Source organism: Moraxella sp. FZLJ2109 (assembly GCF_024296965.1).
GTDB lineage: Bacteria > Pseudomonadota > Gammaproteobacteria > Pseudomonadales > Moraxellaceae > Moraxella.
Genome location: NZ_CP101112.1, coordinates 2,190,918 through 2,248,588, shown reverse-complemented (window position 1 = coordinate 2,248,588; position 57,671 = coordinate 2,190,918). Strand labels below are relative to the sequence as shown.

Here is a 57,671-nt window from a genome sequence, read left to right as displayed (position 1 = left end):
GGAAAATGGGCGTTTTTCTCGATTTAAAATCCATGATTTCTACCAACTATAATTCGGCATTTTGTAATTATGTCATTGCCAAAAAACGATATTGGCAACAATGGCAAAAAATTGCCAATCAGTTTTATGCATTGGTTGAAAACGATCAAAGCGAGATTGGGCGAATGTTGCGCCAGAACACACGCTATATGACTGATCCAGCACCGATGCGTGCCTTTATCCAAGAGCGGTTCGTAAGTGTAGTTTTGGCGATGGATGGATATAGAACCATGCCTTTTGGCTTTGAGACTTCCAAGTTGAATTTGGATGCTGATAATATTTTTGGGCTATGTCATTACTTTAAAACAAAGTATGAACAGACGCGCAATATGGAGGACTTGTTGATGTATCAAAAGTTAAAAGAGTTGGTTTATTTTCCATGGTAACGAAAATAGACATATTTTTATTTAATGGTTGAAAAATCACCAAATACTCGTTATTATTCTAAGCTTTGTCATGCTTGTGATTTTGCAAGTATTGATGGATGTTGGGTGCATGGATTTTCCTTGAAGTCTTCCTTTTTAATTCATGCATAATATTGATTTTGCTTAGTTTTTTAAGCATAAAGGAGGATTTATCATGACTCAACCGAATGTTTTGATTATTGGCGCTGGTGGCGTCGCACAAGTCGTGGCACACAAATGCGCGATGGCAAATGATGTTTTTGGCGAGATTCATATTGCATCGCGCACCAAAGAAAAATGCGATGCGATTGCTAATAGCGTCGCCGAAAAGGGCAGTTTTAAAAAAGATGCCATCTTGCATACACACGCTGTCGATGCCTTGGACACCGAGCAGCTTGTACAGTTGATTCGTGCGATTGATGTGCATATCGTCATCAATGTCGGCTCACCATTTGTCAATATGAGTGTGATGGATGCATGTATTGAGACAGGTGCACATTATTTGGATACGGCGATTTATGAAGATCCGACCAAGATTTGCGAAGCGCCACCGTGGTATGAGAATTACGAGTGGAAAAAGCGTGACGCCTTTAAGAAGGCAGGCGTGACAGCGATTTTGGGTATCGGATTTGACCCGGGTGTGGTGAATGCCTATGCACGCTTGGGTGTAGAGTATTTTGATACAGATACTGTCACAGATATTGATATTATTGATATCAATGCTGGCAGTCATGGCAAATATTTTGCCACCAATTTTGATCCTGAAATTAATTTCCGTGAATTTACTGGTGTCGTTTATTCTTGGCAAAATAGCCAATGGCAAACCAATCAGATGTTTGAAGTCAAACGCACGGATGATCTACCTGTAGTCGGCGTCCAAAACAGCTACCTATCAGGGCATGACGAGCTGCATTCATTGCACAAGAACCTAAATGTGCCAAATATCCGCTTTTGGATGGGGTTTGGCGAGCATTATATGAATGTCTTTGGCGTACTAAAAAACTTAGGTCTATTGTCAGAACAACCTGTCAAAACCGCCGAAGGTTTGGAAGTTGTGCCATTAAAAGTGGTCAAAGCAGTCCTACCGGATCCAGCAAGCCTTGCGCCCAATTATAAAGGCAAAACCTGTATCGGCAACAAGGTCAAGGGCAAAAAAGACGGCGTCGATGGCGAGATTTTTATTTATAATATCGCTGATCACGAAGAAGCTTATCGTGAAGTTGGTAGTCAGGGTATCTCTTATACGGCAGGCGTGCCACCGGTTGCAGCGGCAATTTTGATCGCGACAGGTGAGTGGAATGTCGGCACGATGGTCAATGTCGAAGAGCTTGATGCGCGCCCATTCATCAATCTACTGAATCAAATGGGCTTGCCAACTCGCATTATCGATAAAGACGGCGATCGCTTGTTGGAATTTGCATGATAAACGCAGCGCAGATGACGCACTCAAGCCCCAACTTGGGTGCGTTTTTTATGTCGCTATGAAAATTTATGCTATAATAAAAATCATATGATCAAAATAATAAAGGCATCTCATGCGTATTCGCAAACTGTTTAAATTCGAAAATGCTCACATCGTCCGCAACTGCTCATCCGATCGCTGCAAACGCTCCATTCATGGGCATAGCTATCAAGTTGAGCTGATCTTGGAAGCGCATCGCTTGGATCATGGGCAGATGGTCTATGATTTTGGGCTACTTAAGGGTAATATCAAAGACATCATTGACAGCTTTGATCATGCCATCACTTTTTGGGATAAGGATGATCCAAGCTATATACAAGCTTGCAAAGACTTTAGTGCACGCTGGGTGAGCTTACCTGTATCACCGTCAGCTGAGCAATTTAGCCGTGTGATTTTCTTTTGGGCAGACGCCATCTTAAAACAAACGCAAATGCAAAATGGCGAGCAAGATGTCCATGTACACTCGGTTATCGTCCATGAGACGGCGACAGGCTATGCACAGTGCTTTGGCGATGATGTCACCAATGAACAAATGGGCAAGCTTGATTTGGCTGGCTTTGAATTTAGTGAACAGGTCAAGGCAGAATGGGGCGATCCAATGATGTATGATAAGCTAAAAGCAGGCAAGCCATTCATCAATCCCTCTGTGGATTTGCAAGTCCAAGTTTGAGCATATGAAAATTATCCTAAAAAATGAAACTGATACTGCGGCTTTTGCCCAGCAGCTGGCTGATATGAATCTGACGGGCAGTGTGTGGCTGTCAGGGGATTTGGGTGCGGGTAAGACGACGCTGACTCGCTATTGGCTGCAAGCCATGGGGCATACTGGTGCAGTCAAAAGCCCGACTTATACACTCGTTGAACCTTATCAAATCCAAACAAAAACAGGCATCAAGCCGGTTTATCATGCCGATTTATACCGACTCAATGACCCAGAAGAGCTTGATTATATTGGATTTTTTGAATATTTTGATGAGCATGATAGCCTTGTCATCATCGAATGGGCGAGCCGTGCCGAATCAAATCTGCCAAAGCCTGATTATCTGATTGATTTGACTCGTCAAGCAGATGATTGCCGTGTGCTTGAATTTATCAAGGCTTCATAAATGTCATCACTACCGCATTATCAAGATTTGCCCAACAATAGTGTCGTGTGTCTGATGTCGCCGACCGCCAGTGGTAAGACGGATTTGGCGTTTAGACTGTATCAGACAGGGCGATTTGAGCTTGTGTCGGTGGATAGTGCATTGATTTATCAAGGTATGAATATCGGCACTGCCAAGCCAACTGCCGATGAGCTTGCCCAATTCCCCCATCATCTGGTGGATATCATTTCTCCGACCAAGACCTATAGTGTGGCGAATTTTGTGGCGGATGTCGAGCGACTGATTCATGAAATTCATCAGCGGGGCAAGATTCCACTATTGGTCGGTGGTACGATGATGTACTATATGGCGTTGTTTGACGGCATTTCTAGCGTGCCAGAAACCGACCAGTCGGTTCGTGATAAAGTCAAAGCATGGCTGGATGAAGAAGGCAATGATGCCATTTATCAGTATCTGATGAAGCATGACCCTGTGATTTGTGAAAAGCTTAAGCCAACAGACACGCAGCGCATCACTCGCGCGGTCGAAGTGCATCTACAGACAGGCGTACCGATGAGTACTTGGCAAGCCACACCAAAAGTCGCCCTAAGTCACGACCCAAAATGGCAGTGGTACGGCATCGTCGTGACACCTGATCGTGCTTGGCTGCATGAGCGGATCGAGCGGCGGCTTGAGATCATGTGGGCAGATGGCTTTGTTGATGAAGTGGTTGGCTTGCTTAACAAATATCCAGCTCTGACCGCGGATATGCCATCGATGCGCTGCGTGGGTTATCGGCAGGTGCTGGAATATCTGGCAGTGACGGCGCATCCTGCGATTGTAAATCATTCTGGTTTAGCAACTTTTGCTCAACAAATTTTAAATAATGATATGCAGAAAATACATGATGCAAGTAAAACTGATAAAAAATCACAAAAAAATCTCATAAATGCCGATGAAGTATCTTGTAAAGATATGAAAAATAAGGCATTATATGCAACAAGGCAGTTGGCAAAGCGCCAATATACTTGGCTTAAGCAGCTTGCCTTGATGGAAAATCCAACAATAAAGCATATCAGCATCGCTTCATTTGATAGTATAAAACAAGTACAAACACATTTCTTGCAATTGCAATAATCTAAGAGCCATTCTTTGCATTGCTTGGCTATTTTTGTGGAGATTCATATGTCAAAAGGACAAACCTTACAAGATCCATTTTTGAATGCGCTGCGCAAAGATCGCATTCCTGTGTCAATTTTTTTGGTCAATGGTATTAAGTTACAGGGTCAAATTGAGTCATTTGACCAATATGTTGTTTTGCTAAAAAATACTGTTAGCCAAATGGTGTATAAACACGCCATTTCTACCGTCGTACCAACGCGCAATCCGCGTTCAGAAGGGGGTTCTGCACCTGCTGGTGGCTATCCTGCATCAAATGTCGGTGTGATGAGCAGTGGCACTTATCAAGGCAGCGGCTTTGAGCGTCAAGGCTTTGACCGTGGTGCGATGGGTGGCTATCAAGGCGGCACGCGCCCACAAGGTGGCTTTACTCGTACGCCACAAGCGGGCTTTGAGCGACAAGGCTTTGAGCGTAGCAGTATGGGTTATCAAGGCGGTATGGGTGGTATGCAATCAGGCTTTGACCGTAGCGCATCTACTGGCATGGGCTTTGAACGCCAAGGTTTTGACCGTCAGGGCTTTGAAGAGCGTGGCTTTGATGGTAAGGCATTTGAAAATACTGATGTGCGCAGTTTTAACCGCCAAGGTTTTGATGCCAAAGCTGATGAAAAATTCGGCGAAGATGAAGAATTTGAAAGCTGATCGCCATCAAGTTTTATCGAACTCGCAGCTGATATGGTTGCGAGTTTTTTATTTATGATAAATTGTTTAGTGCAAAATTGACGACAAAAGTAATGAATGGATTAGCTTTGTGTATGATGGTTTGGCTGTTTTGATAACGCCTTGATTGACTTTGTTAAATTTGGTTATCAAAGCCAAAATTTGCCATAAATTCTGACAAACTGCACGGCAAATATGCTATCATAGCACAATTAAACTGTGTGTTTTGACACGGTTTTGGCTGTATTTATGATCAAATTGGGCTACTTGCTATATGAACACAACTGCATCACAAGATCATGATTTTATCAAAGAAGCGATCACGGCGATTCGCACCGAGCAGCACGCGTTGGATTTGCTGATTGATGAGCTTGATGAGCGATTTACCGAAGCTTGCCAAGCTATTTTATCCTGCTCTGGGCGTGTGGTGGTCACAGGTATGGGCAAGTCGGGTCATATCGGGCGCAAGATCGCTGCGACTTTTGCATCGACAGGGACGCCTGCGTTTTTTATGCATCCAGGGGAAGCTGGGCATGGCGATCTTGGTATGCTTGTCAAAGGCGATGTGCTGATTGCGATTTCTAACTCTGGCGAGTCTGATGAGATTCGTATGCTACTACCTGTGGTCAAGCAGCTTGGTATTCCGCTCATTAGCATCAGCCGTGATAAGCGTGGGATTTTGCCGCGTTCAGCAGATATTGCTTTGACCTTGGGTCGTTCAGAAGAAGCCTGCCCGCTTGGGCTTGCACCGACATCGAGCACGACGGCGACCTTGGCACTGGGTGATGCGTTGGCGGTAGCGCTACTGCACGCGCGCGGTTTTACCAGTAATGATTTTGCCTTATCACACCCTGCTGGGGCATTGGGTCGTAAGCTGCTGACCCGTGTACAGGACATCATGCATACGGATAATCTGCCTGTGGTGCGTGATGATGCAAGCCTAAACGATACGCTACTTGTGATGACTGGTGGTCGCTTGGGTCTTGCGATTGTCGTCAATGCCAGTGATGAAGTGGTGGGTATTTTTACCGATGGTGATTTGCGCCGTAAATTGGCTCAAAATACTGATCTGTCGGCGCAGATCAGTGATCTAATGACCAAAACACCAAAATCCATCGCCAAAGAAACGCGCGCATCGGACGCCTTGACGGTGATGAACGAAAATGCCATCAGCCAATTGTTGGTGCTTGATGATCAGCATTTGGCGGGGGTGATCAGCATTCACGATGTGCTAAAAGCAGGCGTTAGCTAGGATTTGTCATGAACGAAGTTATTTTACAAAAAGCCAAAAATATCAAGCTGTTTGCTATGGATGTCGATGGCATCTTATCTGATGGCAAGATCATTTATAACTCCTATGATGTTGAGACTAAGGCATTTTATGTGCAAGACGGTGTGGGGCTAAAGGCTCTGCAAGATTTTGGCATTGAGCTTGCCATCATCACGGGGCGCACATCACCGATGGTGGAACGCCGTGCGCGTGAATTGGGCATCAAGCACCTAATCCAAGGACGCGATGATAAATTCACAGCATTATCAAGCTTGGCTGATGAATTAAACCTAGACTTAAGCGAATGTGCTTATATGGGTGATGATCTGCCTGATTTAAAAGCGGTGCGTGAAGCAGGTTTGGGCTTTAGTGTACCAAATGGCTGTGCTGAGACGCAAGCGGTGGCGGATTTTGTCACTACCAAGGCAGGTGGCAATGGCGCGGTGCGTGAAGCGTGTGAACTGATTTTGCACGCACAAGGTCATTACGATGCCTTTATCGCCAAATTTCAATAAGGATGCGCGATGAATTTTCGCATTTTAAGCGTACTTGGTATCATGGCGTTGGCGGTCGCAGCGTGGTTTTATTATCAAGAAGACAGCGAGATCAAGCCTGCCTTGCCTGAAGTGACGGCGACTAATAATTATGAAGTCACTGGTATCCAAGCGGTGCAGACCAATCCTGAAACTGGCGAAACCGAATATACCCTGACCGCTGATTCTTTGGTACAAAATGCCCAAGGTGAAGATGAGATGGTGGGCGCGACCATCAATTGGCAACCACCACAGGGTGAGAATTACACTCTGACCGCTGAGCGAGCGACTTTTGATCAGCAGACAGGTGCGCTAAATCTTAAGAATGGCTTTAAAATGGTGCGTGCAGCGACAGCGGACAAACCTGAAATGGTGATTGTTGGCAATAGCTTAGCAGGCAATACGCGTGATCGTAAGCTTAATAGCCAAGAGTCATTGACCGTCACTCAAGGTACAGACAGCTTTAAGGCACAAGGGTATACCGCTGATTTAAATACGGGCGATTATGAATTTCATAAGATCGATGTGCTGTTCAATGCACCAAAGCGCCAAGACAAACCATTATTCTAACTGATTGATTTTTTTATACAATTTTAAGGTTTAATATGCATATCAAACCACTGATTGCCAAGTTTAGCTTTTTGACTGCGTTGGCGGTTGCGCCGATGATTGCCAGTGCATTGCCATCAGATGCCAATCAGCCGATCCGTCTATTGGCTGACCGTGCTACTTATAGCGAGCGCACAGGTGTGACCACTTATTCGGGCAATGTCACCATCGAGCAAGGCACGCTAAAGATTGCTGCTGATAATTTGACAGTAAATCTTAACACTCGCAATCGCAGTATCAACTCTGCGGTGGCGACAGGTCGTCCTGCGACGATGCAGCAGATCATCACTCAAGAAAAAGGCTTGGCAAAAGGTCAGGCCAATCGCATCGACTATGATGCGGTATCAGGCATCGTGACATTGACAGGTAATGCTAAGCTGACCCAAGCAGGTTCGAGCTTTTCGGGTAATGTCATTCGCTATAGCCTAAAAGATGGGGATGTCGAAGCCAATGGTGGTCAAGGTCGCCGTGTGGAACTGATATTCCCACCAAATTCTGATACCAATCAGCGCGGTATTCGCTAATCATCGGGGTGTGATGTGACGACCTTGAGTATGCGACATCTTGGCAAGCGCTATGGTCAGCGTTGGGTGGTCAAAGATGTGTCGTTCGAGATTGAGCAGGGGCAAGTGGTCGGGATTCTAGGGCCAAATGGTGCTGGTAAGACCACAAGCTTTTATATGGTTATTGGTCTTGTGCCGATGGATCGCGGTCAGGTGCTGTTTGGTGATACTGATATTTCCAAAAAGGCCATGCACGAGCGTGCGGCGCAGGGTATTGGCTATTTGCCGCAGGAAGCATCGATTTTTCGTAAATTGACCATCGAACAAAACATCATGGCGATTCTGCAGACGCGCAAGGATTTGGATAAAGCTGCGCAGACTGCCGAGCTTGAAAAGCTAATGGCGGAATTTCACCTTGAGCATGTGCGTCATTCATTGGGTATGAGCGTGTCGGGCGGTGAGCGCCGTCGCTGTGAGATTGCCCGCTGCTTAGCGTCAAATCCGAAATTTATTTTGCTGGATGAGCCCTTTGCTGGCGTTGATCCGATCTCGGTCGGTGATATCATGCAGGTGATTGAAGCCTTGCGCGCGCGTGGCATAGGTGTGCTGATTACCGATCATAATGTACGCGAGACTTTATCTATTTGCCAAAAGGCGTATATCGTCTCAGAAGGTACGATCATTGCTGAAGGCAGCAGTGATGAGATCTTAAGCAATGAGCTGGTGCGTAAGGTGTATTTGGGTAAGGATTTTGTTGTTTAGATAAATTTTTTGCGGTTTTGAGTGTAAGTCAGTTGATGATTCTGCCATAAAAAATCCCCGAAGTTATAAAACCTCGGGGATTTTTTATGGCATTAAAGATTAAGATGCTTGCACATCTGACTTAAGCTTAGCATTGTGTGCTTTTAGTGCTTGTGGCATACGCTCGCCCAGTTTTTCGAACAGCTCAGCATGGCTTTCTAGCTCTTTGATCCACTGATCTTTGTCTTGGCTGGTCACCAAATCAAATTGTGCTTTGCTGAAATCTGATTGATCCCAGTTGATATCTTCATAAGTTGGTACTAGACCAATTGGGGTTTGTACTGCGTTTGCTTTACCTTCACAGCGTTCGATGATCCACTGTAGCACGCGCATATTTTGACCAAAGCCTGGCCATACGAAGTCGCCATTTTCATCACGGCGGAACCAGTTTACTTTGAACATTTTTGGTAGGCTGTTGCCAGCGGCTGCGGCTTTGGCGCCGATGCTTTCACCCATTTCTAGCCAATGGTTGAAGTAGTCTGCCATGTTGTACCCTGCAAATGGCAGCATTGCAAATGGGTCGCGGCGGACGACACCTTGCGCACCAGTGGCAGCAGCAGTAGTCTCAGAACCCATGGTTGCTGCTTTATATACGCCATCCACCCAGTCAAAGGCTTCAGAAACTAATGGCACAGTATCAGCACGGCGACCGCCGAAGATGAATGCAGAGATTGGCACGCCTTCAGGATTTTCCCATTGTGGGTCGATCGATGGGCATTGTGCAGCAGCAACGGTAAAGCGAGCATTGGCATGCGCAGCGCGCTCTTCGCCTGTGTGTGGCTCGCGTTTCCAGTTGGTTAGGTTTGCTGGGACTTCTTTGGTTTTGCCTTCCCACCAGACTTCGCCATCTTCGGTCACGGCGACATTGGTGTAGATAACATCAGAAACCAGCGTGCTCATGCAGTTTGAGTTGGTCTTGGTGTTCGTGCCTGGTGCGACACCAAAGAAGCCTGCTTCTGGGTTGATGGCGTATAGCTTGCCGTCTGCTGATGGCTTGATCCATGCGATGTCATCACCGACCGTTTCAACTTTCCAGCCTTCATAGCCTGCTGGCGGGATAAGCATGGCAAAGTTAGTCTTACCACACGCTGATGGGAATGCGGCAGCGATGTAGTGTTTTTTGCCTTCTGGGTTGGTCACGCCTAGGATTAGCATATGCTCAGCAAGCCAACCTTGCTCACGACCCATGGCTGATGCGATGCGCAGGGCTAGGCATTTTTTGCCAAGCAGGGCATTGCCGCCGTAGCCTGAACCATATGACCAAATTTCACGAGTTTCTGGATAATGGACAATGTATTTATCATCATTACAAGGCCATGCAACATCTTGCTCACCTTCTGCCAATGGCTTACCAACTGAATGCACACAAGGTACAAATTCACCATCTGTACCCAGTACATCATAGACTGCCTTGCCCATGCGCGCCATCTTGCGCATACTGACAACGACATAAGGCGAGTCGGTGATTTCGATACCGATGTGGGCAATGTGGCTGCCTAGTGGACCCATGCTAAATGGCACGACATACATGGTACGACCAACCATACAGCCGTCGAATAGACCGTTTAGCTTAGCACGCATTACTGCTGGATCTTCCCAGTTGTTGGTTGCGCCTGCATCTTCTTTATTGGCTGAGCAGATAAAGGTGCGATCTTCAACACGAGCAACATCTGATGGATCAGAAAATGCCAAATAAGAATTTGGGTGCTTTTCTTCGTTCAGCTTGATCATGGTGCCACCTGCGATCATTAAATCGATCAGGCGTTGGTTTTCTTCTTCTGAACCATCGCACCACTCGATATGAGCAGGTTTGGTTAATGCGGCGATTTGGGCAACCCAATCAATCAGGGCTTGGTGACGGACAAATTCTGGTGCAGTAATTGTTGCAGTCATGATGAAGTCTCGGTTTTAATTATGAAACGCTCAATGTGTCGGCGCTGCCAAATCACATCGGCACTGTGTGGCATGATTCGTTTCGGCACTGCCGATATGTAACAAAAAATACCAAGTTTTTAGAAAGTGATATTAAACCACAAAATGCTGCAAATAGTAAGATTTATTCAATATAAAAATGTAGCCATCATTATAATAAATTAATAAATAAAAACAATAACATATAATTTTGCATTTGAGAAGATTTGTCATTGACTTGCCATGATGGTTGTTTGATTTTTGTAAGTGGAATGATTGTGGCGATTATGGGTTGGCGTATGTATAAATCAGCTGTAAAAACCTCAAATCATCATCTTGTACAAGATGTACAAGATGTACAAGATGTAAAAACCCAGCAGAAAAAATAGCGTGTTTTGATTTGAATTTACAATACTTTTTGAAACTTAAAATCATGATATAAAAAATGCACCCATCATGAACCGACCCCCAAATCTTAGACAAAGTTAAGATTAAGGACTAGGTTTAAATTAAGTGGTTTGGTCAAGGACTAAGCGCCTGTATTTTACAGGACTTAGTCCTTTTAGTTTAATCTTGGGGCTGTACTAGAATAACTCTCATGTTATACTAGTTTTATGAAGATAACCCATTGTAAACTAAGTAAAAAAGTACAAAAAAGACTGCTTGAATTTTTTGTACTTGAAGTTACTGCTCGTTCGGCAGCTGATTTACTACAAATACACCCAAATTCAGCAGCTTTATTCTATCATAAAATCAGACTTGTGATAGAATACCATCTTAATCTTGAGGCTAAAGAATTGTTTGATGGCGAAATAGAGCTTGATGAAAGCTATTTTGGCGGCATTCACAAAGGCAAGCGTGGTCGTGGCGCTGGTAGTAAAACAGCTGTTTTCGGTCTTTTAAAACGCAACGGTAAAGTCTTTGTGGTTGTGGTTAAAGACACCAAGACTAACACGCTAATGCCTATCATCACAAGCAAAATCAAGCCTGATAGTATTGTTTATACAGACTGCTACAAAAGCTATAATGCTCTTGATGTAAGTGATTTTAAGCATTTTAGAATTAACCATTCCAAAGAATTTGCAAAAGACCATAATCACATCAACGGCATTGAGAATTTCTGGTCGCAAGCCAAGCGTGTTTTAAGAAAGTACAATGGCATTGACAAGAAACACTTTCATCTTTTTATCAAAGAATGTGAGTTTCGTTTTAACTATGGTACACCATCTAATCAGCTTAAAGTATTGAGAAGATGGTGTGGGATTTAGGCTAATCTAGTACAGCCCCTTAATCTTTATTCTATCATGATTGTAGTAATGGATGTACTCATCAATCGCTTGTTTAAGCTCATCAATGGAGGTAAATCTTCTTTGATGTTTGTCATGAAAGAAGATTTCTTCTTTTAATGTGCCAAAGAAGCTTTCTATCACCGCATTATCCAAGCAATTGCCCTTTCTTGACATACTTTGAATGATGTTGTTGTCTTTTAAGGTTTGTTGATAATTTTGCATTTGGTAGTGCCAGCCTTGATCTGAATGCAGAATCAATTGTGGTTTGCTGCTATCGTTGCCAGCATTATCATCTGCTTGCAGTCGCTTTAGTGCCTGATCAAGCATCTTGGCAACCAAGCCATAATTTGGGCTACTGTGCATCTGATAGCTAACAATTTCTCCATTAAACAAATCCATGATGGGAGACAAGTAAAGCTTTTTGACATTACCTTGTTTATCCAACACTTTAAACTCAGTGACATCAGTCGCCCATTTTTGGTTGGGTCGATCTGCTTTAAAATCACGCTTGAGTACATTATCAGCGATTTTACCCACCTTACCCTGATAAGCACTAAATCTGCGTTTAGAGCGAATCCGTGCTTTCAGTCCCATTTGGTTCATCAGTCGCCACACTTTTTTATGATTGATGACAAAGCCTAACTGTTTTAAGGCAAGGGTGATTCTGCGATAGCCATATCTGCCTTGATGGGTGTGATATATCTTTTTGATTGCATCTTTGATGTCTTGATGTTTATCCTTTTGCTTGAATTGCTTTAAGTGATAATAAAAGGTTGCTTTGGCAACACCAAGATAAGTCAGTAATTGTTTTAATGGATAAATCTGCCTTAGCTCATCAATCACTGTGATTTTATTGATGATGATTTGCTTTTTCTTTGCTGACGCTCCAAGGCTTCTAACTTTTTTAAGATGTCATTCTCCATGCGTAAGTGTTGTAATTCAGCAATCAATTCAGCTTGGGTCTTTTGTTCATCAGGTTTGGATGTTTGCTTTGCTTTGCTGGTTTTAGGCACAGATTTTCTACCTTTGGGTTTGGGATATAGTCCCATGATACCATGAGTTTGATAGGCTTTTAACCATTGAAACAGCACACTTGGGTTGCTGATATTTAATTCAATCGCCAAAGTGCGTATGGATTTACCAGCAAGTAGTTGTAATACTGCAGTGTGTTTGAATTCTGGTGAATAACTAGCTTTGCTCTTTCTGATACGAATACCATCAACACCATGAGTTTGGTAGAGTCTCACCCAGTTTTGGACAATAGAGCGTTTAATACCAAAAGAGTTGGCTGTGTTGTGGTAACTATGTCCTGTTAAATAATGATCAATGACTTCAAGTTTAAAGTCAATTGTGTATTTGGTCATAAAAACACCCCAAAGGTTGTCTAACTTTTGGGGTGCGGTTCAACATCACAGCTTTTTTATTATATAAAAGATATGAAAAACAGCCAGTGATCGACACTGACTGTTGATGATTTATATGCGATTATGCCAAGGGATCTTTGGCAGGCTTTTTGGGCTTGTCGGCATTGAGCATATGATTTTCCAGATAATGAATGTTTTGCGCTTCTTCACAAAACGCTTCATCTTTTAAAATCACATCGCGGTGCAGTGGAATATTGGTCTTAATGCCTTCGACAACCAATTCATCCAATGCATGCAAGGTCTTGGCGATCGCTTGGCGACGCGTCTGTGCATGACAGATCAGCTTACCGATCAATGAGTCATAGTAGCTTGGAATCGTGTAGCCTTGATACAAGTGCGAATCAAAACGAATACCTGAACCACTCGGCGTGAATAGCTGACCGATTTTACCTGGTGATGGCATAAAGGTCTTTGGATCTTCGGCATTGATACGGCATTCGATGGCATGACCGCGGATGGCGATCTCATCTTGATGATAAGATAAGCCATAGCCTGCAGCGATTTTCAGCTGCTCAACGACAATATCAATACCTGTGATCATCTCGGTCACAGGGTGCTCGACCTGCACGCGCGTATTCATCTCAATGAAGAAAAATTGACCATCTTCGTACAAGAATTCAAAAGTACCTGCACCGCGATAGCCGATCTGTTCGCACGCACGCACGCACGCTTCTAGAATCGGTGTGCGCACATCATCAGGAATATCTGGGGCAGGGGCTTCTTCCAGCACTTTTTGATGGCGGCGCTGTAGCGAGCAGTCACGATCAAACAGGTGCAGCGCATTGCCATTACCATCGCCCAAGACTTGCACTTCGACATGGCGCGGATTTTTCAAAAAACGCTCCATATACACAGTGTCATCACCAAAGGCGCTTTGGGCTTCGGTTTTGGCGGCTTGGACTTGATTGATCAGCTCTTCAAAGCGTTCCACCACGCGCATACCACGACCACCGCCTCCAGCAGCAGCCTTGACGATCAGCGGAAAACCGATCTTGCGTGCTTGCTCTTCGGCATTGCCCAAAGTCACCGCACCCACCGAGCCTGGTACGGTCGGTACGCCAGCATCTTTCATGGCATTGATCGCTGAGACCTTATTACCCATCAAGCGAATGTGCTCAGGGTGTGGACCAACGAATGTCAAACCCGCTTCTTCGACTTTTTCAGCGAATTCTGCATTCTCTGACAAAAAGCCATAACCAGGGTGGATGGCATCAGCGCCTGTGACTTCAGCTGCAGCCAGTAGGGCATTCATATCCAGATAGCTTTGGGTCGATGGTGCGTTACCGATGCAGACCGCTTCATCAACAAAGCGCAAATGCATCAGATCTTTATCAGCGGTCGAGTACACGCCCACCGTCGCAATGCCAAGCTGCTTACAGGCACGCACGATGCGCAGCGCAATCTCGCCACGGTTGGCAATGAGCAGTTTTTTAATCATGGTGATATCCTGTTAGGCTTTGTAGCGGATGACAGGCTGACCAAATTCGACCACTTCAGCATTGCTAACCAAAATCTCTTCGATGATGCCGCTTTGGGTGGCTTCTAGTGGATTCATGATTTTCATCGCTTCGATGATGCCCAAGGTGTCACCAGCTTCGACTTTTTGACCGACTTTGACAAATGGTGGATCATTTGGGCTTGGTGCAGAATAGAACACACCAACCATCGGTGAAGTTTCTACTTTACCTGCAGGAGTCTTGGCAACAGGAGCGCTCGGGGCAGTAGCAGGAGCGGCGGCAACTTGTGGTACAGCAACCGTCTGCACCGCAGTATTACGCGTTAGGCTGATGTAATTATCATCATGACCGTATTCTAGGGTTAATAGGTCTTTTTCTTCCATCAAATCCACTAATTCACGAATTTTTTTGATGTCCATCACATCACCTTCTCTAAAAATGTTTAAAAGTTAGCAATCGCTACAATTTATGAGCGCCCAATCGTAAAAACACTTATTAATGCATAAGATGATTGGCGCAAAAAATCAGATATCTATAGTGTACATTCGTTTTATTTTATTGCAAGTGTTTTTTGTAATATTTTGGTACAAATTGTCAAAAATTTCACAAAATTCACCGTAAAATCATCCTTGTGCGCGTATTTGATGGTAGATCAGTCGATTTTATCAATAAAACTTGGCACGATTTTATCATCTGTCATCCAAGCAGGCTTGACCCATTTTTGGCTATCAACGAACTCAAACTGCTGCATCTGTGCCAGCAATGCATCAATATCATCCGCCACGCACAGCAGTGAGACATTTGCCATCGGCATAAAGCCTGCTTTAGCGGTGGCTTTAAGCATGGCAAGTAGTGGGTCAAAAAAACCATTGATATTGAGCACACCGATCGGATGCGCGTGCTGCTTCAGCTGTAATAATGATAGCACTTCGAACAGCTCTTCATAAGTGCCGATGCCACCAGGTAGGGCGATAAACGCATCGCCACGATGAATCATCGCAAGCTTGCGCTCTGCCATGCAGTCAGTGATCACAAGCTCAGTCAGCTTCGTGTGCGCCACTTCTTTATCTTTTAAAAACTTAGGGATAATACCAATGACTTCACCGTCGTGTTCAAGCACACTATCAGCGACCACGCCCATCAAGCCGACATTACCACCACCATAAATTAGGCGCGCACCGCGTTCGGCAATTGCCTTGCCCGTTGCGACCGCCGCTGCATAAAAGCTTGGATCATTGCCGAAGTTTGATCCGCAATAGACGACGATATTTGATAGGTGATGCTTGGCATTTGGACTGTTTTGTGTGGTCATGATGATGTACTCTGTCAATTGGTTTTTTAAAAAAAACCATCATAGCCGATTTGAGCCATCATCACAAGTTTGGTACAAAAAAATACGCCCAAAAACCTTGAGCGTATTGCGGATAATCTGCCGATCAGTCTTTACTGTTTTGTAATTCTGGATCAGCAAAAATCACTTCTTCTTCGGCAAATTCCGGCTTGACTTTCACCACGAAATCTTCGCGTGATAGACCCATCATCAGTGGGATTGAGCTTGCGATATAGATCGATGAATAAGTACCAGCGATCAAGCCAATCAATAGCGCGAACGAGAACCAGTATAAGCCATCACCACCAAGGAATAGCATGGCAATGACCACGACAAGTACAGTACCACTGGTCATGATCGTACGGCGCAAAGTTTCGGTCAATGACAAATCGACTACTTCACGCGGCGATAAGCCACGCACACGGCGGAAATTCTCACGGATACGGTCATAGACGACGATGGTATCGTTCACCGAATAACCGATCAGAGCAAGTACCGCAGCCAAGACAGTCAAGTCAAACGGTAAGCCGAAAATCGCAAAAATACCGACGACGACGACCGCGTCATGGAACAGAGACAGCATCGCACCCATGGCAAGCTTGAATTGAAAGCGGATTGAGATATACACAAGCATCATGCCCAATGCCATCGCAAGTGCCAATAATGAATTTAGATAAATTTCATTACCGACTTGGCTACCGATGATGTTGATATTATCAACGGTGGCAAGGTTATTTGGTAAATCCAATGCCTTATCCAGTACTGCGGTCAAGCCGTCAGGGCTGCCTTCTTGGGGTGGTAGGCGGATCAATAGCTCTTGGTTCGTGCCCAAATACTGCACAACCGCATCATTAAAGCTATTTTTTGCCAAGGCATCGACAACTTGCACCTGCTCAACCGAATGTTCATAGCGCACATCAGCTGAGACACCGCCTGTGAAGTCCAGACCGAAGTTTAGACCCTTAACCACGATGGCGATGATACTTGCCACGACAAGCAGCAAGGAGATCAACATCATCGGTTTTTCGATTTTCAAAAACGGAATGATGCGCTGATTGGCGATCAGCTTGATACCGCCTGCTTTTTCGGCAGCATCGTCAGTCTGTTCGCTGATGATCGCTTGATCGGCTAGGGCTTGTTGGTTGGCAAGTGCATTTGAGCCTTTGCCATCACGACGCGGACCACGGCGACGGCGCACAGAGCTACCGTCAGCTGATGGCGTGGTAGGGTCGATTGGGTTATTTTCATTACTCATCTGTCAACTCCTAACCAATGCTCAGTTTAGTCACATTCTTACGATAGCCATACCACAGATGGATGATCGCACGCGTCACCACGATGGCGGTAAATAGCGATGTGATGTTACCAATTGCCAATGTCACCGCAAAGCCCTTAATCGGACCTGTACCGATGGCGAACAAGATAAAGGCGATCAATAGCGTGGTGATGTTGGCATCGACAATCGAGCTAAAGGCGCGATCAAAACCTGCAGCGATGGCGTTTTTGGCACGCACACCATTGGCAAGCTCTTCACGAATACGCTCAAAAATCAACACATTAGCATCGACCGCCATACCGATGGTCAAAACAATACCCGCAATACCTGGTAGCGTCAATGACGAACCCAGTAGCGACATGATCGCGACCATCATAATCACATTGAATGCCAGCGCAATATTGGCAACCACACCAAAGAAACGATAGAAAATCACCATCCACAAGAATACCAGCAGATAGCCGATCTGCGTTGATAGCAGACCTTTATCGATGTTTTCTTGACCCAATGACGGACCGATGGTGCGCTCTTCAACAAAATACATCGGCGCAGCCAACGCACCAGAGCGTAGCAGTAGGGCAAGCTCACCCGCTTCAGCATCACTGTTTAGACCTGTGATGACAAACTGCGAACCCAATACCGCTTGAATGGTCGCTTGGTTGATCACGCGGCTTTCGGTATAAGGGGTGCGGATTTCTTTTTGTTCGCCTGTCGCAGGGTCAGTTTCATAGCTGACTTTTTGCTTATGTTCGATGAACAGCACTGCCATTGGCTTGCCGATCGCGGTACGCGTGGCGTTTTGCATCAAGCGGCCGCCAGCAGTATCTAGCGTGATGGCAACTTGCGGCATACCATTTTGGTCAAGGCCCGGCTGTGCACCTTGTACGCGCTCACCGGTGATGATGGCTTGGCGCTCAAGCAGCACAGGCGGACCGTTTAGCTCACCAAATGGGAATATTTCTGTACCTGCAGGTGGAATACCCACGCCGCTATAAGTCGCCGCTTGATCGCTGACCATGCGAAACTCTAGGTTTGCGGTACGACCCAAGACACGCTTTGCTTCTGCGGTATCTTGGACACCGGGTAGCTCAACGACGATACGGTTCGCGCCTTGAGTTTGTACCAAGGCTTCAGCGACGCCAAGCTCATTGATACGATTTCTTAGCGTGGTCAAGTTTTGGCTAACCGCGTATTCATTGATCTCGTTCAGCTTCGCTTCGGTATAAGTTAGCTCCAGCGCAGCACCTTGGGCATCCATATAAGGACGCAGGGCAAAGTCAAGCCCCATGGTGTTTTGTAAGACACTTTGGGCGCGACTGCGTTCTTCATTACTGGTGAAAGTCAGCACCATACCATTGGCAGTGGTGCGCAAACTGGCAACAGGGATTTGATTGGAACGCAAAGTACGGCGCGCTTCTTGGCTTGCGGTCGCTAGGCGCTGCTCTAGGGCTTTTGCCATATCTACTTCAAGCACGAAGCGTACACCGCCACGCAAGTCCAGACCCAGTTTCATCGGCTTTGCGCCAAGGTTTTTTAGCCATTCTGGCGTGGTCTGCGCAAGGTTAAGTGCGACGACATAGTTCTCGCCCAGATCACGGCGCAACACTTCTTGTGCTTTTAGCTGATCTTCTGGGGTTTTTAGGCGAACCAATGCGCTGTTATTCTCAAAACTGCCGCCATGATGCTCAAGACCGGCATTACTAAGCGCGCTTTGGGCTTGCGTCAAGACAGCATCAGTCAGCTCAGTGCCTGCAGTCGCACCGGTGATCTGTACGGCTGGCTCATCAGGGTATAAATTCGGTAGTGCAAAAATGCTACAAAAAGCAAGCACCACTGCGATGAGTATGTATTTCCAAGCAGGGTAGTGCATAGGGATTTCTTAATGATTGTGCAGTGTTTATATTTTATTTATTGTAATAATCTGAATAATATTACACAAATGATGTCACTGCAAAAATAAAAACAACCCAAAACTGCAAGACAAATCCAAGATTAAGCTTACAGTTTGGGCATTACGATGGATCAGATATTATCAACAGTACCAGCAGGCAGAACCATCAAGACGCTAGCTTTTTGGATCTTCACTTCGGTGGTGCCTAGGCTGATGACAGCATAATCGCCTTCGACTTTTTTGATTTTACCAATCAAACCGCCAGCAAATACCACTTCGTTACCTGCTGCCAAGCCATCAACCATCGCTTTGTGTTGCTTGTTGCGCTTAGACTGTGGGCGGATGATCAAGAAATAAAAAATCGCAAAAAATGCTACAGGGATTAACAGGTTCATCAATAGTGATTGCTGACCTGCTGGTGCGCCTGCGCTGGCGTGTGCCGCTGTGATGAATAAATCTAGCATAAAAACTCCTACAATGCGTATTAAAAATGTATGAAAACTTAAAATGATCGTCAATGATCAGTATCAATGGCAATAAACTTGGCGCAAATGCACCGCGATCGCACCATCAATCGCCCAAAGCCGACAAATACGAATGAAAAATAACCGCTATAATAGCACAATTTACCTAGAAGTGGCAGTATTTTCAGCGCAGCTTGACAGATATTCACAAAACTATGCTTGCAGTTATGCGCATTTTCACTTAATATGAGCGATAATTTTGGTTATCATATAATTTTTATGCCCCGACAGCGACCTTTACACTCATCATATTTTGCCGTAATTTGTTGCGTGCTGATCGCCATCATGCCGATGGCAGCACACGCAAGCTTTGAGCTTGGTGGTACGCCGATCAATTTGATTTTATTGATTTTTTTCATTTCTTTATCGCTCATTGTCTCTTTTGTGTGTTCGGTATCAGAAGCGGTGCTTTTGACGATGACACCGTCATACATCGATACGCTACAAGAAGATCGCCCAAAAATCGCCGCGCTCTTAAAAGAAGTAAAAATTGACAATATCGAAAAGTCAATCTCAGCGATTTTGACGCTTAATACCGTAGCGCACACGCTGGGTTCATTGGGCGCAGGCGCACAAGCGGTCATCGTCTTTGGTGATGTGTGGTTCGGGGTATTCAGTGGTGTACTGACTTTGGTGATTTTGATCGGTACTGAGATCATTCCAAAGACGCTTGGCACGACTTATTGGCGTCGATTTGCCACGCCTGTTGCTTATTATGTGCGTGCGATCAACTGGCTACTAATGCCGATCATTTGGATCACTGAGAAAATCTCGCGTTTTTTGACCAAGGGTCATCAAGAAAGCGGCTTTAATCGTCATGAATTTTTGGCACTTGCCACCCAAGGCGAAAGCTCAGGTCAGATGAGCGCGCTTGAGACTCGTATCATCAAAAACTCATTGGCGCTAGGCGTGATCAATGTCGAAGACATCGTTAGCCCGCGCTCGGTGGTGATGGCTTTTGATGAGAACATGACTGTCGGTGAAGTGCTTGCTTTACACCCAAAGCTACCATTCTCGCGCTTTCCGATTTATGATGAAGATTTGGACAATGCCACAGGCTTTGTGCTGAAGTCTGACTTACTCATCGCCAAGGCAAATCAAGGCATTCACACACCGATTAAGCAGTTTAAACGCGATATTAACTTTGTGTTTGCCAAGATGAAATTGTTCGATCTATTGGACTTGATGCTTAAAGAGCGCGTGCATATTGCACTGGCGGTCGGTGAATTTGGTGAAGTCAAAGGCTTAGTGAGTCTTGAAGATGTGCTAGAGACGCTGCTTGGACTTGAGATTGTCGATGAATTTGACCGCGTCGATGATATGCAAGCCTTGGCGCATCAGCTGATGGATCGCCGTATGGCACGCTTGGGCGCAAAGCTTGAACAAGACGACAGCGAACAAGAAATCAGCGAAGATAAATCATCTTAAATAAAAGGGGCAGCAATGTCCCTTTTTTGCTGTTCTGTAGGCAGAGAATTTGTGGTCAATAAATTTTTGCACACAGACTTCCCAAATTTGCAACAAAATGTTACAATTAGCCATCGTTGCTTAAGTTTGGCTTGCTATTGTGGTATTAAGCCGATAGGGCGAAAAATTTTGCCCATCATCCACCGATTAACAAGGGCTTTTTATGAAACAAAGTACCCGTCAATTTTTAAAACAAACTGTGAATGCCAGCTTATTGACTGCGGCAATTGGCAGCTTAAGTAAATTATCAGGCAAAAATCTTGGCAAGGGCTTGGGTCTTGGCGTATTCATCACTGCACTTGGCGCACAAAGCTTAATCAGTACCCCTGCTTATGCGATGAGCGAACGCGATGTGACAAGCTTTGCGGCCACCATGCGCACCGCTGCCAATAGCCAAAATATTGGTCAAATCTCTAAGCTGATCGCCGATGATGCCATCATTTCTTTATCAAGAAACAACAAAACCACCAGTCTAAACAAAGATGGCTACTTGCAAATGCTACAAAAAAGCTGGGCAAAAGCCACTAATTATCGCTACCAAATCAGCATCAGCGATGTGGTGATCACAGGTAATCAAGCCCGCGCACAAGTAATAACCACCGAGACTTGGACGCAAGCAGGCAAACCTGTCACCATCAAAACATCATCACGAGCGACACTCTCACAGCTTGATGGCAATACTGTGTTGCTAAGATCGGTTGCACAAGTGACGGTTGATTGATGGTTTGGCATAGCGATATACCAAAATCATTGAAATAACATCACTATCCTAATTCTTACGCAATATTTACCGCGCGTGTATTTGTGTTAATATCGCGCGGTTATTGATCATTTATCCTTGTCTAGCGGTTGATAAAATTGTCAAAATAAGGCATTATTGAGCTTTTTGTAGATGATACGCTCATCCCGTGATTTTTGCTGAGTTTGATGATAAAGGATAAGTGATGACACGCCCAACAAGTCCCAAAAAAAGCCGTTTAGTTAAGCCTTTAAGTATTGCCATTTCATCTTGTATTTTGGCAGCGTGTAGTAGCGCACCAACTTCATCAACTCAGCCGACCAGCACCAAGATGGTGCAGGGCAACTCAGCCAAGACTGACAATACTGCTTATACAGGCGTGCTTGATCCGCAGATGCTCGATGCGCTCGAAGATCTGCTACAAGCCACCGATATGTCGATGGTGGAAGGTGATGAATTGGCAGTATCGCGCTATGGTAACTTGTGGGAGCGCATCCGCCGTGGCTATCGTATGCCTGATCGCAGCAATGCACGCATCGAAGCGCAGAAATCATGGTTCTATTCTCGCCAAAGTTATCTAGATCGCCTAACAGCACGCGCATCGCGTTATCTACATCACACCGTCGCCGAAGCAGAACGCCGCGGCATTCCATCTGAATTGGCGCTATTGCCGATCATCGAAAGTTCATACGATCCGACCGCCACCAGTAATGCCGCCGCCGCTGGTCTGTGGCAGTTTATCCCAAGCACAGGCCGTATCTATGGTCTGAACCAAAGCTCAAGCTATGATGGTCGCCGCGATGTCATCGAATCTACGCGCGCTGCTTATGACTTTTTGACAAGCCTGTATAATCAGTTCGGCTCGTGGGAGCTGGCACTGGCTGCCTATAACGCAGGACCGGGGCGTATTTCTCGTGCGATCAAAGCTAACCAAGAGCAGGGCTTGCCCACCGATTATTGGTCATTGAAACTGCCGACCGAAACCATGAACTATGTGCCGCGCTTTTTGGCAGTGGCGCAAATCGTCAAAGAACCAAACAGCTATGGTGTCAGCCTACCTGCGATCGCCAACCACAACCACTTTCGTACCGTACCTGTCAATTATGGCGTAAGCTTGGCTGAAGTCTCATCGGTCACAGGTATCGCCGTCGATGAACTGCGCCTACTAAACCCAGCGCTACTGAGCCAAACGGTTGATGAAATGGGTCCAAACCGCATCGTCATTCCTGATAGCGTGCCATCATCGACAGATGCCAAATTATCTGCGCTAAAAGGCTTTGGCTTTGGTGGTGATTATGTCGCAACCGCACCGGCACAAAGCATTGATTTCGTCGTGCCAAAATCAGGCAACACCAAGGCAAATACCCAATCACAGCAAGAGCTGATCTTGGCAAATACTTTGCCAACCACCATCGCCAAAGTCACGGCAAACAACACCATCGTCCAAGAGCCTGCACTGAGTAAAGCTGAACGCGACTTCATCGCTGAACAAATCAAAACCGAAACCAAAAACACCGTTCAACCTGTCAGCCCAGCCGATGGCAACATTCAGCTAGACGCCATCCAAACCGGTCAATCGGTACTTGATGCGCGTGGTGAAACCAAAACCATCCGATTCGCAGGCAGCCCTGCTGCCAAGCCTGCACCTACACCTACGCCACTGCCACCTGCCCAAAGCATCACTCAGCCTGCACAAGTGGCAGCTGAGCAGCCTGTCTTAGGTCAAAGCGCGGTGATTGCAGCGGATGATGATGTACCGCCATCAGTTGTTGATGATGACATGGATGGCTTTAGCCCATCGGTACAAACCCAAAACACCCAGCCATCTGCACCAAGCCGACCTGAGCCTGTGCAAGCGGCTGCACCTAAGCCTGCGCTTGCGCCAAAACCTGCAGCAACAGCGCCTGAACCTACACCAAAACCTGCCGCCAAACCCGAAAGCTACACCGTCCGTGCAGGCGATAGCCTAACTTCGGTGGCAGCGGCAAATGGTTTGACAGTGGGTCAATTAGCAAGCTTTAATAATCTGCCTGTAGATTCAGGGATTTTAATCGGTCAAAAGTTATGGCTTGTCGCTGGTAAAGTCAAGCCACAAGCTGTACCAACCAAACCTACAGCAGCACCATCAACGACAGCAAGCAATGCTTCTTCAAACAATAATCCCGCCACGCATAAAGTAGTTGCAGGGGAAGGCTTGACCGTCATTGCTCGCAAATATAATGTCAGCCTACAAGCCCTAGCTGCTGAAAATGGTTTATCAGTGACTGATAATGTCTTGATCGGTCAAGTGCTAAAACTACCAAATGGAGCGGCAGCGCCTGTACAAACCGCTAAAGCCGCTGCACCAAAAGTTGAAAACAAAACCGAGAGCAAGGCAGAAAGTAAAGCCGAGAACAAACCCGAAAGCTACACCGTCCGTGCAGGCGATAGCCTAACTTCGGTGGCAGCGGCAAATGGTTTGACAGTGGGTCAATTAGCAAGCTTTAATAATCTGCCTGTAGATTCAGGGATTTTAATCGGTCAAAAGTTATGGCTTGTCGCTGGTAAAGTCAAGCCACAAGCTGTACCAACCAAACCTGCAGCAGCACCATCAACGACAGCAAGCAATGCTTCTTCAAACAATAATCCCGCCACGCATAAAGTAGTTGCAGGGGAAGGCTTGACCGTCATTGCTCGCAAATATAATGTCAGCCTACAAGCCCTAGCTGCTGAAAATGGTTTATCAGTGACTGATAATGTCTTGATCGGTCAAGTGCTAAAACTACCAAATGGGGCGGCAGCGCCTGTACAGCCTGCTAAGACTGCGCCTGCGCCAACGCCAAAAGCTGCAAGTAACAATACAAGCACTGCCACAACCGATAGCTACACGGTGAAAGCAGGTGAGAGCTTGACTGCATTGGCATCGCGTTTTGGGGTGTCGATCCAAGAGCTTGCCAGTGCCAATAACCTTGCAACCAATGCCAATCTACTGGTCGGTCAGCGACTGCGTGTGCCAAAAAACACCACAACTTACACCGTCAAGGCAGGTGATGGCTTGATCTCATTGGCGCGCCGTTATGGCATCAGCGCTCAAGAACTTGCCAAGATGAACAACATCGAACCGACGGCAAATCTACAAATCGGTCAAGTACTGACTGTGCCGAATAAATAAGTTTGGCAAAAAATTAAGCCTGTATCATGATGATGACAGGCTTAATTTTTTTTGGGTATTAATCTTGAATTTAAATTGTGATGTTAATGAGAAAACCATCAATCACGCATTGGCATTGTGTTTTTTGATCGCTTCTAAATAAGTGCGGATATTGGTCACATAGGTGATGCACTGACGATAGCGCGAGTTTTTCGCGGCGTTTTTATGTAGATAAGCATAGAAATTCAGCCACAGATTCGGATCTTTACCCGATTCGCTTAGGCGTGACTGAATCTGACGCACAGCATTTGGACCCATATTATACGCCGCAAGCACGAACCACAAGCGATCCACTTCGGGAATGTCTTGAAATTGCGATTGTAGTTGGCTTAGATATTTCGCGCCGCCGCGGATACTTTGTGCAGCATCATTACGGTTTTTTACGCCCATTGCTTTGGCGGTGTCTTGGGTGAGCATCATGATCCCTTGCACGCCTGTTGGCGAGACGGCATTGGCATTTAGGTGCGATTCTTGATAACCAATCATCGCAAGCAGCTGCCAATCATGATTGAACTCTTTGGCACTCAAGCGAAAACCGTATTCATACAGCGGCAGTTTTTGGATCGCATCAGCAAAATGCTGTGCATTATAGGCATTATCAAGCAGCGTATCATCATGAAATTTAGCTAAATAACTTAAATCTTCTTGAAATTCATCATCGCACAGAAACTGCGTGACATTACTGACGATATCACTATCTGCTTGGCTGACGAAAACCAAATCCGCATCAATGCCTGCACCTGCAAAAATCGCGCGCTCACTGTCGCTGCACGCCAAAGGACTGATGGGCAGCTTGGCGGATTGTTCGCTAACGATATTAGATTGGCTTAATAATACCAAATCCACATCACCTGAATGCATCGCCGACAGCACCGCATTGGCATCATCGAACTTAATCACGCGCAGCTCCACGCCCAAATGGCTGGCATACTGCCGCGCAACATCATAGCCAAAGCCATGCATTAGCCCATCTTCATCATAGACTGTACTGCGACCAGTCACCGCCGCCAATGTCAGCACTTTATTTTGGGTCAAACTATCGATCCCACGAATTACTTTTGCTTTGATCGCAGGGTCATGCTGAATGATACCGATGGCGGGGATGATGATCAGCGCACCGATCACGGCAGCAAAAGCCGTGCGCACATAGTACTGTGGATGGGTTTGGCGATAACCTTCAAGCTTGCGGTACAAGGCTTGGGCGTGAGTTTGGATGGGGAAAAATAAGCGATTTTTGATCCATGCCCATTTACCTGTCTCCAGATCACGACGAAACACCACCCGTTTTGGTGTCGGGCGGTAAGCGGATTTGTCGCGTTTGGGTAGTTGTGAATTTTGGCTCATAGATCACTGATAAGTAAGTTTTGCTTTACTTTAAGCGTTTTTAACTCATCATACTATGCAAAAAAATCCCAAAAATCGCAATGCACGACAACACAATTTTACAATAATCTGATCAAAAATTGACAGTAATCAGCAAATTTACCCCAAATTCTACCTAATTATTTATATTTATAAAATAATATTACACAGTAAAATGCTATAATCAATTTTAGAACGCGCACGCACTGTGTTGTCAAGTTAAATTTTGTACTTAGATGCGCCGCACAGTTTTTATCAAATGATTCGCGCAAGGGTGATCACACCGGATTATCCACATCGACAAATGTCACCGCCACGCCAAGTCTATCAGCGATCAGCTCGCCAAGCTTACGGATACCGCCGCGCTCTGTGGCGTGATGCCCTGCAGCAAAATAATCAATGTCCATCTCGCGCGCAAAATGCGTGGTGCGCTCGCTGACTTCACCCGAGATAAAAGTATCACAACCCATCGCATATGCCTGCTCGATCATATCCTGCGCACCGCCTGTACACAGCCCAATCTTGTGCAAAGTACGGCTTGGATCATTGCCAATATATAATGGCGCACGACCTAGGACTTTACTGATTTTATCGGCGAAAGCTTGTGCTGAAATCGGCGCAGTGGTAGCGATATTACCCACAGGGTACTTCTCATGTGGATACAATGCACCGACAATTTGTAGATCAAGCTCATCAGCAAGCACCGCATTATTACCAATAATCGGATGCGCATCCAGTGGCAGATGATAGGCGATCAATGAGATGCCATGCTGCATCAAAGTACGCACACGCTTGCCTTTCATGCCGACCAGTGGCGCAGGCTCACCTTTCCAAAAATAACCATGATGCACCAAAATTGCTTGAGCGTCTTGTGCAATCGCCGTATCAATCAGCGCTTGGCATGCCGTCACGCCTGTGATGATTTTGCCAATCTTGCGATCACCGTCTATCTGCAGTCCATTGGGGCAATAATCACTGAAATTGGCAGTTTGTAAATACTCATCACAAAATTGGGTCAGCTCTTGTGCGCTTAGGGTGGTCATGGGGTTTTCCTTATTATTCACTAAATTTGTAGCAAGTTTTGGCTATTGTAGCGACTTTGTTGTATCGGTGCAATTATTTGGCACAATATCATTATCTTTTGGGCATCAAGTGGTGATATAATTGCGCAAAATTTTTTGAAAAAATCATTACCATTTTCTGATGCATAGTAAAATTGCGTTTGGCAAATATTGCTATACTTGCATCGCACACCGTCTTAATTTAGCAATAAAAATTACAAGGTCTTATAAGGATTATTATATGAAAAAACACACCCAATCTGGCTTTAGCGCTTGGGCGATTTTACCGTGGCTGCTTGCCATTGCGCTGGCGGCTGTGCTATGGCTTGTCTATGACCAATTACAAAGCACTCGTACAAGCCTTGAGACCGCAAATGCCGCCCAAGTAGAGCAGCAACCAGTATGGCAGCCTAAGATTGCAGAAGCTCGCAATCTGCCTGATGCTGCCAGCCCAATCAGCTCTTATCAATCAGCGGTCAAAACCGCCGCTCAGTCTGTGGTCAATATCTATACCACCCAAGATATCAGACGCCAGTTCGCCGATGATCCTGCACTTCAGCAGTATCTAGAACGCTATTATGGCGATCAGCTGCAGCAGGGTAATAGCCTAGGCTCAGGCGTGATCGTCTCAAAAGATGGTTATATCATCACCAATGCCCATGTCATCGAAGGGGCTGATGAGATTGTCATCGTGTTCAATGATGGTTCAAAAGCACGAGCAAGTGTCGTGGGTCGTGATGTCGAAAGTGATTTGGCGGTGATTAAAGTTGAGCGAAATGACCTTGTGCCGATGGCATTTCGTGAGCAAACCATCGAAGTGGGCGATGTCGCACTTGCCATCGGCAATCCGTTTGGCGTGGGGCAAACCGTCACCCAAGGCATCATTTCAGCCACAGGGCGCGCAGGGATTGGCGTGAGTGCCTTTGAAGAATTTATCCAAACTGATGCCGCCATCAACCCCGGTAATTCAGGCGGTGCACTGGTTGATGCCAATGGTGCCTTGATCGGTATCAATACTGCCATCTACTCTCGCTCTGGTGGCTCAATGGGGATTGGCTTTGCCATTCCGACATCGACGGTCGCAAAAGTGATGAATGATTTGATCAGTAAGGGCTATGTCAGCCGTGGCTGGATTGGCATTGAGTTTGCGCGCTCAAGCGATGATCCGACTGCACTTGAGACGCCAAAGGGCTTGACTGTGGCGCGCGTATTCCCAGACAGTCCAGCGGCGCAAGCAGGGCTACAATCAGGCGATGTCCTGCTGCAGATCGATGATATAGTGCTGTCTAATGATGCAAGCCTTGTCAATCTGATCGCCCAAAAATCACCTGGTACGACAGTGAAAGCCACCATCAAGCGCGATGGTCAAGAATTGATGCTGGACATCGTCCTAGCCGAACGCCCATCACTGAGCGCACGCAATCAAAGCGAACCAAGTGATGATAAAGCCCAAAACTCACCACGCACCCAAAACCCGAATGATGGCAGCTATGAAGCACAGCTTCAAAGACTGATCGATGAAGTCAAACGCTTGCAAGGGCAGTAATTTAGCCAAAAATAAAGCGTATGTGATGGCATACGCTTTATTTTTATAACCCAACTTACTTAGGTATAACCAAGCGATCTTGCTTGTCAAAAAACCGCCGTATCACAAACACCGCCGACAGCGTACAAGAAATCGTACTGCCCGCACAAATCAAAAACATCGTCACAATCTGATAGCGCACCGCCTGCGTCGGATTTGCACCCGCTAGAATTTGACCTGTCATCATCCCTGGTAAGCTGACTAATCCCACAACCATCATCGAGTTAATCGTCGGCAGCATCCCTGCACTGATGGCTGTCGCCATGGCCCGATGACACGCTTCAAAAGGCGTGGCGGATAGAGCAAGTAGAGTGCGGATTTGGCTTTGCTGCTCATGCAGATGCTCAATCAGCCGACCTGTGGTCAGCGAAATCGCCGTCAGTGAATTGCCTAATATCAAGCCCAAAATCGGAATGATATACTGCGGCGCATACCATGGTGATACCTGTAAAATCAGCAGCATCGCCACCAATGTCACCGCAAAAGTCGCCACACCAAGCGCAATAAGCGTATCGATAAACAAACCTTGATAAGGTTTTTTAACACGGTTCTTAGCAGAAATGGCAGCGATGATGGTCATCAACGATAAAATCGTCAGCACTTCGACCATCGATTCGCGCGCGAACACCCAAGCTAAGATCAAGCCAATTAAGCTTAGCTGAACAATTGTGCGAATACTGGCTACAATCAGCGTGCGCGCAAGCCCAAGTTTCAGCCACCACGACACAATAATGGCGACCAGTACCAAGCTTGCAGAGATCAATACATCAATGAATGTCAAAGTCATGTACGCACCGCCAAGCAGCCATCTGCCATCTGCCAAATTTGTGTCGCGTACACTTGCTCATCCTTACGATGACTGATGGCAAGTACGGCACGCATCGGATCGGCAGATAGCCACGCCTGCACCATCTGCCACAGCACCCGAGCGGTGACATCATCAAGCGCGGCAGTCGGTTCATCAAGCAGCAGTAAGGCAGGATTTAATTGCAAAGTGCGTAAAAAGTGCACAATCTGCCGCTCGCCACCAGATAAATTTGCGATGTCTTGATGGATAAAATCTGATGGCTTGCCAAATTCAGCTAGGCGCGCGACGCACCACGCCTGATCAAAGTTGCGATCTTTATACTGCTTAAAAGTAAAAGGCAGAGCAAGATTATCAAGCACTGTGCCATCGATCATCACAGGCGTCTGCGTCAGTAGGGCGATTTTGGCGCGCCACTGGGTAGGCTCTGTGGTGTGCTGCGATAAAATATGCCCACGATCATACAATGACACCTGCCCAAAATGCGGCAGCTGATTTGCCAAGGCTGATAATAACAACGACTTGCCCGAGCCTGATTGACCACATAGCACGATCAAGGATTGGCGCGTGATTGTCCCTGTGGCATTATTTAGCAATACTTTATCTTCATGTGTGATACTGATACCATCAAATTGTAATAATGCTTGATCGGTATCTGTAGATAAGCTTATATTCATACGATGATCACACAAGCGATTTCATCAGATCGGCAAACTTCTGCGGTAAGCGATAAGGGCGAATTGCCTTGCCATCATTACGCACGCACGCAAGTGTGATCATGCCTGTGGTGGCAGGCTTATCGGTGTTTGGACGATAGATATGCTGCTCAAGAATCAAACTGGCTGGCTTCACAATAAGGCTTGAGACCGTCACCGTCAGCTCATCATCAACCAAAAGCGGCGTGATGTAGCGAAGATCAGCTTGACTGACCACAAAATGCACCGCACCGCCTTGACCATGCGTATTCGCCGTACTATCACCATCCTCGGATAAATCAAAAAAGTAGCCATCATAGCCTAAGGACGCCAACCAATCACGGCGACAATTTTCAAAAAAGGTGAGATGATTGGCATGATAGACAATCCCGCCTGCGTCGGTATGATTGATATAGACCTTGTAGTTTTTTTGATAAATAGCCATCATAAATTCCTTGATAATCTGCCAAGTCTTCGCATCGATTGGCTTACTATTGTACACCTTTTCATGACTTGGTGGTAGTGCCAAGCACGGTAAGATAACAATCACCAAAGTCATCACAACACAAAAAAATTTTCGCCATTTATCCCAAAAAATTGTTACAATAGTCAGAAATTTTATGTTGTTAGGCGTTTTATGATGACCACATTTGTCAGTTTTAATATCAATGGGCTTCGAGCCAGACCACATCAGCTACAAGCCGTCAAAGAAAGCTTGAACGCAGATATCATCGGATTACAAGAAACCAAAGTGCATGATGAAGCGTTTCCACTCGAGATGGCAAGTGAGCTTGGCTATCATGTGGAATTTTTTGGGCAAAAGTCGCATTATGGTGTGGCACTGGTATCAAAGACGGCACCGATTTTTGTGCAAAAAGGCTTTCCGTTTGGTGATGCTGAGGCACAGCGTCGCTTGATTCATGCACGCTACGATTTCGATGGTCGTGTGGTGGATGTGATTAATGGCTATTTCCCCCAAGGCGAAAACCGTAGCCATGAGACCAAATTTCCCATGAAGCGTGCATTTTATGCAGATTTGAACCGCTATATCAATGAGCTGACCACGGCAGGGCGTGAGCTTGTCATCATGGGTGATATGAATATCTCGCCACTGGATATCGATGTCGGTATCGGTGAAGTCAATGCCAAACGCTGGCTTGCCAAGGGGACTTGTTCATTTTTGCCCGAAGAGCGAGACTGGTATCAAGCCTTGATGGCGACAGGTCTAAGCGATACTTATCGTTTGTTCCGTCCAGATGCTGCTGATGAATTTAGCTGGTTTGATTACCGCTCTCGTGGCTTTGAGGATACGCCTAAGCGTGGACTTCGTATCGACCATATATTGTGCACCGATGGACTAAAAGCCGACTGTATCGATGCTGGCATCAGCTATGATATTCGTGGCATGGACAAGCCATCGGATCATGCACCGATTTGGGCGAAGTTTGATTTGTAATGGGTTTTGTCATGGTGGTTTGTCAATTGAGCGATGGTTAGGATTATCTCAATTGATTATAAATCAGCCATTTTTTGACGACAATTTTTAGATGACTATCAGCGATAAATAGTGAATATCGCAGTCGGTTTTGTAATTTAGCAACATGGAGTGATGTTATGGCAGTCGGTGATATTAGTATTCCGCAGACGATTTATCCAATTTTTGGTGTCAAAATCGGCACGACCAAGGCGCACGTGCGATATGCCGACCGCCGTGATTTGGTGGTGTTTGAGATTGCAAAAGGGGCGAGCGTGGCAACGGTCACCACCCAAAATCAGTTCTGTGCCGCACCTGTGCAAGTACTTCGTAAGCACATTGCAAATACAGTACCTACACATCTACTCATCAATACTGGCAATGCCAATGCCGCAACAGGTGCTGATGGTATCGAGCGTGCGCTTGCCACTTGTAATGCCTTGGCAAATAAAGCTGGTGTGAGTATCGAGCAAATCTTACCCTACTCAACTGGTGTCATCGGTGAGACCCTACCTAGTGATAAAATCATATTAGGGCTGGATAATGCTTTGGCAGATTTGTCCGAAAATAACTGGCTGGATGCAGCACATGGTATCTGTACGACTGATACTATCCCGAAGATTGCTAGTGAGAAGGTGAGCATTGATGGCGTGGATTATCACATCACAGGCATCTCAAAGGGTGCAGGGATGATTCGCCCAAACATGGCGACGATGCTTGGCTTTGTGGCGACTGATGCCAAGATTGATCAAGCTGTGCTTCAGTCCATGCTCATCAAGCTGACTAATGCCTCATTCAATCGCATCACCATCGATGGCGATACATCGACCAATGACTGCTGTACGCTGATTGCCACAGGCACAGCCGGTGAGATTGGCGAGAACCATCCGCAGTTTGGCGAGTTTTATGCTGCACTTGAGCGTGTGTTTATCCGCTTGGCGACGCTGATTGTGCGTGATGGCGAAGGGGCAACCAAGTTCATCACGGTCAAAGTCACTGGCGGTAAAGACACCAATGAGTGTGCTGATGTCGCTTATGCAGTTGCACATTCACCATTGGTCAAGACGGCGTTTTTTGCCTCTGATCCGAACTGGGGTCGCATCCTAGCAGCGGTCGGCTATGCAGGTATTGAACTTGATCAAAGCCGTGTCAATGTCGCACTCGATGAAGTATCCATCTGTGAGCGTGGTGGATTGGCAGATGGCTACACCGAAGCGCGTGGCAGTGAGGTGATGAAGCGTCCTGAGATCACTGTACACATTGAGCTTGGGCGTGGTGATGCCACAGATACCGTTTATACCTGCGATTTATCTTATGACTATGTGAAGATTAACGCCGATTATCGTTCATAAACAGGCGAAATGGTACAAACAGCTATTGTTAGAATTGACAATAGCTGTTTTTTACTTGCTAAGTGATTCGGTTATTTGATAAGATACAGATAGGTTTTGTTGCAATTCAGCAAGGTTTTATCATCAAAGGATCATATTATGAATCGTGCTTATCGAGTGATTTTTAACCATGCCACAGGCGTATGGCAGTGTGTGAGTGAATTGGCACGCAGTAAAGGCAAAAGTAAGTCGTTTAAGACTATGGCTTTGGTCGGTGCTGTGATGGCAAGCTCATCAGCGATGGCGGTGGATTATACTTCTAGTACCACAATCACTGATAATCCACACATCATCGCAGGTACCGATACGGTTGATGGCCATCGCACAGTTGTTAATTATCAAAATACCATCATTGGCGACACGACGACTGCCAGTCTAACCGTTACTAATCAAAACGCCAAATCTACTGATGGCACGCTTACCATCGTCTCACCTGAAATAAAAGCCGCATCGATCACTCTAGGTCAGTCATCAGGCTCTCGAGGTACTTTGTCCGTCACTGATGTGGCAGCCTTTAGTGCCCATGCAACATCCCCAAAAGCGACGATCGCTGAAAATCTATTAGTCGGTGTTAATGGAGTCGGCCATGTTGCTTTCTCGCAGCGTGGTGAGATTATTGTCGGTAAAGACTTGATCGCAGGTGTTAATGCTGTCAGTAAAGGCAACACCATCACTTTGGGCAAAGAAAATGAATCGACCACTTCATGGGGATCGGATAACCATATTCAGGTCGCAGGACAAACGATTATCGGTGATAGCGGCTCTGCGACTATCAATGCCCAAAAAGGATATTTGATCTCCGATCAAGGCATCATTTTAGGTAATAAACAAGGATCTCAAGGCACCATCACATCTGCTGTCGATATTGGATCTTTTATCACTGGTGTGCGCACCACCCAAGACTTGATCGTAGGTAATGAAGGTCATGGCATCATTGATTTAAAAAGCGGTAGCGTTTCTGCAGGGAACATGATTTTGGGAAAAACCAAAGCAGGTGTAGGCAGTGTTACGCTTGACCAAGAAAATGTTGAAGATCGCTATATCAAAATCTTTGCTGACAATCTAATTGTCGGCGATGAAGGTACTGGCACTTTTACTGCAAAAAACTCAGAAAACAACGGATGGTCAATCTTGACCGATGTCCAAAATGTCATTATCGCAAATAAAGCAGGCTCACAAGGCGTGCTTACGGTTGATAATGCAGCGGTGGATTTTAATGATACGGTTACCGTTGGTAATGAAGGTCAAGGTACGCTAATCATTGACAATAATTCTATTTTTCATGTGGGCAATATCGTTAGAAATCCAAAGGGCAAAGCTACTGTAAAAATCGATAACGCATCATTGATTGATAGCGCTCGCAGTGAGAATAATTTCTTTGCAGGATTTGATAGTACAACCCCAATTGAGCTTGGTGCAGGCGGTGTACTATTCCAAGTTGATGCAGATTACACTGATATCAATGGCAATGCGGCTATAGAACCACATTATGTCAGAATCAATCCAAACGCACGCTTGGTGGGAAATGTTGGCACTGCCAAAGGTGATTTATATGAGACATCCCGCCCAAATGTTGGATTTACAAAAACTGGTATGGGTACTTTAGAGATCGATAGCGCATCTATGGGCTGGCAGGGCGATACAATCGTCTCTGAAGGTGTGCTCAAAGTTAATGGCGACTATACAATGAAAGCAGGTGATCGCTTGGGCGTTACCCTATTTGATTTTGATTATTTTGATCAAAAACAGAATGAATGGGTCGATGCTGATGATGTTATTGATCCCAATGCTGACCCGTATGGCAAATTTGTCTTTAACGGCACTGCTGACATCAGTAATGGCGAGTTTGTTGTTCTTACACAAGAGTTGATAAACAACACCGACAAATCTGCGGTATGGAAAGATGTCATCACTGCAGAAAAACTAGTAGGGCAATTCAAGCAAGTGACTGATAACAGTCCTTTGGTGACTTTTTATGCGGATTATTCCGATCCAAATAAAGTTCATCTCACTTTGGTTAAGCCTGAAGAACCACAAACGCCTGAAGTACCGCCAGTGGTTGAACCAAAACCTGAACCAAAACCTGTTGAGCCGCAGCCTGTTGTACCGACCGATCCTGTTGAGCCTGTGCAGCCTGAGCCGACACCACCAGTTGCGCCACCAGTGGAAGAAACGCCTGCTAAGCCTGATGTTCAGCCAGAGCCACCAAAAACCGAGCCACAGCCACCTGCAGAAGAACCGAAACAGCCAGAGCCGAAGCCAGTTGAACCAACACCACAGCCAGAGCCTGAGCCAGTGCCATCAGTGCGTGATGTGAACTTCGTGACTGCGGTCAATGAAAACAACAATACCGATACGCTGTCATTGGCAAGCTTCCTAGATGGTGTCGTGGCAGATGGTTCAGCACTGTCTGATGCACTGCTTAGTGATACGGTGAATTTTGATTCTGCCAAATTATCACAAGCAGTCAGCGAGCTTGAGCCACTGATGATGGGTGCAGGCAATCGTATTGTTCATGATGCTAATACACAGGCATTGGGAGTGATTTTTGATACAGATATTAACCGTGATCGTGCCTTCTGGGCGAAAGTGATCGGCAAGAGCAGCACGCTTGATGCTGATGACACAGGCGCGCTGGGCTATAACAACGATGAATACGGCGTGGTGACAGGTATCGATACCATGCTCGATCAGACGCGTGTCGGTGTCGCGGTGTCTTATGTACACAGCGATGCAGACAGCCGCGGACGCGCGAATCATCAGCTGACCGCCAAGTCTAAGCAAGCGATCATCTATGCTGATCACTATGCAAATGACGCAACCCGCCTGTATGGTCAAGCTGCCATCGGTCGCAGTGATATCGATGGTGAACGCCATCTGAACACGCTGACCAATTCTGTAGCGAAATCAGATTATCAAGCCAATACCGTCAATGCAGGCATCGGCGCGGAATACCGCATCGGTACCAGCGATCGTAACATCACGCCATTTGTGGCATTCGACTATGCACGCGTGCGCGCTGATGGCTATCGCGAAACAGGCGCAGGGGTGTATGATCTGACTGTGGATAAACAAAGCTTTGAGAGTGTGCGCAGTACCATCGGTGCTAAGTTCAATCAAGCGATCACACCAAAGCTTGTTCTAACTGGTAAGCTTGCCGCGGGCTATGAAAGCGGCGATGCGGCAAGCTTCATTAGCGCAGGCTTTGTTGATCATGATGGGCGCTTCAGCACACGCAGCCGCGAAATCGGTCGCACGATCGGTATCGCAGGGGTGGGCGCAACCTATCAGCTGACACCACGGGCTCAAGTCTCAGCGACTTATCAAGGTCAGTGGCAGTCAGGCTATGACAGCCAATCGGCGAATGTCGGCTTGCGTATCGCATTCTAAGCCATCACACCAAACAAAATGCCCAAGCCATCATCGGTTTGGGCATTTTTGTGGGATATTTGTATTTTGATTAATTAAGTATAATCATTACTCTGTAAATGCTGGCACAAAACCACATAAAACTTATGTGCCGCATCACTGAACGCCCGTCCGCGCAAGCGATACAGATACGATGCGCGCGTGATGCGTGGTGCAGTTAGGACGCGCATTTCTAGTCCGTTTTGGGCGACACGGGCGCGTGAATAGGGCAGGCATAAGGTTACGCCCAAGTTTTGGTTTACCATGCTAAATGCCGTGGTCAAAAAGTTCACTTGATATGCGGAGTTTTTCACCATTTGCGCTTCTTCTTCGGGCAGCTCATCGCTGAGTAGATCACTGAACACGCCTGCCATGGTGATCAACTTTTCGTGTTTTAGGTCTTTCCATTCGACCGAGTCGCGCTTGGTCAAAGGGTGCGCTTGTGGCATCACCGCATAAAACGGCAAATCGAACAGCATCTCAGATGATAGGCTGTCACTGATATTACGCGCAGGTGCGATGCCAAAATCCACTTCACCAGATGCCACCGCACTGATCACCGCATCGACTGAACAGTCTTTGACCGAGACTTTGATATTCGGATAAGCGGTGACAAATTCTGCCATCACCTTGGGCAAAATCGCCGCGGCAAGCTGCTGACTGACAGCGATATTCACCACGCCACTTTCTAATGCTTTTAGGCGTCCGACTTCTGTCGCCATGGTCTCGACATCATATAAAATCTTGGTCGCCATCGGATAAATGTGCTGACCTGCGACCGACAAGGACAGCTTGCGCGTGGTACGATCGAACAGCCGCAGTGACAGCGTCGTCTCAAAATCCTTGATCAAGCCACTCAATGCCGACTGGGTCAAATGCAGGCTTTCTGCTGCCTTGGTGAAACTGCCTGTCTCTGCCACTGCCTTGAAGGCGCGCAGTTGTTTTAGCGTGACATTATTTAAATTCATGATCCTTGCTCTTTTTGTTGTCAATACTTATCACAAATCGCGATAAATAATTAAGAAAATACCGTTTTACCTTTTGCCTGATTTTTGGTGAAATACACCTAAGGTTGAACACACAACCCAAGCACATGGCTTAAGCTGATTTTTTTTATAAAGGAGTATAATTATGTCAATCACCCAAGGCGTTCACCATGTCGCATACCGCTGTAAAGATGCAAAAGAAACCGTCGAGTGGTACCAAAAACATCTAGACATGGGCTTTGTGCTCGCCATCGCCGAAGACAAAGTACCGTCCACTGGCGAGCCTGATCCGTATATGCACATTTTTTTGGACACAGGTGCAGGTAATATTCTAGCATTCTTTGAGTTGCCAACCAAGCCTGAAATGGGTCGCGATGAGAATACGCCACTTTGGACACAGCATTTGGCACTGAAAGTCAAGGACATGGATACGCTACTTGCCACCAAAGAAAAGCTGATCGCAGGCGGCGTGGATGTACTTGGCCCTGTCAATCACACACTGTTCCATTCGATTTATTGCTTCGATCCAAACGGTCATCGCATCGAGCTTGCTTGTGATGTCACCACCGATAAGATGGCAAAAGCGCTCGATAAAGTCAAGTGGGACATGCTCAATGAATGGGCAGTGACCAAAAAAGCCCCACAGCACGCGCGCTGGGTGCATGATGGCACTGAGCCACCTGAAGTGTGATTTTGGCTTGTGATTTTTGATGACTTTTTTGATTTTTTATAAATTTTAATTAACAACAAGGAAAAAACTTATGAAACTAGCAACACTAAAAAAAGGCGGTCTGGATGGTACTTTGGTAGTCGTAAGCCGTGATCTGAGTATCTGCCGTGAAGTCGCTGACATCGCACCGACACTACAAGCAGCACTGGACAACTGGGATGAAGCTGCACCGAAGCTAAAAGCCGTATATCAAGAGCTTAACGACAGCAAGCAGGGCGATGCCTTTGACCAAACCGCTTGCCATTCACCACTGCCACGCGCCTATCAATGGGCGGACGGCTCAGCGTATCTGAACCATGTGGAGCTGGTGCGTAAGGCGCGTAATTCACAAGTGCCTGAGTCTTTTTATGAAGATCCACTAATGTATCAAGGTGGTTCGGACAGCTTCATCGGCCCACGCGATGAGATCTATGCTAAAGAAGAGTGGGGCATCGACATGGAAGCGGAAGTGACTGTGGTGACAGGTAAAGTCGCATTGGGCAGCAGCGCAGAAGAAGCCGCTAAGCAAATCCGCCTAGTGATGCTGGTGAACGATGTGTCACTGCGCAATCTGATCCCCGCTGAGCTTGCTAAGGGCTTTGGCTTCTTCCAAAGTAAGCCTGCATCGGCATTTAGCCCTGTGGCGGTCACACCAGATGAGCTAGAAGACTGGTCAGATGATGCCAAGCTGCACTTGCCACTGGTGGTACATCTGAATAACAATTTATTCGGTCGCCCAAATGCTGGCACGGACATGACCTTTAACTTCGGTCAGCTTGTCGCCCATGCTGCCAAGACGCGTAATCTTGCCGCAGGTACGATCATCGGCTCAGGCACAGTGTCAAACAAGCAAGACAGCCTATGGGGTTCAAGCGTCGAGCACGGCGGTGTCGGCTACTGCTGCCTAGCTGAGCTGCGTATGTATGAAGCCATCGAAGGCAAGCCACAAACTCCATTCATGGCCAATGGCGATGTGGTGCGCGTCGAGATGTTCGACAAAGATGGCAATAATATCTTCGGCACGATCGAAAACACGGTCAAAGCGATTTGATAACCGCTTAATCCAATCAAATAAAATCAGCCATGTTCAGTGGCTGATTTTTTGTTGGGTTTGAATTTAAGGGTTGATAAATTAACAAGTATAGGTGTATCGTGCACATCATCAGATAGCCGATAAAAATTTAATTTAAAAATCAATATCTTATGAATTGATGGTGCATTGAACGCACCCTACACAATCAAACTTACCTTTTAGCATTATTTAGCATCTTGGCATGAATCTGTGGTAGATCTTTAGCCACTTGCGCATAATACGCCTTTAGCCCATGGCACAGATAATTGAGCCGTGTGCCGCCATCATTATCTTTGATGAAGCGATTCTTTGGGCATTCACCCCAGCATAATTTCAAAAATTGGCACTCTTTACAATCACTGGGCAGGTTTAGATGCTTGGCATAACCAAAACTTGCCTGCTGCTGACTAAAAGCAAGCTTACCTTCTTCGATGTCCAAGATATTGCCCAAGCGATATTCAGGATAAGCAAAATGATCGCAGCTATAGACATCGCCATTATGCTCAATGGCAAGTGCCTTACCACAGATCGGTGCGGTGGTGCATTTTTGCGCACCCAAGCCAAACGCCTGCGAGATGGTATTTTCAAATTGATCAACAAACACTTGACCAAAATCACGCTCCAGCCATTCTTGCCAAATCTCCACCAAAAATCTGCCCCAATCATCAGCCGATACCGACCAGTCGGTCACAGCAGCAGGGCGTATGGTGATACGCTTATCCGAGTTTGGGCGAATATAAGCGGTGGCAGACTTGGTAAAATCCAAAGGCTCGACCGCAGGCAGAAACTGAATCATGCGCGGGCGAACTTCATCGCGCAAAAAGCGATACACTTCAAGCGGTGCACAAGCATTATAATGATTGACCACGCACAGCGCATGAAAAGGAATCTGATACTGGTGCAAAAGCCTGATGGCACGCATGACATAGTCAAAAGTCGGCTTGCCATTTTTGGCACGGCGCATCTGATCGTGATATGCTGCTTGCCCATCGATCGAGATGCCAACCAAGAAATCATGTTGCTTCAAAAATTCGCACCATGCATCATCGATGAGTAGTCCATTGGTCTGAATGTCATTGACGATGCGTTGATTGGGCTTGGCAAACTGCTTTTGATAAGCGACGACTTTTTTATAAAATTCAAGCCCCATCAAGGTCGGCTCGCCACCTTGCCAAGTAAACATCACTTCGTCAGCTGTCTGCGCATCAATGTACTGCTTGATGTGCGCCTGTAGCACCGCGTCACTCATGCGTGGCTGCTTGGGCTGGTGTAGTAGATTTTCTTTATGTAAATAAAAGCAATACTCGCAGTCGATATTGCACTGCGAGCCGCTGGGTTTGATCATAGTATGAAACGCAAAAACAGCAGACTGCTGCTTTTGCGCTTGGGTTTGACTGCTTGTCATAGATATCCCCAATGGTGTTATCACTCAAAGATCTATCAATCAGAAAAGGTTGGGTTAGTTGGGCTTAATTCCACCACGCTGACGCGCTGAGAATACGCTTCATACTCTTTGACCAGCTCATTTAGGATTTGTGGATACTCTTTGGCGATGTTCGTCGTCTCACCCGGATCTGCCATCACATCATACAGCTTCCAGCGTCCGATATCGGTATCCATCGCTTCAGGTGGCAGACCATATGGGATAGGGCTGTAATATGTCGCCTTAAAATTCCCTTTGCGCACTTGACGGTTGCCGTTCATCTCTAAGATCTCAGCGGTCATCGGACCTGTTTGGGCAGCTTGTGGCTTGGCAAGTTGATCGATCAGGCTTTTGCCTTGTAGCGGTGTTTTACCCACGGGCGTGGCTTTACTGACACCTGCTAGATCCAGTAAAGTCGGCGCAAGATCTTTTAGTGTATTGAACCGTCCTTCGATCGCGCCTGCTTTAGCATTCGGTGCTTTGATAATCAAAGGCGAACGGATGCCACCATCGGTCGTGAAGCCCTTATAATAAGCAAAGGGCGACATCGATGCCTGCGCCCAGCCCAATCCTGTCGAAACATAGCTGCTTGCCTTACCAAGATTATCAAAGCTGTTATCACGAGATTGGCCGATCCAGCCGCCCCATCTGCCTGATTTTTCGCGAGATGCGCCTGCTGCACCATTATCTGACAAGAACACGATCACTGTGTTGTCATATTGACCTGTGGATTTTAGATAATCCATCACGCGCCCGATATTATGATCCATATTATCGACCATCGCCGCATACAGCTGCATACGCTTGGATTCTACCGCGCGCTCATCATCACTTAGACTATCCCACTCAGGCACGCCGATGAGCGGATGTGGCTTGGCTATGTCATTGACCAGACCTAAGGATTTTAGCTTATCAAATCGCTGATCAGCCAGCGCCTGTGGGCCATCGGTATAGCGACCTTGATATTTGTCAATATACGCCTGCGGTGCTTGTAGCGGTGAGTGCGGCGCGGTATATGCCAAATAAGCAAAGAACGGCTTGCCTTGTTGTTTTGATAAATGATCAATCAGATAATCGGTATAAAAATCAGTAGAAAATGCGCCATCAGGCAACTGCACATCTTCGCCATTATGACTGTACAGATCGCGCCCATCAGGAGAATCGAACTTATCTTGATAGCGGTAGTTGTTCGCTTCACCGTTTAATAAAGCAAAGGCATCGGTAAAGCCCCATGCATTAGGCTGATTTTCGATCTTGCGACCCAGATGCCATTTGCCTGATAAAATGGTGTAATAACCTGCATTCTTAAGCCGCTGCGCCAGCGTCACTGCATTATCCGTCAAGTGACCGACATAGTTCGGTGCTTTGTTCTGTTCAGGTTTATTCAGCTCACGGATATTGCCAAGCCCCACTTCATGCGGATCTGCACCCGTTAGGAACATCGCGCGACTCGGTGATGAAAAAGGCGAGACGAAAAAGTTACTGAAGCTTACACCTTCTTTGGCAAGCTCATCCAAATATGGCGTATCAATCTCACCGCCAAATGGCTGAATGTCTGACCAACCCATATCATCTGCCATGATGACAAGGATATTCGGCTGCTGCGTTGTCGCGCCATCAGCAGCATAAGCAGTGTGGGCAGCCAGCGACATCGCAAGCCCCACCGCCATATACAGCGGACGACGATTATGAAGTACATTTTGCATAATCATTCCTTTGAAGAATTATCATTGAAATTAAAAAATCTTGTACAACCATGCCAGATATCACAAAAATTATGCGTCATTTTGATAAAATTTCGACAATTTTTATGCAGTATTATGACACAAGGGTATTGTAATCCCAAAAATGCAATGAATTTATTGCGATTTTGTATAAATAAATCAGAAAAAACCGCTGTAAATTTTACCAAAAAACAGGTTTAATACCAAACAAGGGCAAAAACCTAAGCCTGAAATTTCGCACGATGTTTATCAAGGAATGCCATTTGGCATCAATTTCACGCAGGAGTATCACATGAAACTAAAAGCAACCGCACTGGTATTGGCAGCACTAGCAATGGCAGGGTGCACGGAAGATGTTGCAACCGCACCGTCAGCGGCATCAGGCGAAAAGGTCGTTCTTAAAGTCTCGCATTTTTGGCCAGCGACTGCCATGGCACAAAAAAAGGTGCTTGAGCCTTGGTGCCAAACAATCGAACAACAGTCACAAGGTCAGATGGTTTGCCAATTTTATCCTGCCATGCAGCTTGGCGGCACACCGCAGCAGCTGTTCGATCAGGTGATGGATGGCGTGGCTGACATCGTCTTTAGCTTACCAGGTAATAATGCAGGTCGCTTCCCAAGCATGGAAGTGATGGAGCTGCCGTTTTTGACGCGCGATGCCGAAAGCAGCAGCCGTGTGGCGTGGCAGATCTATGAAGAATTTGGTCAAAAAGATTTCGCCAATCTAAAACCATTGGCATTCAATGTCCATGATCGCGGTCAATTCCACAACAATATCCGCCCAATCACCAAAATCGAAGATTTAAAAGGTCTAAAACTGCGCGCGCCGACACGCCTTACCAATAAGATGCTAGAAGCTTATGGTGCAACACCAGTGAGCCTACCTTTGCCAAGCTTGACCGATTCACTGTCAAAAGGCGTGGTCGATGGCTATGTGCTGCCTTGGGAAGTCGTGCCAACGCTTAAACTGCACGAGATGACCAAATACCATTCAGAGATCAACGAGCCTGATCCTGTGCTATACAGCACCTTATTCACCATCGCAATGAATAAGCAGCGTTATGACAGCTTGCCTGACAATCTGAAAAAAATCATCGATGATAACTCTGGTGCGGATTTCTCAGCGAGCATCGGTAAGGCATGGGATGATGAGCTTGCGCCAGCACGCGCGCACGCGGTGGATAATGGTAATACGATTAACACCATTGACAGTGCTGAAGTTAAGCGTTTTGAAGAAGCGGCGAAAAAAGTCGAAAGCGACTGGATCAGCGAGATGAATGCCAAGGGCTATGACGGTCAAGCGATGGTCAATCGCGCCAAAGAACTGGTCGCCGCCGCTGCCAAATAATCACCTACAATGGCAGTGAGTTTGGTAAGCGATTAAGTGAATTTAATCAGCTTATGATCAATCACAAGCCAAACTGACTGCCAATCAATCTTACAATAACAAAAAAGGGAATGATATGTCTGAAGCATTTGAGATTGAAGTGCGCAATGATACACCAAAGGATGCGGTGGGTCGGTTCTTGATGGCGTGGTCGAAGCTGTCTGCGATGGGCGGCATCGTCATTTTGGTGGCGATTTGTGTGATTTCGACCGCAAGCGTCATCGGCCGCGCGCTATTTTCTGCACCGATCAAAGGTGATGTGGAGCTGGTGCAACTGGGCTGTGCGTGGGCGATTGCGGCTTTTCTGCCTTATGGACAGATGAAAAAAGCCCATGTGATTGTTGATTTTTTTACCCTAAAAGCACCGATGGCTGTGCGCAAATACTTAGACATCATCGCGGCGATTTTATTGGGCGCGTGTTCACTGGTGCTGATGTGGCGCAGTTATTTTGGGGGCATCACCGCCTACAAAAACGGCACAACGACGATGATTCTGGGTATGCCTGAATGGTGGGCGCACCTAACCATCGCACCAGGGTTTTTCCTACTGGCATTGACATCATTTTATACAGCATGGCAGTTTTTTCGTGATTATGGCAACGCTGTCAAATAAGGATAAGGAATAATAAGATGGATCCAATGATGATCGGACTTGGAATGGGTGCTTTTACCATTCTGCTGTTGGTTTTTCGTATTCATATTGGCGTTGCAATGCTTATTGCAGGCGGTATCGGCTATGTGATGGTCGCAGGATGGGTGCCGTTATTAAGCTACCTAAAAGGGATGCCGTTTGCGCGTTTTTCGGTCTATGATTTGTCCGTTGTGCCATTGTTTTTATTGATGGGTAACTTAGCATCGCGTGGTGGCTTATCCAAGCGACTTTTCCAATCTGCCAATGCTTTTTTGGGGCATTATCGTGGTGGGGCGGCGATCAGTGCGGTCGGCGCGTGTGCAGGCTTTGGGGCGATTTGCGGTTCGTCACTTGCCACTGCCGCCACCATGGGACAAGTTGCCTTACCAGAGCTTAAGCGCGCCAATTATTCGGATGCATTATCAACGGGTGCACTTGCAGCGGGTGGTACTTTGGGGATTTTGATCCCGCCATCGGTGGTACTGGTGATTTATGCTGTCTTAACCGAACAAAATGTCTCAGCAATGTTCATGGCGGCATTAGTCCCCGGTTTGATCGCCATGCTTGGCTATATGCTTGCCATTGCCATCTATGTGCGCCTAGTGCCAAACAGTGGCCCTGCCATGCCGAAGATGAGCTGGGGCGAGCGATTCACCTTATTAAAAGGTGTATGGCCTGTGGTCGCAGTGTTCGTGACTGTGATCGGTGGTATCTATGGTGGTATCTTTACGCCAACAGAAGCAGCGGCGATCGGTACGGTGGCGGTGGCTTTACTTGCCTTAGTGACGCGTGAGCTGACCAAAGAAGGCTTTATGCAAGCACTGCTAGATACCGCTTCATCGACAGCCATGATCTTTTTGATCCTAATCGGTGCTGATCTGCTGAATGCATTTTTCGCCATCTCACAGATGCCTGCTGCACTTGCTGACTGGGTGATCAATAGCGGTATGTCACCATTGACCGTGCTATTTGCCATGATCATCATCTATATCGTGCTTGGTTGCGTGATGGATAGCTTGTCGATGATTCTATTGACCATTCCTGTGTTTTTCCCAATCATCATGGGTCTGGATCTGTGGGGGCTAAACCCAACCGATAAGGCGATTTGGTTTGGCGTGCTTGCCTTGATGGTGGTTGAGATTGGCTTGATCACACCGCCTGTGGGCATGAATATCTTTGTCATCAATAGCCTTGCCAAAGATGTGCCGATGAAAGAAACTTATAAAGGTGTGCTGCCGTTTCTGTGCTCGGATTTGATCCGCATCGTCGCGCTTGCCTTTATGCCAAGTATGGCGCTGTGGTTGGTGCATGTCTTGTCCTAAAAAGAGCGGTCGCTGACTTTGGCGACCGTTTATTTGGGTTTGACTGATTGATTCTAAATTTTTGATGAAATTGCAATAAACATTGATTTTGGCATTCGAAACGATTACAATCGTTGAAATCGGATGCCGTATAAAATAACAATAGATACGCGGTTTTCCACATAAGGAATTGAACGCCGCAAAGGGAAGTGACAATGTTTCAAGCGATTACCAATCTCTCGGTGAAACTGGTCAAAAGCTATCTGCCATCACCGTTCGTATTTTGTATCATTCTTACTGTCGCAGTATTTGCCGCTGCGATGATCTTGACTGGCCAAAGCATCTTCACCGCTGCCAAATTTTGGGGCGATGGGCTGTGGTCGCTACTTGGCTTTTCTATGCAGATGGCACTGATTTTGGTAACAGGTCATGTACTTGCCAAAGCACCGATTGTGGGGCGGTTTTTGGACAATATCGCCGCCAAAGTCAAAAGCCCAAAACAAGCCATTGTCGCTGTAACCAAGAGACTTTCCCCATGCTTGCATTTTTGAGTGCTGGACTGGTTAATGTCTTTGTGCCATCGGGCGGTGGTCAATGGGCAGTACAAGGTCCAATTATGCTACCAGCTGGTGTACAGCTTGGTGTAGAGCCTGTGGTTTCGGCAATGGCAATCGCTTGGGGTGATGCGTGGACGAATATGATTCAGCCGTTTTGGGCATTGCCACTGTTGGGCATTGTGGGGCTTGACGCTCGCTCCATCATGGGCTATTGTTTGATTGCTTTGGCGTATTCAGGTGTTTTGATTTGTGGGGCGTTCTTTTTCTTGGCTTAATTTTTTTTGTACTGTTAAATCAAGATACGGTAGGTGCGTCCCGCGCACCATTAAGATGGAGTATTTTAAAGGTGCATACAACGCACCCTACGCCAAATTTATTGAAATGTATGAATAATTACCATACTATGTTTAACAACAACCTAAGGAATGATTATGAGTAAAGTATATGACAATGCGGTATCTGCCTTGCAAGGCGTGGTTGCCAACAACCAAACCATCGCAGTCGGTGGTTTTGGGTTATGTGGCATTCCAGAGAGTTTAATCAGTGCTTTGCGTGAGAGTGGCGTTACAGGCTTGACTTGTATTAGCAATAACGCAGGCGTGGACGATTTTGGCTTAGGCTTACTTTTACAAACTCGCCAAATCAAAAAGATGATTGCCTCTTATGTCGGTGAAAATAAAGAATTTGAACGCCAATTTTTATCAGGCGAATTGGAAGTGGAACTTACACCACAAGGCACATTAGCCGAAAAATTGCGTGCTGGCGGTGCGGGCATTCCAGCCTTTTTCACCAAAACAGGCGTGGGTACACAAGTTGCCGAAGGTAAAGAAGTGCGTGAATTTGATGGCGTTGAGTATGTGCTGGAACGCTCGCTTGTGGCTGATGTATCGCTCGTTAAAGCGTGGAAGGCTGACAAAGCAGGCAATTTAATTTTCCGTAAAACCGCTCGCAACTTCAACCCAGATGTTGCTACCGCAGGCAAAATCACCATTGTAGAAGTGGAAGAATTGGTAGAAGTGGGCGAGTTAGACCCTGATAGCATTCACTTGCCGGGCATTTATGTGCATCGCATTGTGGTAAATGCCAATCCAGAAAAGCGCATTGAACAACGCACCATTCGTCAAGCATAATTTAAAATTAGGAGAATAATCATGGCGTGGACAAGAGAGCAAATGGCACAGCGTGCCAGCCAAGAATTACAAGATGGTTTTTATGTCAATTTGGGTATTGGCTTACCGACTTTGGTCGCCAACTACATTCCTGACGGTGTCAATGTCATGCTCCAGTCAGAAAATGGCTTGCTTGGCATTGGAGCATTCCCAACCGAAGACGAACTTGACCCTGATTTAATCAACGCAGGCAAACAAACCGTTACCACACAAACAGGGGCGAGCTTCTTTAGTAGCAGTCAATCCTTTGCGATGATTCGTGGCGGAAAAGTCAATTTGGCGATTTTAGGAGCGATGGAAGTGTCAGAATTTGGCGACCTTGCCAACTGGATGATACCCGGTAAAATGGTCAAAGGCATGGGCGGAGCGATGGACTTGGTCGCAGGTGTGCAACGAGTGATTGTGCTGATGGAACACAACGCCAAAAACGGAGCATTCAAAATCAAACCACAATGCGAATTACCATTGACAGGCAAAAAAGTGGTACATCGTATCATTACCGATTTAGCGGTTTTGGACATTACCAAAGATGGGCTGAAACTGGTGGAATTGGCAGATGGTGTAAGTTTTGATGAATTGCAAAGCAAAACAGGCGTTAGCATTATTCAATAATTAAAAAAGGAACTATCATGTCAAATTCAGTTGTTATCGTTTCTGCCAAACGCACGCCAGTCGGTTCATTTTTAGGCTCATTATCAAGCCTAACCGCACCACAACTGGGGCAGGCAGTCATCAGCGATATTTTACAAGAAACAGGGTTAAAAGCTGAACAAATCAGCGAAGTGATTATGGGCAATGTCTTGACTGCAGGTGTAGGACAAAATCCAGCCCGTCAAGCAGGAATGTTTGCAGGATTGCCTGTAACCACTCCAGCTACAACGGTCAATGTGGTGTGTGGTTCGGGTTTAAAAGCCGTGCAAATGGGTGTACAAGCAATTTTATGTGGTGATGCCGACATCGTCATTGCAGGCGGTCAAGAATCCATGTCGCAAAGTCCGCATTTTATACGAATGCGTGATGGCGTAAAAATGGGCAATGGTACGCTCACCGATAGCATGGTGGCGGACGGCTTGACGGATGTTTATCACGGCTATCATATGGGCATTACTGCTGAAAATATTGCTGAACGCTTAAATATCAGCCGTGAAGAACAAGACGCATTTGCCTTGTCATCACAACAAAAAGCGACTAAGGCTCAAGCAGATGGCAAATTTGTCAGCGAAATTACCCCAGTTGCCGTACCACAACGCAAAGGCGACCCTATTATTGTGAATAAAGATGAATACATCAAGTCAAATACGACAGCTGAAGGTTTATCCAAACTAAAACCAGCCTTTAAAAAAGATGGCACAGTAACCGCAGGCAATGCCTCAGGTTTAAATGACGGTGCCTCCGCCGTGCTACTGATGAGCGAAAGCCGTGCCAAAGCATTGGGCTTGCCGATTTTGGCAAAAATCGTTTCGTATAGTGCGACTGGTATTGAGCCTGAAGTCATGGGACTAGGGCCTGTATCAGCGGTGCAAGTTGCCTTACAAAAAGCAGGTTGGAGTATTGCCGATGTGGATTTATTTGAAGCCAATGAAGCATTTTCCGCTCAAGCCTTAGGCGTTGCCAAAGAATTAGGCTTGCCTAACGATAAGGTCAATGTCAATGGCGGAGCAATCGCCATCGGACACCCAATCGGTGCATCAGGTTGCCGTATTTTGGTCAGCTTAATCCACGAACTTAAACGCTCGGGCAAATCCAAAGGGGTTGCAACCTTATGTGTCGGTGGCGGTATGGGATTGGCAATGGCGGTTGAAGTGTGATTGCTTACAAGCACCACAACAAAAAAGCATCTTATCATAAGATGCTTTTTTATATTTTAGAAAAAATTACTAATTTACTGCTGCTTGAATGCTTATTGTTCAACGATAACAGCCAAGATTTTCTCATCCAAAATCACAAAACCCTGTGCGTGCGTATCAATGATTTTCTTCACCATCAAAATGCGTAAAGTACGGCTCAATGTCTCAGCACGCAAGCCCAACAATCCTGCCAAATTCTTCTGATTGACCGTCACCGTCACCACACCTTTGGCATCTGCATAAGCCAGCAAATAATATGCCACCTTCGCCTGCGCGGTCTTTAGACTCAATAAATCATACAACAGATACTGCGTCGATAGCTGCCTGTGCATCTGCGCGCCATACCACAAGAACACACCGCCTAAATCAATCATTTTACCCAGTTCGCTGATCGGCAATAATGCCACAAAGCTTGATTGCGCTGCCTTAGCAGTAAGCTGATGGCTGTCTTGCTGTGCTGATAAACTGTACTGGCTATAAGGCGTATGGTCAGATGGTATTGATAAGCTGTGCTGCACAGTTGGCAGGCTTTCATTGATCATCAGCGTCTGCTGCGATGTATCCATACGCGTATCAAAGCTTGCTATCAGACTTTCTTGACCATTAGGCTGCTGACGATAACAGTTGATCGCGCCATCGAGCAAGAAATACACATAGCGCACCTTGTCATACTGCAGATAAATCAAGCTATTTTTTGGATAATGATGAATGCTAAGCACGGATAGCAACGCCTGCTTATTGACACCTGCCAAAAGTGGATGGCGGCACAGTCGCTCCAGATACGCGGTTTTTTGATCATCGAACAGTTTTTTCATAGCGATACACAGCCCATCAGATAGTCCATCAATTCACCCATTCACAGCCCTTGTCATTCATAGTGCTTAAAGATGAGTTATTGTAAAAAATCCCACCACGCCTGCTAAGTGTGCTTAGGTGGCAAGCAGCGGCGGGGCGTTTACTACTTTTGGCTAGGTTTTTGACCTTTTAGGGCATGGCAGATGATCGCGCTTTATTTTATGCTCATGATCACCAAGCCAACCAAAGCCATTTTGGAATTACCATGAATACATCATTAACTGATTTATTAGCCAATAATCAATACTGGGCAGAGTCACTGAGTGCGCGTGATCCTGAGTATTTCCCCAAGCTGTCCAAAGCCCAATCGCCCAAATACCTATGGATCGGCTGCTCAGACAGCCGCGTGCCTGCCAATGAAGTGGTGGGCGTGATGCCAGGGGAGCTGTTCGTGCACCGCAATGTCGCAAATATGGTGGTCTCAACGGACATGAACCTATTATCCGTGCTGCAGTACGCGGTCGATGTACTGAAAGTCGAGCACATCATCGTCTGCGGACATTATGGCTGTGGCGGTGTCAAGGCGGCACTCAGCCAAGAAGAGTTTGGCTTGATCGATAATTGGCTCAGACCGCTAAAAGGAATGCGCTATCAGTACCGCGATGAATTTGAAGGTCTTAGCGGTGATGAAGAGCTGAACTTACTGTGCCAAATCAATGTCAAACGCCAAGTCACCAATGTCTGCCACACCACCATCGTCCAAAACGCATGGTACCGCGGCGATAAACTTGCCGTGCATGGCTGGATCTATGATATGCACGATGGGCGCATTCACGATCTGGGCGTGAGTATCAGTGATACCGAGCAGCTGGCATCGGCGTTTGTGTATTCACATTAAAGGGTGGGGTGATAATTTTCATCACTAGGAATGTGGATAATGATGAATAAACTTATCAATTGGCTAAAAATTATTGATTCTAATCAAGTCAAAACCACCCAACTACACCCAAAGAAGTATCTAGCTGTAGCCGTCTAGGCGATGGCTGGCTGATTAGTCACACTTTATAATAAAACTTGGCTTGGCATCTGCCAATGCAGCATTTTTATCACAACGAGGAAAGCAAGATGAGCCATTTACTCGACCAATTTCGTTTCTTTAAGAAAAAAACTGGCGAATACGCAGACGGACATGGTGAAGTCCGTGATGAAAGTCGCGATTGGGAAAATTTCTACCGCAATCGCTGGCAATATGACAAAATCGTCCGCTCAACACACGGCGTAAACTGTACAGGCTCATGCTCGTGGAAAATCTATGTCAAAAATGGCTTGGTGACTTGGGAGACTCAACAAACCGACTATCCGCGCACCCGTCCTGACCTGCCAAACCACGAACCACGCGGCTGCCCACGCGGTGCAAGCTATAGCTGGTATATGTATTCGGCAAACCGCCTAAAATACCCAAAAGTGCGTAAACCCCTGCTCAAACTATGGCGCGAAGCCAAAGGCAAGCACAAAGATCCTGTGGACGCATGGGCAAGCATCGTCACCGATCCTACCAAGACCCAAGCGTATAAATCTAAACGCGGCTTGGGCGGCTTTGTGCGCTCTAGCTGGAATGAAGTACTAGAGATCATCGCCGCTGCCAATGTCTATACCGCCAAAACCTTCGGCCCTGACCGCATCATCGGCTTCTCGCCAATTCCTGCGATGAGTATGGTCAGCTATGCGGCAGGCAGCCGTTATCTGTCGCTGATTGGCGGTGTGTGCTTGTCATTCTATGACTGGTATTGCGATCTACCGCCTGCCAGCCCAATGACTTGGGGTGAGCAGACTGATGTCCCTGAAGCTGCCGACTGGTATAATTCAGACTACATCATCGCATGGGGTTCAAATGTACCGCAGACGCGTACCCCTGATGCGCATTTCTTCACCGAAGTGCGTTACAAAGGCACAAAAACTGTCGCCATCACGCCTGACTATGCTGAAATCGCCAAGCTATGCGACCTATGGCTAAACCCAAAACAAGGCACGGACGCAGCCCTTGCCCAAGCGTTCTGCCATGTGATTATCAAAGAGTTTTATCTAAAACAGCCAAGCGATTATTTCCTTGACTATGCACGCCGTTATACTGACTTGCCAATGCTTGTGATGGTAGAAGGTGAAGGCAAATCAGCTCGTGCAGGGCGTTTTCTTCGTGCGTCTGACCTTGTGGATAATCTTGGTCAAGAAAACAACCCAGAATGGAAAACCATCGCCCTTGACCAAAACGGTGAACTCGTCTCTCCGATTGGTTCTATCGGCTATCGTTGGGGCGAATCTGGTCGCTGGAATCTTGAAAATAAAGAAGGCACGAACAACAGCGAAGTTACCCTACAGCTTTCGCAAAAAGGCTCAGGCGAAACGGTGGAAGTCGGTCTTGACTACTTCGGTGGCGGTGAGCATCCGTACTTCACTTCTGCCAAAGGCGATGACATTCAATACAAAACCCTGCCTTGTCGCACCTTAACCCTTGCCAATGGCGAAACCGCCAAAGTCGTCACTGTATTTGATCTGATGCTAGCGAACCTTGGCGTGGATAATGGCATCGGCGGCGATCATGTCACCGATGATTATAATGATGCAACTGTGGCAGGCACACCAGCTTGGCAAGAAGCCATCACAGGCGTATCTCGCGAAAAAGTCATCCAAATCGCCCGCGAGTTCGCTGAAAATGCACACAAAACCCACGGCAAATCGATGATCATCATCGGCGCGGGCATGAACCACTGGTATCACATGGACATGAACTACCGCGGCGTGATCAATATGCTCATTCTGTGCGGCTGTATCGGTCAGTCTGGCGGTGGCTGGGCGCATTATGTCGGTCAAGAAAAATTGCGTCCGCAAACAGGTTGGGCACCCTTGGCATTTGGCTTGGACTGGCATCGTCCGCCGCGTCATATGAATGGCACAAGCTTCTTTTATAATCACTCAAGCCAATGGCGTCATGAGAAAGTGTCAGCGCACGAGATTCTATCACCGCACGCGGATAAGTCACAGTTCCCTGAGCATATGCTTGACTACAACATCCGCGCCGAGCGTGCAGGGTGGCTACCATCAGCACCACAGCTGAACCAAAACCCACTTGCCATCGGTCGTGCTGCCAAGGCGTCAGGCAATGCTGAAAATTATGTGGTTGATGGTCTGGAAAATGGTTCAATCCGCTTCGCTGCCGAAAGCCCTGATAATCCTGCCAACTTCCCAAGAAACCTATTCATCTGGCGCTCAAATCTGCTAGGTTCATCAGGCAAAGGGCATGAATATATGCTGCATTATCTACTTGGTACTAAGCACGGTATCCTAGGCGATGAGACCATTCATGATGGCATTCGCCCAACTGAGATTGATTTTGAGCCAACTGGCGCAACTGGCAAGCTAGACTTGGTCACGACGCTAGATTTCCGTATGTCATCAACTTGTCTGTATTCTGATATCGTGCTGCCAACCGCGACTTGGTACGAAAAAGATGACATGAACACATCAGATATGCATCCATTTATCCATCCATTGACCGCGGCGACTGACCCTGCTTGGGAATCAAAGACCGACTGGGAAATTTATAAAGGCATCGCCAAGAAATTCTCAGAATTAACCGATGGGCACTTGGGCGTAGAGACCGACATCGTCACCTTGCCGATGCAGCACGACAGCCCAGCTGAATTGGCGCAGCCATTTGGTGGCACAGACTGGAAAACTGCAGGCGAGCGTCCAATTCCAGGTATCAACTGCCCACACATCAAGGTGGTGGAGCGTGATTATCCTGCCACTTATGAGAAGTTCACTTCATTGGGCGGCTTGATGGATACGCTTGGCAATGGCTCAAAAGGCATCAACTGGGATACCAAAGAAGAAGTGCACCACTTGGCAGACCTAAACTACACCGTCGCTGATGGTGTCGCCAAAGGTCGCCCACGCATTGACACTGCAGTCGATGCTGCCGAGACGATCTTAATGCTTGCCCCTGAGACCAACGGTCATGTGGCGGTGAAAGCTTGGGCAGATTTGTCCAAAAACACAGGTCGTGATCATACGCACCTAGCCAAGTCAAGCGAACACGAGAAAATCCGCTTCCGCGACATCGTCGCTCAGCCGCGTAAGATCATCTCAAGCCCAACTTGGTCAGGTCTAGAATCTGAAAAGGTCAGCTACAACGCAGGCTACACCAATGTGCATGAGCTGATTCCTTGGCGTACGATCACAGGCCGTCAGCAATTCTACCAAGATCACCCTTGGATGCAGGCGTTCGGCGAGCAGATGCAGCAGTATCGCCCACCGATCGACACCCAAGCGATCGAAGGCTTGACACGCTATCAGTCTAATGGCAATAAAGAAGTGGTGCTAAACTTCCTAACACCGCACCAAAAATGGGGCATCCACTCAACTTATTCAGAAAACCTATTGATGCTGACCCTAAGCCGCGGCGGCCCGATTGTGTGGATGAGTGAGATCGACGCTAAAAAAGCAGGCATCGTCGATAATGACTGGATCGAAGTGTTCAATGCCAATGGTGCGATCACCGCGCGTGCTGTCGTCTCTCAGCGTGTCAAAGAAGGCATGACCATGATGTACCACGCCCAAGAGAAGCTTGTGAATATCCCTGGTTCTGAGAACTCAGGCACGCGTGGCGGTATCCACAACTCAGTGACGCGCGCGATCTTAAAGCCGACGCACATGATTGGCGGTTATGCACAGCAGTCTTATGGCTTTAACTACTATGGTACAGTCGGCTGCAACCGCGATGAATTCGTCGTCGTGCGCAAGATGGCGAACATCGACTGGCTAGAAGGCAAGCCTGATGACAGCCTGCCACAGCCGCTGCCTACTACCATTGACTGATGGGCAAGACCCTTTGGCAGGATAATCAAGCCTTGTCAAAGGGGATACAATAACTTAAACAGTTGGTATTGTTAAAATTATAGATTTTAATAAATTTTGGTGTAGGGTGCGTTGCATGCACCTTCAAAACCCTAAATCTTAATGGTGCGTACACCCTACAGTCTGTTGATTGAACAATACCAAAAATTACCAAGCAAACGCTAGGTCAAGGAAATTAAGATGAAAATTCGTTCACAAGTGGGTATGGTGCTAAACCTAGACAAGTGTATCGGTTGCCATACTTGTTCTGTTACTTGTAAAAATGTCTGGACCAGCCGTGAAGGCATGGAATACGCATGGTTTAATAATGTCGAATCTAAGCCCGGTATCGGCTTTCCTAAAGAATGGGAAAACCAAGACAAGTGGAAAGGCGGCTGGATTCGTAACGCCGATGGCTCAATCAATCCAAAAATTGGCGGCAAATTCCGCATTCTTGCCAATATCTTTGCCAACCCTGATTTGCCAACTTTAGACGACTACTATGAGCCGTTTGACTTTGATTATCAGCATCTGCACACCGCGCCGATCAGCGAACATCAGCCGATCGCCCGCCCGCGCTCTCTGATCACTGGCAAGCGTATGCAAAAGATTGAATGGGGCCCGAACTGGGAAGAGATCCTAGGCTCAGAGTTTGAAAAACGCCGTATTGATAAGAACTTTGACAATATCCAAGCCGATATCTACGGTCAATACGAAAACACCTTTATGATGTACTTGCCGCGTCTGTGCGAGCATTGCTTGAACCCAACTTGTGTGGCGTCTTGTCCATCAGGGGCGATCTATAAGCGTGAAGAAGATGGCATTGTCTTGATCGACCAAGAAAAATGCCGCGGCTGGCGTATGTGTATCTCTGGTTGCCCTTATAAGAAAATTTATTATAACTGGAAATCAGGCAAATCTGAAAAATGTATTTTCTGCTATCCACGCATCGAATCAGGTCAGCCGACCATCTGCTCTGAGACTTGTGTCGGTCGTATCCGCTATCTTGGTGTGCTACTGTATGATGCTGACAAGATTAAAGAAGCGGCAAGTACGCCAAACGAAAAAGACCTATACCAAGCACAGCTTGATGTATTCTTGGACCCAAATGATCCAAAAGTCATCGAGCAAGCGCTAAAAGACGGCGTGCCGATGTCAGTCATTGAATCTGCTCAAAAATCACCTGTGTATAAGCTTGCGATGGATTGGAAATTGGCACTGCCACTACACCCAGAATATCGCACCTTGCCGATGGTATGGTATGTACCGCCACTATCTCCAATCCAAAACGCCGCCGAAGCAGGGCAGGTGGGTATGGATGGCTTAATCCCTGATGTCGATAGCCTACGCATTCCGCTTAAATACCTTGCCAATATGCTCACCGCAGGCGATGAAGCCCCAGTGAAATTGGCACTAAAACGCCTACTTGCCATGCGCTCTTATAAGCGTCTGGAGCTGGTTGAGAAACAAGACGCCACCGCCGTGCTTGAGTCTGTGGGCTTGACCAAAACCCAAGTCGATGAGATGTATCGCTATCTTGCGATTGCCAATTATGAAGATCGTTTCGTCATTCCGACAGCACACCGCGAAGAAGCGATGAGCGATGTCTTTGCTGAGAAAAATGGCTGCGGCTTTAGCTTTGGTGAAGGCTGTGGCGGCAGTAATGATGTCAATATGTTTGGACAAAAGAAAACCAATCGCCGCGAGATGATCGAGACGGTACAGACTTGGGAGAGCTAAGATGGATTTTAAATTATTAAAAGTCATCAGCGTTCTACTGGATTATCCTGATGATGTGCTGTTTGGTGATGATCATCTGGCGGAGTGTCGCAAGCTTGTAATGACATCGAAGCTGATCAGCCCTGAAGTACGCGCCGAGATTGCCAAGTTCATCGATGAGCTTGGCAGCATGGGCAGCATCGAAGCGCAGTCGCGTTATGATGGCTTATTTGAACGCGGTCGTAACTTGTCATTGTGGCTGTTCGAGCATGTACATGGCGAGAGCCGTGACCGTGGGCAGGCGATGGTCGATCTGATGGCGCAGTATGAAGCGGCAGGCTTTGAGATTGGCATCAAAGAGCTGCCTGACTATCTGCCGATGTATCTTGAGTTTTTGGCATATCAAGCAAGCCAAACCGATGACACCATGCAGATTCGCATGGACATCGCTGATATCAGTCATATCCTGACCGTGCTTGCTGCGCGTTTGATTGACAAAAACAGCGCCTATGCCAGCTTATTTAAAGCACTGCTACAGATTGCAGGCAAGCCCTTGAGTGTCATCGATGATGAGCTTGCCAAGATGGGCAAAATCGCCGATGACACGACGATGGATGCCATCGATCAGGCATGG

At 46.6% G+C, this 57,671-nt stretch carries 51 protein-coding genes (2 of these 51 cut by a window edge); 33 read left to right on the top strand and 18 right to left on the bottom strand.

Features of this window, described 5'->3' with window-relative positions; all coding sequences use genetic code 11:
- The 11 genes from NKU06_RS10715 to lptB all read left to right on the top strand — a co-directional run.
- Nucleotides 1-425, top strand: the 3' portion of a protein-coding gene (locus tag NKU06_RS10715) for a hypothetical protein (protein WP_254730934.1). It extends 388 nt beyond the left edge of the window; 425 of the gene's 813 nt are visible here — the last part of the coding sequence; its start codon lies beyond the left edge, outside the window; its stop codon occupies nt 423-425.
- A 193-nt stretch (nt 426-618) separates the two neighbouring features.
- Nucleotides 619-1,866 (top strand): saccharopine dehydrogenase family protein, encoded by a 1,248-nt coding sequence (locus NKU06_RS10710; protein WP_254730931.1) that lies wholly within the window; start codon nt 619-621, stop codon nt 1,864-1,866.
- A 112-nt stretch (nt 1,867-1,978) separates the two neighbouring features.
- Entirely contained in the window at nt 1,979-2,575 is a 597-nt protein-coding gene (locus NKU06_RS10705; RefSeq protein ID WP_253223519.1) for a 6-carboxytetrahydropterin synthase, read from the top strand.
- A gap of 4 nt (nt 2,576-2,579) precedes the next feature.
- Nucleotides 2,580-3,011 carry a tRNA (adenosine(37)-N6)-threonylcarbamoyltransferase complex ATPase subunit type 1 TsaE gene (gene tsaE, locus NKU06_RS10700; protein WP_253223520.1) on the top strand — a complete coding sequence of 144 codons (432 nt, stop codon included), beginning with the start codon at nt 2,580-2,582 and terminating at the stop codon, nt 3,009-3,011.
- Nucleotides 3,012-4,127 (top strand): tRNA (adenosine(37)-N6)-dimethylallyltransferase MiaA, encoded by a 1,116-nt coding sequence (gene miaA, locus NKU06_RS10695; protein ID WP_254730928.1) that lies wholly within the window; start codon nt 3,012-3,014, stop codon nt 4,125-4,127. It begins immediately after the preceding gene.
- Nucleotides 4,128-4,175: 48 nt separating this feature from the next.
- Complete coding sequence (gene hfq / locus NKU06_RS10690) at nt 4,176-4,811, top strand: RNA chaperone Hfq (RefSeq protein ID WP_254730925.1); 636 nt, start codon at nt 4,176-4,178, stop codon at nt 4,809-4,811.
- Nucleotides 4,812-5,103: 292 nt separating this feature from the next.
- Nucleotides 5,104-6,081, top strand: a complete 978-nt coding sequence (locus tag NKU06_RS10685; protein WP_254730923.1) for a KpsF/GutQ family sugar-phosphate isomerase — start codon at nt 5,104-5,106, stop codon at nt 6,079-6,081.
- Nucleotides 6,082-6,089: 8 nt separating this feature from the next.
- Entirely contained in the window at nt 6,090-6,614 is a 525-nt protein-coding gene (locus NKU06_RS10680; RefSeq protein WP_253223523.1) for an HAD family hydrolase, read from the top strand.
- Between the two features lie 9 nt (nt 6,615-6,623).
- Nucleotides 6,624-7,202, top strand: coding sequence for an LPS export ABC transporter periplasmic protein LptC (lptC, locus tag NKU06_RS10675; protein ID WP_254730920.1), 579 nt, complete (start codon nt 6,624-6,626; stop codon nt 7,200-7,202).
- 35 nt (nt 7,203-7,237) lie between these two features.
- Nucleotides 7,238-7,765, top strand: coding sequence for a lipopolysaccharide transport periplasmic protein LptA (gene lptA, locus NKU06_RS10670; RefSeq protein ID WP_254730917.1), 528 nt, complete (start codon nt 7,238-7,240; stop codon nt 7,763-7,765).
- Between the two features lie 30 nt (nt 7,766-7,795).
- Nucleotides 7,796-8,506, top strand: coding sequence for an LPS export ABC transporter ATP-binding protein (gene lptB, locus NKU06_RS10665; protein WP_254732069.1), 711 nt, complete (start codon nt 7,796-7,798; stop codon nt 8,504-8,506).
- A gap of 99 nt (nt 8,507-8,605) precedes the next feature.
- Here lptB and NKU06_RS10660 read toward each other — a convergent pair whose 3' ends face one another.
- Nucleotides 8,606-10,438 carry a phosphoenolpyruvate carboxykinase (GTP) gene (locus NKU06_RS10660; RefSeq protein ID WP_254730914.1) on the bottom strand — a complete coding sequence of 611 codons (1,833 nt, stop codon included), beginning with the start codon at nt 10,436-10,438 and terminating at the stop codon, nt 8,606-8,608.
- A 632-nt stretch (nt 10,439-11,070) separates the two neighbouring features.
- Between NKU06_RS10660 and NKU06_RS10655 the strand changes: the two genes are divergently transcribed.
- Nucleotides 11,071-11,724, top strand: a complete 654-nt coding sequence (locus NKU06_RS10655) for an IS1595 family transposase (RefSeq protein WP_254729149.1) — start codon at nt 11,071-11,073, stop codon at nt 11,722-11,724.
- 6 nt (nt 11,725-11,730) lie between these two features.
- Here the strand turns inward: NKU06_RS10655 and NKU06_RS10650 are convergent, their stop codons facing one another.
- From NKU06_RS10650 to yajC, 8 genes are all read right to left on the bottom strand, one after another.
- The gene (locus tag NKU06_RS10650; RefSeq protein ID WP_254732067.1) at nt 11,731-12,594 is read right to left on the bottom strand and encodes an IS3 family transposase; all 864 of its coding nucleotides are present in this window, start codon (nt 12,592-12,594) and stop codon (nt 11,731-11,733) included.
- Entirely contained in the window at nt 12,585-13,109 is a 525-nt protein-coding gene (locus tag NKU06_RS10645; RefSeq protein ID WP_254729633.1) for a helix-turn-helix domain-containing protein, read from the bottom strand. Before NKU06_RS10645 ends, NKU06_RS10650 begins: the two co-directional genes overlap by 10 nt.
- Before the next feature lie 121 nt (nt 13,110-13,230).
- Entirely contained in the window at nt 13,231-14,607 is a 1,377-nt protein-coding gene (accC, locus tag NKU06_RS10640; RefSeq protein WP_254730911.1) for an acetyl-CoA carboxylase biotin carboxylase subunit, read from the bottom strand.
- 12 nt (nt 14,608-14,619) lie between these two features.
- Nucleotides 14,620-15,045 (bottom strand): acetyl-CoA carboxylase biotin carboxyl carrier protein, encoded by a 426-nt coding sequence (gene accB / locus NKU06_RS10635; RefSeq protein ID WP_253223637.1) that lies wholly within the window; start codon nt 15,043-15,045, stop codon nt 14,620-14,622.
- Between the two features lie 233 nt (nt 15,046-15,278).
- Entirely contained in the window at nt 15,279-15,938 is a 660-nt protein-coding gene (locus NKU06_RS10630) for a TIGR00730 family Rossman fold protein (RefSeq protein ID WP_254730908.1), read from the bottom strand.
- A 124-nt stretch (nt 15,939-16,062) separates the two neighbouring features.
- Nucleotides 16,063-17,211, bottom strand: a complete 1,149-nt coding sequence (secF, locus tag NKU06_RS10625; RefSeq protein WP_254730904.1) for a protein translocase subunit SecF — start codon at nt 17,209-17,211, stop codon at nt 16,063-16,065.
- A gap of 10 nt (nt 17,212-17,221) precedes the next feature.
- A complete protein-coding gene (gene secD / locus NKU06_RS10620) occupies nt 17,222-19,102 on the bottom strand; it encodes a protein translocase subunit SecD (RefSeq protein WP_254730901.1) in 1,881 nt (626 codons plus the stop codon).
- A 152-nt stretch (nt 19,103-19,254) separates the two neighbouring features.
- Nucleotides 19,255-19,587, bottom strand: coding sequence for a preprotein translocase subunit YajC (yajC, locus tag NKU06_RS10615; RefSeq protein ID WP_253223633.1), 333 nt, complete (start codon nt 19,585-19,587; stop codon nt 19,255-19,257).
- A 477-nt stretch (nt 19,588-20,064) separates the two neighbouring features.
- On the opposite strand from yajC, the gene NKU06_RS10610 reads away from it, so the two are divergent.
- The 3 genes from NKU06_RS10610 (at nt 20,065) to NKU06_RS10600 (ending at nt 25,004) form a co-directional block, all read left to right on the top strand.
- Nucleotides 20,065-21,075, top strand: coding sequence for a CNNM domain-containing protein (locus NKU06_RS10610; protein WP_371923555.1), 1,011 nt, complete (start codon nt 20,065-20,067; stop codon nt 21,073-21,075).
- A 202-nt stretch (nt 21,076-21,277) separates the two neighbouring features.
- Nucleotides 21,278-21,835, top strand: a complete 558-nt coding sequence (locus tag NKU06_RS10605) for a nuclear transport factor 2 family protein (RefSeq protein ID WP_254730898.1) — start codon at nt 21,278-21,280, stop codon at nt 21,833-21,835.
- 223 nt (nt 21,836-22,058) lie between these two features.
- Nucleotides 22,059-25,004 (top strand): LysM peptidoglycan-binding domain-containing protein, encoded by a 2,946-nt coding sequence (locus tag NKU06_RS10600; protein WP_254730895.1) that lies wholly within the window; start codon nt 22,059-22,061, stop codon nt 25,002-25,004.
- Nucleotides 25,005-25,106: 102 nt separating this feature from the next.
- Here the strand turns inward: NKU06_RS10600 and NKU06_RS10595 are convergent, their stop codons facing one another.
- Nucleotides 25,107-26,387 carry a transglycosylase SLT domain-containing protein gene (locus NKU06_RS10595; RefSeq protein ID WP_254730893.1) on the bottom strand — a complete coding sequence of 427 codons (1,281 nt, stop codon included), beginning with the start codon at nt 26,385-26,387 and terminating at the stop codon, nt 25,107-25,109.
- Between the two features lie 296 nt (nt 26,388-26,683).
- A complete protein-coding gene (locus tag NKU06_RS10590; protein ID WP_254730890.1) occupies nt 26,684-27,448 on the bottom strand; it encodes a Nif3-like dinuclear metal center hexameric protein in 765 nt (254 codons plus the stop codon).
- Nucleotides 27,449-27,707: 259 nt separating this feature from the next.
- On the opposite strand from NKU06_RS10590, the gene NKU06_RS10585 reads away from it, so the two are divergent.
- The gene (locus NKU06_RS10585) at nt 27,708-29,012 is read left to right on the top strand and encodes a S1C family serine protease (protein ID WP_254730888.1); all 1,305 of its coding nucleotides are present in this window, start codon (nt 27,708-27,710) and stop codon (nt 29,010-29,012) included.
- Nucleotides 29,013-29,067: 55 nt separating this feature from the next.
- On the opposite strand, the gene fetB is transcribed toward NKU06_RS10585, so the two are convergent.
- From fetB to NKU06_RS10570, 3 genes are read right to left on the bottom strand one after another with little or no spacing between them, the layout of a single operon-like run.
- Complete coding sequence (gene fetB / locus NKU06_RS10580; protein WP_254730886.1) at nt 29,068-29,874, bottom strand: iron export ABC transporter permease subunit FetB; 807 nt, start codon at nt 29,872-29,874, stop codon at nt 29,068-29,070.
- Nucleotides 29,835-30,533 carry an ATP-binding cassette domain-containing protein gene (locus NKU06_RS10575; protein WP_253223626.1) on the bottom strand — a complete coding sequence of 233 codons (699 nt, stop codon included), beginning with the start codon at nt 30,531-30,533 and terminating at the stop codon, nt 29,835-29,837. The genes fetB and NKU06_RS10575 overlap by 40 nt, the downstream gene beginning before the upstream one ends.
- A 7-nt stretch (nt 30,534-30,540) precedes the next feature.
- Nucleotides 30,541-30,996 carry a thioesterase family protein gene (locus NKU06_RS10570; protein ID WP_254769558.1) on the bottom strand — a complete coding sequence of 152 codons (456 nt, stop codon included), beginning with the start codon at nt 30,994-30,996 and terminating at the stop codon, nt 30,541-30,543.
- Nucleotides 30,997-31,191: 195 nt separating this feature from the next.
- Here NKU06_RS10570 and xthA point away from each other — a divergent pair, with 195 nt between their 5' ends.
- The 3 genes from xthA (at nt 31,192) to NKU06_RS10555 (ending at nt 36,806) form a co-directional block, all read left to right on the top strand.
- Entirely contained in the window at nt 31,192-32,007 is an 816-nt protein-coding gene (gene xthA, locus NKU06_RS10565; RefSeq protein ID WP_254732065.1) for an exodeoxyribonuclease III, read from the top strand.
- Between the two features lie 158 nt (nt 32,008-32,165).
- A complete protein-coding gene (gene argJ / locus NKU06_RS10560; protein ID WP_254730882.1) occupies nt 32,166-33,377 on the top strand; it encodes a bifunctional glutamate N-acetyltransferase/amino-acid acetyltransferase ArgJ in 1,212 nt (403 codons plus the stop codon).
- Between the two features lie 138 nt (nt 33,378-33,515).
- The gene (locus tag NKU06_RS10555) at nt 33,516-36,806 is read left to right on the top strand and encodes an autotransporter domain-containing protein (RefSeq protein WP_254730880.1); all 3,291 of its coding nucleotides are present in this window, start codon (nt 33,516-33,518) and stop codon (nt 36,804-36,806) included.
- A 74-nt stretch (nt 36,807-36,880) separates the two neighbouring features.
- Here the strand turns inward: NKU06_RS10555 and NKU06_RS10550 are convergent, their stop codons facing one another.
- The gene (locus NKU06_RS10550) at nt 36,881-37,792 is read right to left on the bottom strand and encodes a LysR family transcriptional regulator (protein WP_254730878.1); all 912 of its coding nucleotides are present in this window, start codon (nt 37,790-37,792) and stop codon (nt 36,881-36,883) included.
- A gap of 163 nt (nt 37,793-37,955) precedes the next feature.
- On the opposite strand from NKU06_RS10550, the gene NKU06_RS10545 reads away from it, so the two are divergent.
- Both NKU06_RS10545 and NKU06_RS10540 read left to right on the top strand, forming a co-directional pair.
- Nucleotides 37,956-38,501, top strand: coding sequence for a VOC family protein (locus tag NKU06_RS10545; RefSeq protein ID WP_253223622.1), 546 nt, complete (start codon nt 37,956-37,958; stop codon nt 38,499-38,501).
- Between the two features lie 70 nt (nt 38,502-38,571).
- Nucleotides 38,572-39,570: a fumarylacetoacetate hydrolase family protein gene (locus tag NKU06_RS10540; RefSeq protein ID WP_254730876.1), complete on the top strand. Its 999-nt coding sequence runs from the start codon at nt 38,572-38,574 to the stop codon at nt 39,568-39,570.
- A gap of 193 nt (nt 39,571-39,763) precedes the next feature.
- On the opposite strand, the gene NKU06_RS10535 is transcribed toward NKU06_RS10540, so the two are convergent.
- Nucleotides 39,764-40,996, bottom strand: a complete 1,233-nt coding sequence (locus NKU06_RS10535; RefSeq protein WP_254730874.1) for an anaerobic sulfatase maturase — start codon at nt 40,994-40,996, stop codon at nt 39,764-39,766.
- A 35-nt stretch (nt 40,997-41,031) separates the two neighbouring features.
- Nucleotides 41,032-42,720, bottom strand: a complete 1,689-nt coding sequence (locus NKU06_RS10530) for an arylsulfatase (RefSeq protein ID WP_254730872.1) — start codon at nt 42,718-42,720, stop codon at nt 41,032-41,034.
- A 310-nt stretch (nt 42,721-43,030) separates the two neighbouring features.
- Between NKU06_RS10530 and NKU06_RS10525 the strand changes: the two genes are divergently transcribed.
- The 8 genes from NKU06_RS10525 (at nt 43,031) to NKU06_RS10490 (ending at nt 49,591) form a co-directional block, all read left to right on the top strand.
- Nucleotides 43,031-44,086, top strand: coding sequence for a TRAP transporter substrate-binding protein (locus NKU06_RS10525; RefSeq protein ID WP_254730870.1), 1,056 nt, complete (start codon nt 43,031-43,033; stop codon nt 44,084-44,086).
- Between the two features lie 115 nt (nt 44,087-44,201).
- On the top strand, nt 44,202-44,738 hold the full coding sequence (locus NKU06_RS10520) for a TRAP transporter small permease (RefSeq protein WP_254730868.1): 537 nt from the start codon (nt 44,202-44,204) through the stop codon (nt 44,736-44,738).
- A gap of 17 nt (nt 44,739-44,755) precedes the next feature.
- The gene (locus NKU06_RS10515; protein ID WP_253223616.1) at nt 44,756-46,078 is read left to right on the top strand and encodes a TRAP transporter large permease; all 1,323 of its coding nucleotides are present in this window, start codon (nt 44,756-44,758) and stop codon (nt 46,076-46,078) included.
- Nucleotides 46,079-46,272: 194 nt separating this feature from the next.
- Nucleotides 46,273-46,608: a TIGR00366 family protein gene (locus NKU06_RS10510; RefSeq protein WP_254730866.1), complete on the top strand. Its 336-nt coding sequence runs from the start codon at nt 46,273-46,275 to the stop codon at nt 46,606-46,608.
- A complete protein-coding gene (locus NKU06_RS10505; RefSeq protein ID WP_254730864.1) occupies nt 46,593-46,889 on the top strand; it encodes a TIGR00366 family protein in 297 nt (98 codons plus the stop codon). Before NKU06_RS10510 ends, NKU06_RS10505 begins: the two co-directional genes overlap by 16 nt.
- 156 nt (nt 46,890-47,045) lie before the next feature.
- Nucleotides 47,046-47,744, top strand: coding sequence for a CoA transferase subunit A (locus NKU06_RS10500; protein ID WP_253223614.1), 699 nt, complete (start codon nt 47,046-47,048; stop codon nt 47,742-47,744).
- Between the two features lie 21 nt (nt 47,745-47,765).
- Complete coding sequence (locus tag NKU06_RS10495; RefSeq protein ID WP_254730862.1) at nt 47,766-48,395, top strand: 3-oxoacid CoA-transferase subunit B; 630 nt, start codon at nt 47,766-47,768, stop codon at nt 48,393-48,395.
- A gap of 17 nt (nt 48,396-48,412) precedes the next feature.
- Nucleotides 48,413-49,591 carry an acetyl-CoA C-acetyltransferase gene (locus tag NKU06_RS10490; RefSeq protein WP_254730860.1) on the top strand — a complete coding sequence of 393 codons (1,179 nt, stop codon included), beginning with the start codon at nt 48,413-48,415 and terminating at the stop codon, nt 49,589-49,591.
- A gap of 92 nt (nt 49,592-49,683) precedes the next feature.
- Here NKU06_RS10490 and NKU06_RS10485 read toward each other — a convergent pair whose 3' ends face one another.
- Nucleotides 49,684-50,445 (bottom strand): Crp/Fnr family transcriptional regulator, encoded by a 762-nt coding sequence (locus tag NKU06_RS10485; RefSeq protein WP_254730858.1) that lies wholly within the window; start codon nt 50,443-50,445, stop codon nt 49,684-49,686.
- A 245-nt stretch (nt 50,446-50,690) separates the two neighbouring features.
- Between NKU06_RS10485 and can the strand changes: the two genes are divergently transcribed.
- The 4 genes from can to narJ all read left to right on the top strand — a co-directional run.
- Nucleotides 50,691-51,323 (top strand): carbonate dehydratase, encoded by a 633-nt coding sequence (gene can / locus NKU06_RS10480; RefSeq protein WP_254730856.1) that lies wholly within the window; start codon nt 50,691-50,693, stop codon nt 51,321-51,323.
- A 227-nt stretch (nt 51,324-51,550) separates the two neighbouring features.
- Entirely contained in the window at nt 51,551-55,300 is a 3,750-nt protein-coding gene (locus tag NKU06_RS10475) for a nitrate reductase subunit alpha (RefSeq protein WP_254730853.1), read from the top strand.
- A gap of 219 nt (nt 55,301-55,519) precedes the next feature.
- On the top strand, nt 55,520-57,058 hold the full coding sequence (narH, locus tag NKU06_RS10470) for a nitrate reductase subunit beta (RefSeq protein WP_254730850.1): 1,539 nt from the start codon (nt 55,520-55,522) through the stop codon (nt 57,056-57,058).
- Between the two features lies 1 nt (nt 57,059).
- Nucleotides 57,060-57,671, top strand: the 5' portion of a protein-coding gene (gene narJ / locus NKU06_RS10465; protein ID WP_254730848.1) for a nitrate reductase molybdenum cofactor assembly chaperone. Its footprint extends 186 nt past the window's final position; the window shows 612 of its 798 coding nt (coding positions 1-612); its start codon is at nt 57,060-57,062; the stop codon falls past the right edge of the window.

Excerpts from the sequence above, each read along its gene's own strand:
- NKU06_RS10605 (WP_254730898.1), top strand. The coding sequence starts at position 21,278 with ATGAAACAAAGTACCCGTCAATTTTTAAAACAAACTGTGAATGCCAGC.
- secD (WP_254730901.1), bottom strand. The coding sequence starts at position 19,102 with ATGCACTACCCTGCTTGGAAATACATACTCATCGCAGTGGTGCTTGCT.
- lptB (WP_254732069.1), top strand. The coding sequence starts at position 7,796 with ATGCGACATCTTGGCAAGCGCTATGGTCAGCGTTGGGTGGTCAAAGAT.
- NKU06_RS10705 (WP_253223519.1), top strand. The coding sequence starts at position 1,979 with ATGCGTATTCGCAAACTGTTTAAATTCGAAAATGCTCACATCGTCCGC.
- accB (WP_253223637.1), bottom strand. The coding sequence starts at position 15,045 with ATGGACATCAAAAAAATTCGTGAATTAGTGGATTTGATGGAAGAAAAA.
- accC (WP_254730911.1), bottom strand. The coding sequence starts at position 14,607 with ATGATTAAAAAACTGCTCATTGCCAACCGTGGCGAGATTGCGCTGCGC.
- NKU06_RS10505 (WP_254730864.1), top strand. The coding sequence starts at position 46,593 with ATGCTTGCATTTTTGAGTGCTGGACTGGTTAATGTCTTTGTGCCATCG.
- NKU06_RS10595 (WP_254730893.1), bottom strand. The coding sequence starts at position 26,387 with ATGAGCCAAAATTCACAACTACCCAAACGCGACAAATCCGCTTACCGC.
- NKU06_RS10485 (WP_254730858.1), bottom strand. The coding sequence starts at position 50,445 with ATGAAAAAACTGTTCGATGATCAAAAAACCGCGTATCTGGAGCGACTG.
- NKU06_RS10610 (WP_371923555.1), top strand. The coding sequence starts at position 20,065 with ATGACACCGTCATACATCGATACGCTACAAGAAGATCGCCCAAAAATC.
- NKU06_RS10570 (WP_254769558.1), bottom strand. The coding sequence starts at position 30,996 with ATGGCTATTTATCAAAAAAACTACAAGGTCTATATCAATCATACCGAC.
- NKU06_RS10550 (WP_254730878.1), bottom strand. The coding sequence starts at position 37,792 with ATGAATTTAAATAATGTCACGCTAAAACAACTGCGCGCCTTCAAGGCA.
- NKU06_RS10645 (WP_254729633.1), bottom strand. The coding sequence starts at position 13,109 with ATGACCAAATACACAATTGACTTTAAACTTGAAGTCATTGATCATTAT.
- NKU06_RS10495 (WP_254730862.1), top strand. The coding sequence starts at position 47,766 with ATGGCGTGGACAAGAGAGCAAATGGCACAGCGTGCCAGCCAAGAATTA.
- NKU06_RS10520 (WP_254730868.1), top strand. The coding sequence starts at position 44,202 with ATGTCTGAAGCATTTGAGATTGAAGTGCGCAATGATACACCAAAGGAT.
- yajC (WP_253223633.1), bottom strand. The coding sequence starts at position 19,587 with ATGCTAGATTTATTCATCACAGCGGCACACGCCAGCGCAGGCGCACCA.
- NKU06_RS10535 (WP_254730874.1), bottom strand. The coding sequence starts at position 40,996 with ATGACAAGCAGTCAAACCCAAGCGCAAAAGCAGCAGTCTGCTGTTTTT.
- NKU06_RS10575 (WP_253223626.1), bottom strand. The coding sequence starts at position 30,533 with ATGAATATAAGCTTATCTACAGATACCGATCAAGCATTATTACAATTT.
- NKU06_RS10685 (WP_254730923.1), top strand. The coding sequence starts at position 5,104 with ATGAACACAACTGCATCACAAGATCATGATTTTATCAAAGAAGCGATC.
- NKU06_RS10655 (WP_254729149.1), top strand. The coding sequence starts at position 11,071 with ATGAAGATAACCCATTGTAAACTAAGTAAAAAAGTACAAAAAAGACTG.
- NKU06_RS10490 (WP_254730860.1), top strand. The coding sequence starts at position 48,413 with ATGTCAAATTCAGTTGTTATCGTTTCTGCCAAACGCACGCCAGTCGGT.
- miaA (WP_254730928.1), top strand. The coding sequence starts at position 3,012 with ATGTCATCACTACCGCATTATCAAGATTTGCCCAACAATAGTGTCGTG.
- NKU06_RS10540 (WP_254730876.1), top strand. The coding sequence starts at position 38,572 with ATGAAACTAGCAACACTAAAAAAAGGCGGTCTGGATGGTACTTTGGTA.
- lptC (WP_254730920.1), top strand. The coding sequence starts at position 6,624 with ATGAATTTTCGCATTTTAAGCGTACTTGGTATCATGGCGTTGGCGGTC.
- NKU06_RS10475 (WP_254730853.1), top strand. The coding sequence starts at position 51,551 with ATGAGCCATTTACTCGACCAATTTCGTTTCTTTAAGAAAAAAACTGGC.
- NKU06_RS10710 (WP_254730931.1), top strand. The coding sequence starts at position 619 with ATGACTCAACCGAATGTTTTGATTATTGGCGCTGGTGGCGTCGCACAA.
- NKU06_RS10600 (WP_254730895.1), top strand. The coding sequence starts at position 22,059 with ATGACACGCCCAACAAGTCCCAAAAAAAGCCGTTTAGTTAAGCCTTTA.
- can (WP_254730856.1), top strand. The coding sequence starts at position 50,691 with ATGAATACATCATTAACTGATTTATTAGCCAATAATCAATACTGGGCA.
- NKU06_RS10545 (WP_253223622.1), top strand. The coding sequence starts at position 37,956 with ATGTCAATCACCCAAGGCGTTCACCATGTCGCATACCGCTGTAAAGAT.
- NKU06_RS10585 (WP_254730888.1), top strand. The coding sequence starts at position 27,708 with ATGAAAAAACACACCCAATCTGGCTTTAGCGCTTGGGCGATTTTACCG.
- narH (WP_254730850.1), top strand. The coding sequence starts at position 55,520 with ATGAAAATTCGTTCACAAGTGGGTATGGTGCTAAACCTAGACAAGTGT.
- argJ (WP_254730882.1), top strand. The coding sequence starts at position 32,166 with ATGGCAGTCGGTGATATTAGTATTCCGCAGACGATTTATCCAATTTTT.
- NKU06_RS10510 (WP_254730866.1), top strand. The coding sequence starts at position 46,273 with ATGTTTCAAGCGATTACCAATCTCTCGGTGAAACTGGTCAAAAGCTAT.
- NKU06_RS10630 (WP_254730908.1), bottom strand. The coding sequence starts at position 15,938 with ATGACCACACAAAACAGTCCAAATGCCAAGCATCACCTATCAAATATC.
- NKU06_RS10530 (WP_254730872.1), bottom strand. The coding sequence starts at position 42,720 with ATGCAAAATGTACTTCATAATCGTCGTCCGCTGTATATGGCGGTGGGG.
- xthA (WP_254732065.1), top strand. The coding sequence starts at position 31,192 with ATGACCACATTTGTCAGTTTTAATATCAATGGGCTTCGAGCCAGACCA.
- secF (WP_254730904.1), bottom strand. The coding sequence starts at position 17,211 with ATGAGTAATGAAAATAACCCAATCGACCCTACCACGCCATCAGCTGAC.
- lptA (WP_254730917.1), top strand. The coding sequence starts at position 7,238 with ATGCATATCAAACCACTGATTGCCAAGTTTAGCTTTTTGACTGCGTTG.
- tsaE (WP_253223520.1), top strand. The coding sequence starts at position 2,580 with ATGAAAATTATCCTAAAAAATGAAACTGATACTGCGGCTTTTGCCCAG.
- NKU06_RS10680 (WP_253223523.1), top strand. The coding sequence starts at position 6,090 with ATGAACGAAGTTATTTTACAAAAAGCCAAAAATATCAAGCTGTTTGCT.
- NKU06_RS10515 (WP_253223616.1), top strand. The coding sequence starts at position 44,756 with ATGGATCCAATGATGATCGGACTTGGAATGGGTGCTTTTACCATTCTG.
- NKU06_RS10555 (WP_254730880.1), top strand. The coding sequence starts at position 33,516 with ATGAATCGTGCTTATCGAGTGATTTTTAACCATGCCACAGGCGTATGG.
- NKU06_RS10590 (WP_254730890.1), bottom strand. The coding sequence starts at position 27,448 with ATGACCACCCTAAGCGCACAAGAGCTGACCCAATTTTGTGATGAGTAT.
- NKU06_RS10500 (WP_253223614.1), top strand. The coding sequence starts at position 47,046 with ATGAGTAAAGTATATGACAATGCGGTATCTGCCTTGCAAGGCGTGGTT.
- hfq (WP_254730925.1), top strand. The coding sequence starts at position 4,176 with ATGTCAAAAGGACAAACCTTACAAGATCCATTTTTGAATGCGCTGCGC.
- NKU06_RS10525 (WP_254730870.1), top strand. The coding sequence starts at position 43,031 with ATGAAACTAAAAGCAACCGCACTGGTATTGGCAGCACTAGCAATGGCA.
- NKU06_RS10660 (WP_254730914.1), bottom strand. The coding sequence starts at position 10,438 with ATGACTGCAACAATTACTGCACCAGAATTTGTCCGTCACCAAGCCCTG.